Consider the following 55529-nt stretch of genomic DNA (forward strand, 5'->3'; position numbering starts at 1 on the left):
GCGCATTTCCTGGTGATAGTTGTCGAGCAGGATGTCGAGCGAGCGGTTGCCGCCATCGACCGCGTCACGGAATACGCCGCGCAGGCTGCTGCTGTCGAGCTTCTGCTGGAACTGGTTGCTGCTGGCGGCTTCGAGTGCCTCGCGCTGGAGACGGAAGCAGCCTTCCATCTGGTCGAGCATGGCATTGACGTTGCTGCATACCCGGCCCAGTTCGTCGGTCCGGTGATTGTCGGGAATGCGGGTGCCGATCACGCCTTCGGCGATTTCGCCGGAAATGCGGGCGATGTGCTGCAGCGGCGTCAGCGCCACTTTCAGCTTGTGCAGGTAGAACAGGCCGCTGCCGATGCCGAAGCACATCAGCAGGAACATCCAGATCCCGTCGAGCAGTTGCCAGCCGTGCGTGGCCATGCCGATCAGGCCGGCAACGAGGAGCAGGACGTTGAGAAAGATGACTTCGAGCACGGCGCTCGAAAGGAAAGGGGTTCGCTGCATGGAGTTTGGGCCAAGGGGCAAAAATGTGGTGGATTGTCGCGGCGCAATGTTACCGCTTCGGGTCGAAAGGCCCGAAGCGGCTTGTTTTGCGTCGGATCAGAACTGCTTGACCTCGATATTCAGGGTCTGGATGCGGTAGGCGATCTGACGCGGGGTCATGCCGAGAATGCGGGCTGCCTTGGCCTGAACCCAGCCGGCCTGCTCGAGGGCGGCAATGACGCGTTCCTTCTCCGACAGGTTGGGGTCGTCAATGTCGATTTCCGAAAGCGGGCTGGATGCCGGATTGAAAACGGCACTGGAAACCGGGTTGACCGCTGGCGCAGAAAAGCCGCGTTGCGGTTTTGGCGAGCTGCGTTCGCGGCTGCTCGGAAAGCGGATCAGGTCGACATCGATCTTGCCGTCCTCGGAGAGCACGGCAGCGCGCTCCAGGCAGTTTTCCAGTTCGCGCACATTGCCCGGCCACTCGTAGTTGGCGAGTCGGCGATTCGCCATGTCGGTCAGGCTCAGCTTGCGTTTCTGGTCGTTGCCGATTTTGGCCAGCAGGTGGCGGGCAATCTCGGGAATATCCTCGATACGCTCGCGCAGCGGTGGCAGGAAGAGCGGCATGACGTTCAGGCGATAGAACAAGTCCTCGCGGAAATCGCCCATGTCGACAGCTGTCTCTAAATCGCGATGCGTGGCGGCGATGATGCGCACGTCGACCTTGATCGTCTTGCTGCCGCCGACCCGCTCGAACTCGCCTTCCTGCAGGATGCGCAGCAGTTTGGCCTGGAAAGGCGCCGAGACTTCGCCGATTTCATCGAGGAAAAGGGTGCCGCCGTGCGCCTGTTCGAAACGCCCCTTGCGCGATTCGACGGCGCCGGTGAAGGCGCCGCGCTCGTGGCCGAAGAGTTCGGATTCGAGCAGGTTTTCCGGTAGTGCGGCGCAGTTGAGCTTGACCAGCGCATTGCGCGCGCGCGGCGAGTTGTAGTGGATGGCGTTGGCGATCAGTTCCTTGCCGGTGCCGGTTTCACCGCGGATCAGTACGGTGGTGTTCCACTTGGCAACCAGGCGGGCCTGGTCGAAGACGCGGCGCATCACCGCCGAGCGGCCGACCATGCTGTCAAAGCCGAACTGGTGACGAACGGTGCGGCGTAGCAGGTCGCGTTCCTCGAGCAGGGTCGATTTTTCCTGGGCGACTTCGAGCGACAGGCGCAGGCTCTGACCAATCAGGTTGGCGACCATCTCGACGAACTGGGCGCGCTCCTCGAGCAGGCCGTCTTCCGGCTGTTCGGGTTGGACGGCAAGGACGCCCTGCAGGTTGCCGCCGACCTTGATCGGCACGGCGATGAAGGGCAGGTCGGGCTGGTAGACGCCCTGGCGATTCAGGAAGCGCGGTTCGTCGGCAACGCGTTCGAGCTTGATGGTGCGTTGCTTTTCCAGGACCAGGCCGATGATGCCTTCGCCAGGGCCGTACTGGACGTCGGCCAGATCGGGGCCGTCCGGGTTGTACAGGGTATGAATGCTGAGCTTGCCGCTTTCCGGGTTGACGACGCTGATCAGGCCGCGCGTCAGGCCGGCTTCGTCGTGCAGGACGCGCAGGACGTCGCGCAGTGTTTCCTTGAAGGCGAGCGAGCGGCTGAGCACCCGGCTGACCGCGTAGAGCGCGGCGAGCAGCAGGATGTTCAGCTCGTGCGTTCGACAGTAGCCGCCCGCGGGCGGGCACTCGTCAGCAGAATGGATGATGTGTTCGTGCATGCTGTTCCCTTTTTCTTTTTCTTAGATCGGGTCGCCGTCGAGACGGAATTCGACGATTGCCGCGCAACCGCCGCTCGGACTTTCTGCCAGATCGATGATGCCGCCGTGGTCGGCGACAACCTGCTGGGCGCGCGACAGGCCGGTGCCGATATGGCGGCCGCTGCCGTTTTTGGCGGTGAAGAAGGGTTCGAAGGCCTTGTGCCGCCATTCGTGCGGAATGCCCGGGCCGGTGTCGAGCACGGCAATCACCACGCAGTCGCGCTCGACGGCGCTGGTCAGGCTCAGTTCGCGGCGTTTCCAGCCCTTGATGTTCATCGCTTCGATGGCGTTATCGACCAGGGCCTTGAACAGCATGCGCAATTGCAGTGGACGGCCGATGATCGGCGGCAAGGTCGCGGCCGGTTGCCAGTCGACGATGACGCCCGCGGCAAGCAGGCGCGGCGTGCAGATTTCGAGGACGTCGCGCAGGATTTCGTTGATGTTGATGCGCACGGCGATTTCCTGCGGGCTTTGCGGGATGACCTGGCGCAGCATTTCCATGTGTTCGCGGCTGGCGGCCAGGGCCTGCTGCAGCACGCCGGCGCTGGCCGGGTCGCGGCGTTGCAGCACGGAAGCAGCCGAGGCCATGACATTCATCGGTTCTTCGAGACGGAAGATGGCGGCCGAGAGGCCTTCGCGGATCGCCGCGGTGCGCTCCTCGTCGGCCAGCACGGCCTGGAGCACGGCGGCGCGCGCCTTTTCCTGCTCTTCGCGCAGGGAGGTGATGTCGGAAATGACCAGCAGCAGGCCCGGCTTGCCGCCGGTGTGGAGATAGCTGTCGGCTTCGTCGCCGTGCATCTCGATCACCGATGAGCTGACCGACAGCCAGCGCGGGCGGCCGGCGGCACGGTCGATACGCGCTTCGCGGCTGACAAAGCCGCATTTGCCGGGGGCGCTGGCCAGGCTTCCCAGCCAGTTCGGCATCACGCTGTCGAGCAGGGTGTGGGCCGGCTCCTTGACGCGCAGGTCGCTGACCAGCTTCTTGTATTCCTGGTTGTCGAGAATGACACGACCTTTCTGGTCGAGCAGGGCAAAAGCCATCGGAGCGGAATCGACGACCGATTCGATCAGTTGCTTCTGGTTGAGCACCATGCTTTCCAGGCGGCGCATCTCGGTGATGTCGCGGTGCATGCCGAGGAAGTGCGTGGTCTTGCCCTTGCTGTCCACGACCGGCGAGATGTGCAGTTCGGCGAGATAGCGTTCGCCGCCTTTCCTGACATTGAGCAGCTTGCCGGTCCACGGCCGCTGGGCGGCCAATTCGCCCCACATCGACTTGTACAGCTCGGGCGGGGTGGTGTGATTGGAGAGTACGGACTCGTTCTGGCCGATGATTTCGTCGGGGGTGTAGCCGGTGACGCGGGCAAAGGCTTCGTTGGCGAAGAGGATGTTGGCCTTGGGATCGGTGATCGAAATCGCCAGATCCGCCTGGTCGACCGCCTGGCGATAGGCCTCGGGCGGCAGTTCCGTCTTTTGCGCGTTGGGTGCCTGGGCACTGGGGACAGCCGACATGGTCATGCTCCTGATTAGTACGTTTGGTCTGGTCGTATGGGTGTTTGCTCCGTAATAAGCAGGTTCCGTGCCGCTCGCTGCAGGTCGTGGCGAAGGCGGCTTGCCGTCAGGCTTGCGGAGCAAATGCGACGAAATTCGTGTCGTCTTTGCGACATTGCCACTTCTGTGGTTTTGCCCTGTTTTGGTGCGTTGACCGCAAAATCGTGCATCGACGCGGGTTTGCGGGCGGTGCTGGCGATTTGGCACGTCTTGTGCAGAGAGGCAGGCGGTAAAACTGGAATCCGAAAGCCATGAGCGAATTTATTCTCCTGTTAATTTCCACCGCGCTGGTCAATAACGTCGTGTTGATCAAGTTCCTTGGCCTCTGTCCGGTCATGGGCGTCTCGAAAAGTGTCGATAGCGCGCTCGGCATGGGCCTGGCGACGACCTTCGTCATCATGCTCGCCACCGCTGCTTCCTGGATGCTCGATGCCTGGCTGCTGACGCCGCTCGGCCTGGGTTACCTGCGCATCCTGACCTTCATTCTGGTCATTGCCTCGGTCGTCCAATTCACCGAGATGTTCATCAAGAAAACCAGTCCCGGTCTCTACCAGTCGCTCGGCATCTACCTGCCGCTGATCACCACCAATTGCGCCGTGCTCGGTATTGCGCTGCTCAACGTGCAGCAGGAGTTCAGCCTGTTCAAGAGCCTGCTCTACGGTTTCGGTTCGGCGCTCGGCTTCACCATCGTGCTGCTGATTTTCGCCGGTCTGCGCGAACGCGTCGCCCTGGCCCGTGTGCCCGGCGCCTTCGTCGGGGCGCCCATCGCCTTCGTCACCATCAGCCTGCTGGCGCTCGCCTTCATGGGCTTCTCCGGCCTGAACGTCTAAGGGAGATCACAATGATTGTTGCCATTCTCAGCCTGACCCTGCTTGGTGCCGCTTTTGGCATCCTGCTCGGCATCGCCAACAAGTTCCTGCGCGTCGAGGGGAATCCGGTGGTCGAGGAACTGCTCGCCCTGATGCCCGGCTCCAACTGCGGTCAATGCGGCTTCCCGGGATGTTCCGGTGCCGCCGAGGCCATCGTCGACGGTTCGGCCGCGCCGACCTGCTGCCCGCCGGGCGGCAAGGCGCTGGCGGCGGCAATCGCCGAGAAACTGGGGATAGAAGTTGACCTGTCCGGCATGGTCGATGACGGCCCGAAAATCGCGCTGGTCGCCGAAGAGCTATGCATCGGCTGCTGCCGCTGCAGCAAGGTCTGCCCGACCGACGCCATCCTCGGTGCCGCCAAGCAGATTCACAACGTGCTGCGCGAGGCTTGTACCGGTTGCAGTGCCTGCATCGAAAAATGCCCGACCGAGGCCCTGGTGATGACGCCGGTGCCGGTGACCCTGCAACACTGGGTCATGCCCAAACCTCTGGCTGCGTGAGATCAACATGGGATTCATGAACCTCTTCAAGCATTTCCTCGGCAAGGACTGGGGTGTCCATCCGGCCGACCACAAACGGCCGGCCTCCGACGTGCCGACCCGCAAGCTGCCGATTCCGCCGCGCCTGCACCTGATGCTGTCGCAGCACGTCGGCGCCCCGTCCCGGCCGATCGTGCTGGTCGGCGAAAAGGTCAGGAAGGGCCAGCTGATTGCCGCCGCCCAGGGCAACATCTCGGCGCCGCTGCATGCCTCGACTTCCGGCACGATCAGCGCGATCGGCGAAATCACCGCGCCGCACGCTTCCGGCCTGCCCGGCATGGCGATCTCGATCGACAGCGATGGCGAGGATGCCTGGGTCGAAACCGAAGTCATCACTGATCCCTTCTCGCTCTCGCCCGAGGACATCGCCAAACGTGTCGCCGCCGCCGGTGTGGTCGGTCTGGGTGGTGCCACCTTCCCGTCCTCGGTCAAGCTCAATCTCGGTCGCCGTTCGAAAATCGACACGCTGATCATGAACGGCAGCGAGTGCGAGCCCTACCTGTCCTGCGATGACCGCCTGATGCGCGACCGCGCCGCCGACATCGTGACCGGTATCCGCCTGATGCTGATCTCGACCGGCGCCGGTGAGGCCAAGGTCGGTATCGAAGACAACAAGCCGGAAGCGATCGCCGCGATGCGCGAAGCCGCAGCCCGTTTCGACAATGTCACGATTTTCCCGGTGCCGGCGCGTTACCCGATGGGTTCCGACCGCCAGTTGATCGTCGAGCTGACCGGGCGCGAAGTGCCGTCCGATGCGCGTGCTGCCGACGTCGGCGTCATCGTCCATAACGTCGGTACGGCCTACGCCGTGCAGCAGGCGGTCTGTCTCGGCCGGCCGCTGGTCAGCCGGGTGATGACCCTGAATGGTGGTGCCGCCGCGACCCCGGGCAATTACGAAGTGCCGCTCGGCACGCTGATCAGCGACCTGGTCGCCTTTACCGGCGGCACGACGGGCGACGTCGCCAAACTGGTGATGGGCGGGCCGATGATGGGGACCATCCTGCCCCACATGCGGGTGCCGGTGATCAAGGGCACCAGCGGCATCCTGCTGCTCGATGCCAACGAGGCCGCGGGTGGCGAGGTCGAGGATTGCATCCGCTGCGGCAGTTGCGTCAAGGCCTGTCCGATGGGGCTGCTGCCGCTCGAAATGAGCGCGCGCATCCGCAACGACGAAATGGATGCCGCGGCCGATCTCGGTCTGGCCGACTGCATCGCCTGCGGCTGCTGCGCCTACGTCTGCCCCTCGCACATCCCGCTGGTCCAGTATTTCTACCACGCCAAGGGCGATCTCTACGCCCGTGAGCGCAACAAGCTGCGTACCGAGGCGACCAAGAAAATGGCCCTGCAACGTCAGGAACGTCTCGAGCGCGAGCAGCGCGAGAAGGTCGAGGCTGCCGCCAAACGCAAGGCCGAACGGGCTGCGGCTGCCGCCGCAGCAGCCGCAGCCGAAGCGGCCAAACAAGGAGAGTCCGCATGAGCACCAGCAGCCTGACTGCGCCACCGATCGCCTCGCCGCACGCGCACGGCGGCAATTCGGTCACCCTGACCATGTTCCGCGTCCAGCTGGCGCTGCTGCCGGCGACGCTGTTCGGCTTCTGGCTGTTCGGCTGGCCGTCGGTCTTCCTCTTCCTGCTCACCGTCTTGTCCTGCCTCGGTTTCGAGGCCCTGTCGCTCAAGCTGATGGGGCGGCAGCGTTTCAAGGGCACCCTGTTCGACGGCTCGGCCATGCTCACCGGCTGGCTGCTGGCGATGACCCTGCCGCCCTGGGCGCCTTGGTGGGTCGCGGTTTTGGGCGGTTTCATCGCGATCGTGATCGGCAAGCAGGTGTTCGGTGGTCTGGGCCAGAATGTCTTCAATCCGGCCATGGTGGCCCGCGTCGCCTTGCTGATCTCCTTCCCCGTGCCGCTGACCCAGTGGGTTTTCCCCCTGCCGCTGACTTCGCTGGCCGCGCCCGACTTCATCGACGGTCTGCGCATCTTCCTGACCAGCCTGCCGTTGCCGGATGCGATGGCCAGTGCTTCGCTGCTCGGCTTTTCCAAGACCGAAATGTCGCGCGGCATCGACCTGCTGCATTCGCTCGCCGGTGCCCAGGCGCCGGCCCTGTCGTGGCTCGGTACGCGGGCCGGCAGCTTCGGTGAGTCGGCTTCCTTGCTGATCCTTGGCGGCGGCCTCTACCTGCTGGCGCGCGGCATCATTACCTGGCATACGCCGCTGGCGGTACTGGCGGGTCTGGCGATTCCTGCCGCAATCGGCCATGCCATCGATCCGGGGCATTACCTGAGCGTTTCGGCGCATCTGCTCTCCGGTGCAGCGATGCTCGGCGCTTTCTTCATCGCGACTGACTATGTGACCTCGCCGAATACCGGCGTCGGACAACTCATCTTCGGTCTGGGTGTCGGTTTGCTGACCTGGGTCATCCGCACCTGGGGCGCTTATCCGGAGGGGATGGCTTTCGCGGTCCTGCTGATGAACGCCATGACGCCGGTCATCGATCGCTTCGTCAAGCCGCGCATCCTTGGCCGTGACCGCAAGGGCAAGCCGTTGAGCATTCCGGAAAAGAAGGGGGCCTGAGATGGGTTTTGCATCGATACGTGAAAAACTGGGTTACCAGCCCGTCCTGCTCGGCGTTTTTGCGCTGCTGGCGAGCGGCGCCCTGGCCTGGGTCTCGGAATCCACCGCCGGCGCCATCGCCGCGGCTGAAGCCAAGGATCTGCGCGACTCGCTGGCCGAAGTGCTGCCGCAAGGCTTTGCCGACAACGATTTCCTGCACGATACGGTCGACCTCGAAAACAAGGGCAAAACCGTCACCATTTACCGCGCCCGCCAGGGTGGGGTGGTCAAGGGGGCGATTTTCAAGGTGGCCGAGCGTGGTTATGCCGCCGATATCGTCATCCTGATGGCGGTCGATGCCGACGGCAAGATGCTCGGTGCGCGCGTTCTCAAGCATGCCGAAACGCCGGGCCTGGGCGACAAGATCGAGCTCTCCAAGGCACCGTGGATCAAGGATTTCGACGGCAAGTCGCTGGGCAATCCGGCGCCCGAGAAATGGGCCGTCAAGAAGGACGGTGGTGTCTTCGACCAGTTTGCCGGCGCCACCATCACGCCGCGGGCCGTGGTCAAGGCGGTCAAGGGCGGGCTGGATTTCTACGCCGCGCATCGCAAGGAAATTCTCGGAGACAAATCATGAGTGACGCCCTGAAAGAAGTCCCCTTGGGGGAGAACTACGGCAGCATCATCAAGGACGGCCTGTGGGAACAGAACGTCGTGTTCTCGCAGATGCTGGCCCTGTGCCCGACCATGGCGGTGACGACAAGTGGCACCAACGGTCTCGGCATGGGACTGGCGACCACGGCGGTGCTGGTGGTTGCCAATATCCTGGTCTCGATGATTCGGCACACGGTCAGTTCGCAGGTGCGGATTCCGGTCTTCGTGGTCCTGATTGCCACGCTGGTGACTGTCGTCGATATGGTCATGAATGCCTGGATGCACGATCTCTACAAGGTGCTCGGCCTGTTCATCGCGCTGATCGTGGTCAATTGCGCCATTCTCGGCCGGGCCGAAGCCTATGCCGTCAAGAACGGCGTGTTCGCCTCGGCGGTCGATGGCCTGGCGATGGGCCTGGGTTTCACCGGCGCCCTGACCCTGATCGGCCTGATCCGCGAATTTCTCGGTTCAGGCACCTTGTTTGCGCAGGCCTCGAACCTGCTCGGTCCGTCTTTCGCGTTTCTCGAAATGAAACTGCCGGGTTACGGCGGTGCCCTGCTGATGATCCTGCCGCCGGGCGCTTTCGCCGTGCTCGGCTTCCTGCTTGCCGGCAAGCGGGTCATGGAGCAGCGGGCAGAAGCGCGGGCAAGGAATGCAAGTGGTGGTGCAGCACCGCTTGTTGCGTAAAGGGAGAAGAAAATGCAGATCGGCATTGCTTATTCAGAACCAGGGCAGCAAATCTGGTTGAATATCGAGGTTCCGGACGAGTCGACCGTTGCAGAAGGGATCGAACGTTCGGGTGTGCTCAAGCAGTTTCCGCACATTGATTTGGCAACTCAGAAAGTCGGCGTGTTCGGTCGTCTGGTAAAGTTGGATGCCGCCCTTAAACCGGGCGATCGTATCGAAATTTACCGGCCGATCATCGCCGATCCGGAAACCGTCCCACGTCGGGACACGAACGAAGAAGAATAAACACTATGTCTTTAACTATCGGTGTGGTGCGCGAAAGTGCACCGGGAGAACATCGCGTCGCACTTGTGCCGGAAACGGCCAGGAAATTCCAGGCCTTGGGGGCGAAATTCGTCCTCGAGAATACGCTGGGGCTGGAAAGCCACTTCATGGATTCGACCTATGAAGGGGCCACTTTCAGCCAGGGCGTGCAGGGAATTTATCGCGGCGCCGACCTGATTTTGCGCGTGACCCCGCCTACCCTCGAGGAAATTGCAGAAATCCCCGAAGGTGCGGTGCTGATCGGTCTGCTCAAACCCTTCGAGGACAAGGCTCGGCTGGCGGCGCTCAATGCCCGCAAGATCACGGCTTTTGCCCTTGAACTGCTGCCGCGCATCTCGCGCGCCCAGAGCATGGACGCACTGTCCAGCCAGGGCGCCTGTGCCGGCTACCAGTGCGGCCTGATCGCCGCGGCCCGCTGTACCAAATTCTTCCCGATGCTGACCACGGCGGCCGGCACCATCCGTCCGGCCCGCGTGCTGGTGATCGGGGCCGGCGTTGCCGGCCTGCAGGCGATCGCCACCTGCAAGCGCCTCGGCGCCATGGTTGAAGCCTACGACGTCCGGGCTGCCGCCAAGGAGCAGATCGAATCGCTTGGCGCCAAGTTCGTCGATACCGGCGTTTCGGCTGACGGTGCCGGCGGTTATGCGCGTGAACTTTCCGCCGAGGAAAAGGCGCAGCAGGCCGAAAAGCTCGCCAAGGCGGTCGAAATGGCCGATGTCGTGATCACTACGGCAGCCATTCCCGGCAAGAAGGCGCCGGTGATCATTACGGTCGACATGATCAAACGCATGAAATACGGCGCCATCATCGTCGACATGGCCGCCGAATCGGGCGGCAACTGCGCGCTGACCCAGCCGGGTGAGCACGTCATTGCCAATGACGTGAATATCCATGGCCCGCTCAACCTGCCGTCGCGCATGCCGACACATGCTTCCGAGCTGTATGCCAAGAACCTCTACAACTTCCTGTCGCCGTGGATCAAGGACGGCAAGCTCGAGTTCGACTGGAGCGATGAAGTGGTGGCCGGCACCTTGCTCTGCAAGGATGGCGCAACGGTGCACGCCACCGTGAAGCAGGTTTTGGGAGACGCATGATGGACGGTTTGCTCGCTTTATATATCTTCACGCTCGCCGCCTTCACCGGCTACGAGATCATCGCCAAGGTGCCGGTCATCCTGCACACGCCGTTGATGTCCGGTTCCAACTTCGTGCACGGCGTGGTCGTGGTCGGCGCCATGCTCATGCTGGGCACGGCTGACACCCCGGTGCAGCAGGCCATCGGCTTCTTCGCTGTTGCCCTCGGCGCGGCCAACGCGGCCGGCGGCTACGTGGTCACCGAGCGCATGCTCGCCATGTTCAAGAAGAAGGAGGCTTGATCATGACGCTGCCTATCTACGTTCAAGGTGCCTGGTACGCCGGCGCACTGCTTTTCATCTTCGGTCTCAAGGGCATGGGCTCACCGGCTTCCGCCCGCAAGGGCATCGTCATCGCCGGCTACGGCATGCTGCTGGCGATTGCTGCGACCTTCCTGATTCCCGGCCTGCAGAACCTGGCGCTGATGGCCCTGGCGCTGGTACTTGGCGGGGCGGTGGCCTGGATCTCCGGCAAGAAGGTCAAGATGACCGACATGCCGCAGATGGTCGCCATCTACAACGGCATGGGCGGCGGCGCGGCGGCGGCGATTGCCGCCATCGAGTTCGCCAAGGGCGATGCGCACAGCGTGGTCACCACCATCCTGGCGGTGGTCGGTGCCTTGATCGGTGCCGTCTCCTTCACCGGCTCCTGCGTCGCCTGGGCCAAGCTGCAGGGCGTCCTCAAGAAGGCGCATCGTCTGCCGGCCCAGAATGCGGTCAATGTCGTGCTGGCCCTGGTTGCCATCGGTCTGGGTGGCGCCATGGTCGTCATGGCCCCGGCCCAGCCGGAGCTGATTTTCGGCTTCTTCGCGGTTGCCCTGGTGCTCGGCCTGATCGTCACGCTGCCGATCGGCGGCGCCGACATGCCGGTCGTTATCTCGCTGTTCAATGCCTTCACCGGCCTGGCGGTCGGTTTCGAAGGCTACGTGCTGGGCAACCCGGCACTGATCATCGCCGGTATCGTGGTCGGTGCGGCCGGTACGCTGCTCACCCAGTTGATGGCCAAGGCGATGAACCGGCCGCTGACCAACATCCTCTTCACGCCGATGGTGGCGAGCGGTCCGGGCGAGGCGATCACCGGCACGATGAAGGAAGTTGGTGCGATCGATGCGGCAGCGATGATGCGCTATGCCAGCAAGGTCATCATCGTGCCCGGCTACGGCATGGCGGTGGCGCATGCGCAGCACAAGGTCTGGGAAATGACGGCGATTCTTGAAGAAGCCGGGGTCGAGGTGAAGTTCGCCATCCACCCGGTGGCCGGGCGCATGCCGGGGCACATGAATGTGCTGCTGGCGGAAGCCGGTGTCCCGTACGACAAGATCTTCGACCTCGAGGAAATCAACGGCGAGTTTGGCCAGGCCGACGTGGCGCTGATCATCGGTGCCAACGACGTGGTCAACCCGAGCGCGCGTACCGACAAGACCAGCCCGATCTACGGCATGCCGATTCTCGATGCCGACAAGGCGCAGAACGTGATCGTCATCAAGCGCGGCAAGGGTACGGGTTATTCCGGAGTTGAAAACGCCCTGTTCTACACCGACAATTGCCGCATGCTCTACGGTGATGCCCAGCCGATGGCCGGGGAAATCATCCAGCAACTGAAGGCGATGGGCTAAACCCTGCCTCCCGAAAAGCCCGGCTCTGCCGGGCTTTTTACAGATTTTCATTCTTGTGGAATTTTCAGCCATGTATCGCTTGCTGCCCCTGCTCGTCCTTTTTCCGTCACTCGCCCAGGCGGCCGACACGCTGCCGATGGTGGGCGGCATCCCGGTCGACTTCATTCTTTTCGCGCTGACCCTGCTCGGCGTGGCGCTTTTCCACCATGCCACGCTGTACGTTGCCCTGACCGGCCTGGCGACGATCAGCCTGTACAAGATCATCTTCACCGGCTTCAAGACCGGCCTCGGCATCGCCGGTTTCTTCGGCCATCTCGGGCATGAGTGGGTGACGCTGGCCAACCTGTTCTGCCTGCTCACCGGCTTTGCGCTGCTCGCGCGGCATTTCGAGAAGAGCCACGTGCCGGTCATCCTGCCGAAGTTCCTGCCGAACGACTGGAAGGGCGGCTTCGTGCTGCTGGTCATGGTCTTCGTGATTTCCAGCTTCCTCGACAACATCGCCGCCGCCCTGATCGGCGGCGCCATGGCGCACCAGTTGTTCAAGGGCAAGGTGCATGTCGGCTATCTGGCCGCCATCGTTGCGGCTTCCAATGCCGGCGGCTCGGGTTCGGTGGTCGGCGATACGACGACGACCATGATGTGGATCGACGGCATCAGCCCGCTGGTGGTTCTTGACGCTTATGTCGCGGCCGGCGTCGCGCTGCTCATCATTGCTTATTTCGGCGCCAAGCAGCAGCACGCCTACTCGCCGATCATCAAGGGCGCGCACGAGCATACGCATGTCGATTGGGGGCGTATTTTCATCGTCGGCCTGATGCTGGTCTTTGCCGTTGCGACCAATGTCACGATCAACGTCAATTACCCCGAGCTGGCCGATCACTTCCCCTTCATCGGGGTTGCCGTCTGGACGGCCATCATCCTGACCATTCCGGTACGTCGCCACGACTGGGAGTTGCTGCCGGATACCGTCAAGGGTTCGATCTTCCTGCTTTCGCTGGTCACCTGCGCCTCGATGATGCCGGTCGAGCAATTGCCGCAGGCATCTTGGCAGTCCGCCCTGGCGCTCGGCTTCATCTCTGCCGTGTTCGACAATATTCCGCTGACCGCGCTGGCCTTGCGTCAGGGCGGCTATGACTGGGGCTTCCTGGCCTACGCCGTCGGCTTCGGCGGTTCGATGCTGTGGTTCGGCTCGTCGGCGGGGGTCGCCTTGTCGAGCATGTTCCCGCAAGCCAAGTCGGCCGCCCAGTGGTTGCGCCACGGCTGGCACGTCGTGCTTGCCTATGTCGTCGGCTTCGCAGTCCTGCTGGCGACTTTGGGCTGGCATCCGGATGCGCATCACAAGGCGCTTGCCGTTCCGGCGCCGGCTGCTGTCGAGGCACCGGTCGCTCACTGATCCGGTTGTTGTTCGAATGAAAAAGGGGCTCTGCGGAGCCCCTTTTTCATGTCGGGTTTGTGACAAAAGCGTTCTGTTCTTGCACCATGATTGTGCGTAAAAATATTAACTAACTATATGATAAAAAAAGAAAAATCAATTCTATAATGCGCGCCTTTTTATACGCTGAATAGGCCGTTTTCATGACTAATGTATCCAGCTGCATGACCCGTATCGGTGACAACCATGGTTACCGTTTCGCTGGCGATTTCGTGCATCTCAATGCCGAAGTGAGTTTTTCCGATGCCGATCTGATGGCGGGTGCCAATTGGGCGCTGCAGTTGTGGGCCAGTGAAGCCGGTTTCTTCGATGGTTTGTGCGGGGTCAAGCTGGCCGAGCAGGCGGTCTGGCCGGTTGCCGGCGGTGTGCTGGTGAATGCCGAGTGCGCAGCCATGCTGCCAGCCGGGACGGCTGATCAGGCGTTGGCATTGGCCCTCGTTTCCTTTGCTGCCGACGGTCAGGCCGAGCTGCGTGATCTGGCGGTCTACCCGGTGCGCGAACGCTTTTTCCAGCCGCTGCTCGAAGGCAATGTTTCCTGCGCGCTGGCTGACTGTATGGCCGAACTGAACATCGATGCGATCGGCAACCCGCGCGCTGCCGACAATCTGAGCGGTACCTTGTCGCTCGAAGTCTGGGCACTCGATGCTCCCTACGCCGGCGGCAGCTGGGTGGGTACGCCGGTGGCGACGGTCATTCTTGGTACCCTGGCCGGTGGCGAGCAGTGGTCGGCCTGCCACTACAGCGTGCCGGCTGCGTTGCCGGCCGCTGGCGCGGCGCTGACCGTGATGCTGCGCGAATGGACGCCGGCTGGTTACGTGACCCGCGATTACCGCAATATCGCTGCAGTTGCACCGCTGCTCGCACCGGCGCCGGTCGCGGCGCCTGTTGCAGCAGATCCGGTGGCCAAGGCCAAATCGGCAGGCAAGAAGGTGGCGGTTGCCGAGCTCGCCAAGGAAACGGCGGCCGAGGCGGACAAGCCGGCCAAGTCAGGCAAGGTAGCCAAACCGGGCAAGGCAGCCAAGGCTGCCAAGAAGGCTGCGGCCAAGAGCGAAGCCAGGGCCGTATCGGTCAACACCGCCAGCGAGGCAGAATTGGCCGCGGTCAAGGGCCTGCCGCCCAGCGTCGCACGCGCGATCGTCGCAGCGCGTCCGTTCGCCAGTCTGGAAGACGTCTGCAAGGCCAAAGGCATGGGTCCGAAGATGCTGGCCAAGCTGCGCGAGCAACTGGTTCTGTAAGGGGTTTTTGTCGTACGGGCCGGGGCTTGTCGCATTGGCGACAAGTTTCGGCCTTGTTTTTTTGTTATAAAACAATGAATTGCAGGTGGCACCCGTCTTGCTAACTGTTATCCAGAACCTCTGGAGAACAGCATGAAAGCCAGCGAAATCCAAGCCCTGCTCGACGAGCCCGCCTGTACCCACAATACCAAGGAAAAATCCGGCTGCGCCAAGCCCAAGCCGGGAGCGACGGCTGGTGGCTGCTCTTTCGACGGCGCGCAGATCGCGCTGCTGCCGATCGCCGATGTCGCGCACATCGTGCACGGCCCGATCGCCTGTGCCGGTTCCTCCTGGGACAACCGCGGCACCCGGTCGAGCGGCGTCACGCTGTACAAGATCGGCATGACCACCGACCTGTCGGAAACCGACGTGGTCATGGGGCGTAGCGAAAAGCGCCTGTTCCATGCGATCAAGCAGGCCATCGACAGTTATTCGCCGAAAGCAGTCTTCATCTACAACACCTGCGTCACGGCGCTGATCGGTGACGATATCGAAGCCGTCTGCCGCGATGCCTCGGCGCGCTGGGGCACGCCGGTGATCCCGGTCGATGCGGCCGGTTTCTATGGCACCAAGAATCTCGGCAATCGCCTCGCCGGCGAGGCGATGTTCAAGCATGTCATCGGCACCGCCGAACCGGCGCCGGCCGCGCCGCGTGCCGACGGTCTGCCAACCTACGACGTCAATCTGATCGGCGAATACAACATCGCCGGCGAATTCTGGAATGTCGCGCCGCTCTTCGACGAGCTGGGCCTGCGCATCCTGTGCACCTTGTCCGGCGATGCGCGCTTCCATGAAGTGCAGACCATGCACCGCGCCAGGGTGAATATGGTGGTCTGTGCCAAGGCGCTGCTCAACGTCGCCCGCAAGATGCAGGACGACTTCGGCATTCCCTTCTTCGAAGGCAGTTTCTACGGCGTCGCCGACGTTTCCAACGCGTTGCGCGATTTTGCGAAGTTGATCGGCGACCCCGACCTCGTGGCGCGTACCGAAGCCGTCATCGCCCGTGAGGAAGCCAAGTCCAATGCCGAACTCGATGCCTGGCGCGTGCGCCTGAAAGACAAGCGCGTCCTGCTCTATACCGGCGGCGTCAAGTCGTGGTCCATCGTTTCCGCGCTGCAGGATCTGGGCATGAAGGTAGTCGCCACCGGCACCAAGAAATCGACCGAAGAAGACAAGGCACGCATCCGCGAACTGATGGGCGAAGACACCAAGATGATCGATGACGGCAGCCCCAAGGCGCTGCTCTCGACCTATCACGAGTACAAGGCCGACATCCTGATCGCCGGTGGGCGCAATCTCTACACCGCCTTGAAGGCACGCATTCCCTTCCTCGACATCAACCAGGAGCGCGAATTCGGTTATGCCGGCTACAGCGGCATGGTCGAACTCGCCCGCCAGCTCGCGCTGTCGATGGAAAGCCCGGTCTGGGCGGCCGTCAGGAAGCCGGCGCCATGGGCCAAGGGGGCTGTCTCGGGCGCTGTGCTCACCGCCTGACGACGCCTGACGTCATTCGCCGGGCGCGCTGCTTACGTCGGTGACGAATTGGTCGGTGATGGCCTCGTCCCCTGGCGGGGTGGGCCTGCGCTCAGGGCGCCAGCTTTTCTGCCCGGCAGCGGTCGACCGGAGAAAAGAGGCGATTTTTGGAATGAGTTGATGGCTTGCGTCTTGCCGCTTACGTAGTGGGCAAAGCCTGGACAACACGATTGCGTCCTGCCTGTTTGGCGAGATAAAGCGCACGGTCGGTACGGCTGTAGAAACTTTCCAGCGTGTCGCCTGCTTCGGACAGTGCGACGCCGATCGAGGCTGTCAGATGGCCTTGCGGCATTCCCGGGTGCGGCCAGTCGGTGGCGTCGATGCGCTGGCGCAATTGTTCGGCCCAGTATTCCACGTGATCTGCATCGGCATCGGGCGACAGCACGGCGAACTCTTCGCCGCCGACGCGAAACGCCTGGTCGGCGCTGCGTCGGGCAAATGTACTCAGCAAGCGGCCGATGTGGGCTAATGCCTCGTCCCCGGCCTGGTGCCCTGACAGGTCGTTGAGCTGTTTGAAGTGATCGAGGTCGAGCAGCAGCAAGGCGGCCGGTTTGCCTTGCCGGCGAGAGCGGGCCAGTTCCTGCTGAACCACCTCGTTGAAATGGCGGCGGTTGTAGAGCCCGGTCAGTGCGTCGCGGACGGCCAGTTCGTGCAGGCTGCGATTGGCCTGCTCAAGTTCACTGGTGCGCTCGCATACCTTTTCCTCGAGTGCCTCGGCAGCATGCTTCAGGGTGGCATGGGCCAATTGTTCGGCCTCCAGTTTCTCGCTTTTCAGGCTGTTGATACGGTGGGCCAAAGCCAGTGCAAGCAGCAGGAACTCCAGCGCCGAGCCGATATTGATCGCGTGGATGGTCAACATGTTGGCTGGCAGGAGATCGAAGGCGGTGAGGTAGTAGGGCAGGGTGCCGGCGTACATGCACCCGATCGCCGCCACGTAGATGCGGGCTGTCGTGTTGCCGCACCAGGCGAGGCGGGCTCCGGCGAGCAGCAGGGTTGCCATCAGGATCAGGCCAAGCGGATTGAGCGTGGCGAACAGGCCGGTATCGGGGCTGAGCAGGGTGACGGGGATATGCAATAGCGCGCACAGCGTCAGGATCAGGGCAACCCGGAACAGCCACGGGGTTTGGCGACGCAGGTCAAGCAGGCTCCAGCTGAAGGCGGCGAGGCCGGTCAGTGCCAGTGGAACGAGAACTGCCATCGCGCTGGCGTTCCAGGCCGCTGCTTGTGGCCACAGGTACTGGAAGGCAAAGCCACGATACGAGAAGTTCCAGGCCAGGAAGCTCGCCAGGTAAACCGCATACCAGAGGAAGCTGCGTTCGCGAGTGCTGGCGAAGACCAGGAGGTTGTACAGCAGCAGAATGACTACAGCGCCGAAATAGGCGCCGTAGGCCAGCAGATCGAGTTGCATGCCGGCCAGAAAGTCCTCGCTGCGCCATAGTCGCATTGGCAGCGGGTCGTGCTCGCCATCATGGGCGTGTGCAAGGATGAGCACATCGACGCGGGTCTGCGCCGGAATCTCCAGACGCATGCTCGGGTGCCGATAGCTGATTGGCCGGCTGGCAAAGGCAATACGGTCGCCCATGCTGGCTTCGCTGAGCACGCTGTTGCCGTTCAGTACCCGGAAATGAAGATCGTCGTACAAGGGTTCGGCGACTTCGATGATGCGCGTGAGCGGTGTTGTTTCCGGATTGTGCAGAGCCAGGTGGATCCAGTAGCGGGGAGGACCGAAGCCGACATTGAGTACCGGTTCATTGACCTGTTTCCAGTGCAGTGTCGGGCTCGACATCACCTGTTGCGGATTTTCGGGGGGCGTGGACGCTGCGGCAAAACGTGCGTGCGGGGCCAGCCATGTCCAGCCACTGGTGCTGTGCTCGAGTCTGCTGACATCCAGTGCCGGATGTTCGGCATGCAGTTTGCTGTTGCCTGTCAGCAAGCAGAAAACGAGGCACAGCCAGGACAGCAGGTGGTGGTGGCGCAATATTCGCCGGTCGCACTGAAACCGGGCGGCGGTCATGTGCTGGTGATATGTGTTTTTGTCATATGGGTTCGGGATTGTAGCGGCTCGGGTCAATGGTGCGGTGGTGAAGTTGCATTGTCGGCTTTGTGACACGGCGTTTTGATTTCAACTTGTTGTTTTTAAATGAAATCGCTCCTTGGCGCGTTCCTTGCTCGGATGAAGGCAATCTCATCAGGACGATGTCCAAATGGCCGAAATCATCCAATCCAAGAAGGCGCTGGCGGTCAATCCTCTCAAGGTCAGCCAGCCGATCGGCGCTTCGCTCGCCTTTCTCGGGCTTAACCGCAGCCTGCCGCTGATGCATGGCTCGCAGGGGTGTACCGCTTTCGGCAAGGTGTTTTTCGTACGCCATTTCCGCGAGCCGATTCCACTGCAGACGACGGCGATGGATCAGGTGTCGACCATCATGGGCGCCGACGAGAACATCATCGAAGCTCTGGCGACGCTGTCCGACAAGAGCAAGCCGGACATCATCGGCCTGGTTACCACCGGTTTGTCGGAAACGCAGGGCACCGACATCCTGCGCTCGGTCAAGGAATTCCGCGCCGCGCATCCCGAGTTCGCGCATGTCGCCGTGGTGCCGGTCAATACGCCGGACTACGTCGGTTGCCTGGAAAGCGGTTACGCACTGGCCATCGAGTCGCTGATCCAGACGCTGGTGCCGCCGAGCGGTTGCGTCGGCAAGCGGCCGAAGCAGGTCAATGTGCTGGCTTCGGCAATGCTGACGCCGGGCGACATTGAGGCGATCAAGGACTGGATCGAAGCTTTCGGCCTGCGCCCGGTCGTCGTGCCGGATATCGGCGACTCGCTGGACGGCCACCTGGTTGAGGCGGAAACCTCGTCGCTGACCATAGGCGGTACGCCGCGCACGGAAATCGAGTCCATGGGCGAGTCGACCGCTACGCTGGTGATCGGCCCCTCGCTCGGCAAGGCGGCCAATATCCTGAAGGAACGTACGGGCGTGCCCGACTTCCGTTTTGATGGCCTGATGGGCCTCGATGATTGCGATGCCTTCACGCAGGCCCTGGCCGACATTTCCGGCAAACCGGTGCCGGAAAAGATCGAACGCCACCGCGCCCAGTTGCAGGACGCCATGGTCGATAGTCATTTCATGGTTGGTTTTGCCCGCATCGCGCTGGCTGCCGATCCCGACCTGCTCGGCATGCAGGTGCGCTTCCTGACCAGCATGGGCGCCGAAATCGTCAGCGCGGTGAGTCCGGCCAAGCACGAAAGCCTGGCGTCGCTGCCGATCGGGAAAGTTATCGTCGGCGATCTCGAAGACATGGAAAAGCAGGCGCGGGCAGCCGGTGCGCAGTTGGTCATCGCCAACTCGCATGCCGTCGATACCGCGCATCGTCTTGGCCTGCCGCTGCTGCGCGCCGGCTTTCCGCAGTACGACCACGTGGGCGGTTATGCCCGCACCTGGGTGGGTTACCGCGGTACGCGGCAAGCCCTTTTCGATCTCGCCAACCTGATGCTGGGGCAACACCATGAACCCGAACCCTATCGATCAAGCTACTGGGCCGACGACCGCGACAACTGCGGCCCCGGCAAACAACATGTCATCTCGTCGTCTGCAGCTGGTCTGGTCCACTAAGCAGGAGCCCGCTGCCATGATCAAGGTTGCCTTCGCCACCACCGACCGCCTGCGCGTCAATCAGCACTTCGGTGCCGCCGAAGCCTTTGCCATCTACGAGGTGACGCCCGACAAGGCGACCCTGGTCGGCATCGGTGAGTTCGCCGAGGAGGCCATGGACGGCAACGAGGACAAGTTGATCGCCAAGGTCGATTTCCTCGAAGGTTGTGCCGCGGTCTACGTCATGGCGATCGGCGCCTCGGCGATCAAGAAACTGATGGCCAAGGGTATTCAGCCGATCCGCACCAATGAGGTCGATGCGGTCGACGACCTGCTGGGCGAGATTTCCCGGGCGATGAACGAAGGTGGCGTGGCCTGGGTTGATCGGGCCGTTGCCCTGCAGGCCAAGAAGACCGAGGACCGCTTCGCCAGCATGGAAGAAGAGGGTTGGCAGGGATGAGTGCCGGCATGATCGAACATCGCGGCATCGTCCAGCGCATGGAGGCAGACCAGGCGATCGTCGCCATGGAAACCGCCGGCTGTTCGTCCTGCGGTCAGGGCGGTTCCTGCGGCATCGGCAAGATGGCGAGCGGGCGGGCGGCAACCTTGCTGACCCTGCCGGCCGGGCCGGATCTGCGGGTTGGTGACGCGGTCAGCATCGTTCTGCCGCAAAGCCGCCTGACGCTTTCTGCCTTGCTCGGCTATCTCTTTCCCGCCTTCGCCATGCTGCTCGGCGCCGGGCTCGGTGCGACGCTCGACGGTAGCGATGCCGCCACGGCACTCGGTGCCATTGCCGGCTTTCTCGGGGCGCTCGTCATTTCCCGCGTTGCGATCAGCCTGATTCCCGGTTTGTTGCCGACACCGCAACTGATTTCCCTATCCAGTCATTCAAATGTTTCACAACAGGAGTTTCACCATGAGCACTGATCCGATCTTCGAAACCGACTTCGTCAAGGAAATGGCTCGCCAGATGCGCGCCCTGGATACCTACGGCACCTACACGGGCTGGACGGTCGAAAAGATCCTCGATCCCTACATCCTGACCAAGGAACGCAAGGCCGGCATCCCGCTGATCGGTGATCCGGATGACGAGACCATTTCGCGCGTCAAGGCCTTCTACAACGCGATCGCCGTATTGATCGAGAAGGAATGCAAGCTGCTCGCCGTGCCCCTCGTCCATCTGACGCACGAAGGCTTCGGTCGTTCGATCATCACCGTCGGCAAGCTGGTTGCCGTTGAAAAGACGCTGCGCGACGTGCATCGCTTCGGCTTCCCGAGCCTGTCCAAGATGAAGGACGAAGCCGACAAGCTGCTCGGCATCGCCCTTGAGCGGATCGGGCAATACCCCGAAGTCGCCGGGCTCTGAGCGGTCGACACCTTTTTTATCGTCAAAATCGTCGTCACAGGGAGGTTAGCTTGACCGAGGAAGAAATCAAAAACTTGGACAAGGAAGTCAAAAAGCTCAAACGCATTGCGTCCGAGTGGGCATCGCAAATGCACGATCTGGTTGAGGATCGTCTGCCCGCCGGTTATCTCGAAATCCCGGGCATCGCCCAATCCACGTTCGACGCCTGCGAGGCATGGGCGAAAGCCAATGCCAAGCTGGCAGCCATTCAGAAAGGTTAAATCATGAGTTCCTACACTGCTCTTACCCGTGGCGGCGATGCCTGGGTTCCCGAGTTCGTCACCGCCATCAATCAGGAGAAGTGCATCGGCTGCGGCCGTTGCTACAAGGTCTGCCCGCGCGACGTGCTCGACCTGATCGATTCCGATGCCGATGATGACGAAGACGAAAGCGCAGCGGCCAAGATGAGCATCAAGGATGCCAACGACTGCATCGGCTGCGGCGCCTGCAACCGCGTCTGCCCGAAGCTCTGCTACACCTACGCGCCGATGGCTGCCTGAGTTTGAGCAGCATGCCGAATGCCAGCGGTCCGGCCAGACCGGACCCGGTTCTCGGTAGTGAGCTCTGCCTGGCGATTCGCCGGCAGGTGGAAAAACTCGGCCTCGAGATCGGCAATGAGCCGGTCTGGGCCGAGGCCGCCTTTGTCGAACAGGCTGACCCCTATTCCGGGGAGCGCAGCCTGGTCGGCACCTGGCGCGGCAAGGCCCGCTATGGCACGGTGACCCTGTTTCCGGACGGTCGGGTCTTCGCCGAGTATCAAGTGCTGTTGCCGCACCCTGCGTTGCCTGGGCACTATGTTGAGGCAGTCCAGGTCTGGGGGCGTGCCGGTGCGTTGAAAGGCGATCCGGTGATAGCCGCGTTTGCCGCTTGATCCGTATTTATCCTGGAGCTGCATATATATATGAGCGAAACCACTGAACTGCCTCGCCTGATCATCCTGCACAAGCAAAGTACCAGTGCCCGGGTTCGCTTCATGACGCTCGGCGACAGTGTGCTCGCCTTTTCTCCTTTGCCGGAGCAGGCGCTCCTGAGCGACGAGGCTTACTCGCCGACGCTGCAGTTTCATCCGACTGCCGCGTTGCGTGCCGCCGAGAAGCAGCTTGGTCTGCCCGAAGGCGGACTGGAGCCGGTTGCCGAATTCTGTGTCTGGGTCGATACCGCGGACGGCGATCAGGCTGTTTTGCTGGCTGCCTGTACCAGCATCGATCCGCCGTTTGAAGCGGCGGAAAAACAGGGCGGGAAATTCATCGCCATTACCGAGGCGCGCCGCCTGCCTTTGCTTGAGCGCGAACTCTTGCGACGCGCTTACGAACATCTTTTGGGGTGATTGTCGCAAAAGCGACAAAGCGTCGTTGCGCAACAAGTCAATGGATTCAATTGTTTATGGGTTTTTCCCGGCATGGCACAGGGCTTGCAATGATTAGCCCATCTACTCTGGGAGAAACGCCATGATCAATCTGACCCCCGCTGCCGTTAAAGCCGTACAACGCTTTATTCGTGGTTCTGAAACGCCGGTTATCGGCCTGCGCCTGGTTATTTCGGGTGGTGGCTGCTCCGGCCTGCAATATGGCATGAAGCTCGAAGCCGAGAAGGCCGAGGATGACTGGGAGCTGGAAATCGACGGCGTCAAATTGCTGGTCGATCCGATGACCATGCCGATGATCGACAACGTCACGGTCGATTTCATCGACACCCTGACCCATACCGGCTTCAAATTCGACAACCCCAACGCCAGCGCCCAGTGTTCCTGCGGCTCCTCGTTCTCGGTTTAAGGAGCAGACAACATGTGGGAATACTCTGACAAGGTTCGCGAACACTTCTTCAACCCGCGCAACTCCGGCCCGCTTGAAGAAGCCAACGGTATCGGCGACGTCGGTTCCATCCAGTGCGGCGATGCGCTGCGCCTGATGCTCAAGGTCGATCCGGAAACCGAGATCATTCAGGATGCGCACTTCCAGACTTTCGGCTGCGGTTCGGCGATCGCTTCTTCCTCGGCGCTGACCGAAATCATCAAGGGCATGACCCTGGACCAGGCACTTGAAGTGTCAAACCAGAACATCGCCGACTATCTCGACGGCCTGCCGCCGGAAAAGATGCACTGTTCGGTGATGGGCCGTGAAGCCCTGCAGGCCGCCATTGCCAACTACCGTGGCGAGGAGTGGTCCGACGACCACGAAGAAGGCGCCCTGATTTGCAAGTGCTTTGCCATCGACGCGGTGATGATCGAAGACGTGGTCAAGGCCAATAACCTGAACACGGTTGAAGAGGTCACCTTCTATACCAAGGCCGGCGGTGGTTGTGCTGCCTGTCACGAAGGTATCGAGGAAATTCTCGCCAAGGTCATGGCCGAGCGCGCCGGCCCGGGCGAAGTCTCGCCGCCGCCGGCTTGCCCGGCAACACCGGAAGCACCGAAGCCGCCGGTCAAGAAGCTGTCGATTGTTGAGAAGATCGCCAAGATCCAGGAAGTGCTGGAGTCGGTCCGTCCGATGCTGCAGCGTGACCACGGTGACGTTGAACTGGCCGACGTGCAGGGCAAGAAGATCTATGTGCACCTGAAGGGTGCCTGTTCCGGCTGCATGATGGAAGCGGCCACGCTGGGCGGCATTCAGCAGAAGATGATCGAAACGCTGGGCGAACTCGTGCAGGTCCTGCCGTCCTCGCACATGCCGGCCGACGCGTAAGAATCCCCAATCCCGACAGAGAAACCAAAGGACTGCGCCATGGAACCGATCTATCTCGACAACAACGCCACGACGCGCTGCGATCCCGCCGTCGTGCAAGCCATGCTTCCTTTCTTCACCGAGCATTTCGGTAACGCCTCGTCGATTCATGCCTTCGGCAGTGAAGTCGGCAAGGCGCTGAAGAAAGCCCGCGGTCAGATTCAGGCGCTGCTCGGTGCCGAACACGACTCGGAAATCATCTTTACTTCCTGTGGTACCGAGTCCGACTCGACCGCGATTCTCTCTGCGCTCAAGGCGCAACCGGAGCGCAATACGGTCATTACGACCAATGTCGAGCATCCGGCCATCCTGACGCTGTGCGAATGGCTGGAGAAGGAAGGTTATATCGTCCACAAGCTCAAGGTGGACAAGAAGGGGCGGATCGACATCGACGAATACAAGTCGCTGTTGAACGACCGTGTCGCCATCGTTTCCGTGATGTGGGCCAACAATGAGACTGGTACGATTTTCCCGGTGGAAGAAATGGCCGAGCTGGCCAGCGCCAAAGGCATTATGTTCCACACCGATGCCGTGCAAGCCGTTGGCAAGATTCCCATCGATCTGAAAAGCACCAAGATCGACATGCTGTCGCTCTCCGGCCACAAGCTGCACGCGCCAAAGGGGATAGGCGTCCTCTATCTGCGCCGTGGTTGCCGCTTCCGCCCGCTGTTGCGTGGCGGTCATCAGGAGCGCGGTCGCCGGGCCGGTACCGAAAACTCGGCTTCCATCGTCGGCCTCGGCGTTGCCTGTGAATTGGCGATGCAGCATATGGAAGAAGAGAACACCACGGTCAAGCGTCTGCGCGACAAGCTGGAAAAAGGCCTGCTCAGCCAGATCACACATTGCTTCCCGACCGGTGATGTCTCTAACCGCCTGCCCAATACCTGCAATATCGCCTTCGAGTACATCGAAGGTGAGGGCATTCTGATGCTGCTCAACAAGGTGGGCATTGCCGGCAGTTCGGGTTCTGCCTGTACCTCCGGCTCGCTCGAGCCTTCGCATGTGATGCGGGCGATGGGAATTCCCTACACCGCCGCCCATGGCACGATCCGTTTCTCTCTGTCGCGTTACAACACCGAAGCGGAAATCGACCGGGTGATCGCGGAAGTCCCGCCCATCGTTGCCCAGCTGCGCAAACTTTCTCCGTACTGGAGTGACAAGGGGCCGGTTGCCAATCCCGAGGCCGCCTTCGCTCCGACTTACGCCTGACGACACCAGTTCTCTCTCAGCAGTAACCTCGGTTGGCCCCGGAAGCGATTCCGGGGCCCTTTTTTGTCTACAGCCGGGATAAGCGGGTGAAAGTGCGAAAAGCCGCCTAAAAGAGACGAATTCAATTAATTTTGAAAACAGTATTGACCGTGTGCCGAAGATCTATATAATGCGCGGCTCCTTGCAGCGCTTGGTTCTACGGGCGGTGGAGGGAGGAAGTGGTGGTTTGAGTTTTGGCGGGTTGAGCAGAAAAAAGATTTCAAATTTTGCTTGACGGTTTAGCTGAAGTTCTTCATAATCTCGCTTCTCTGCTGCTGACGGATTTAACGAGACGGCGCGGTGGAAATGATCTTTAACAATTTGAACAACCGATAGGTGTGGGTGCCTTGATGCTAGTGGCTTAGGTCACACAAAAGTATTAAAGGCAATCACACGGATGGAGAGATCCATCGAGGTAGAAGTTAAATTCTACCGTCAGTGAATTGTGAGTAGTAATGTTGGATTGAACTGAAGAGTTTGATCCTGGCTCAGATTGAACGCTGGCGGCATGCCTTACACATGCAAGTCGAACGGCAGCACGGGAGCAATCCTGGTGGCGAGTGGCGAACGGGTGAGTAATGTATCGGAACGTACCATTGAGTGGGGGATAACGTAGCGAAAGTTACGCTAATACCGCATATACCCTGAGGGGGAAAGCAGGGGATCGCAAGACCTTGTGCTCTTTGAGCGGCCGATATCAGATTAGCTAGTTGGTGAGGTAAAGGCTCACCAAGGCGACGATCTGTAGCGGGTCTGAGAGGATGATCCGCCACACTGGAACTGAGACACGGTCCAGACTCCTACGGGAGGCAGCAGTGGGGAATTTTGGACAATGGGGGCAACCCTGATCCAGCCATGCCGCGTGAGTGAAGAAGGCCTTCGGGTTGTAAAGCTCTTTCGGCCGGGAGGAAATCGCATCAGTTAATACCTGGTGTGGATGACAGTACCGGAATAAGAAGCACCGGCTAACTACGTGCCAGCAGCCGCGGTAATACGTAGGGTGCGAGCGTTAATCGGAATTACTGGGCGTAAAGCGTGCGCAGGCGGTTTTTTAAGACAGGCGTGAAATCCCCGGGCTCAACCTGGGAACTGCGCTTGTGACTGGAAGGCTAGAGTATGGCAGAGGGGGGTGGAATTCCACGTGTAGCAGTGAAATGCGTAGAGATGTGGAGGAACACCGATGGCGAAGGCAGCCCCCTGGGCCAATACTGACGCTCATGCACGAAAGCGTGGGGAGCAAACAGGATTAGATACCCTGGTAGTCCACGCCCTAAACGATGTCAACTAGGTGTTGGGTGGGTAAAACCATTTAGTACCGGAGCTAACGCGTGAAGTTGACCGCCTGGGGAGTACGGCCGCAAGGTTAAAACTCAAAGGAATTGACGGGGACCCGCACAAGCGGTGGATGATGTGGATTAATTCGATGCAACGCGAAAAACCTTACCTACCCTTGACATGTCCAGGAGCCTGAAGAGATTTGGGTGTGCCCGAAAGGGAACTGGAACACAGGTGCTGCATGGCTGTCGTCAGCTCGTGTCGTGAGATGTTGGGTTAAGTCCCGCAACGAGCGCAACCCTTGTCGTTAATTGCCATCATTTAGTTGGGCACTTTAACGAGACTGCCGGTGACAAACCGGAGGAAGGTGGGGATGACGTCAAGTCCTCATGGCCCTTATGGGTAGGGCTTCACACGTCATACAATGGTCGGTACAAAGGGTTGCCAAGCCGCGAGGTGGAGCTAATCCCAGAAAGCCGATCGTAGTCCGGATCGTAGGCTGCAACTCGCCTGCGTGAAGTCGGAATCGCTAGTAATCGTGGATCAGCATGTCACGGTGAATACGTTCCCGGGTCTTGTACACACCGCCCGTCACACCATGGGAGCGGGTTCCGCCAGAAGTAGGTAGCCTAACCGCAAGGGGGGCGCTTACCACGGCGGGGTTCGTGACTGGGGTGAAGTCGTAACAAGGTAGCCGTAGGGGAACCTGCGGCTGGATCACCTCCTTTCTAGAGAAAGCATCTCTGGCACCCACAACCTATCGGTTGTTCAATGAGTAGCAAACAGACGAGGGTCTGTAGCTCAGTCGGTTAGAGCACCGTCTTGATAAGGCGGGGGTCGTTGGTTCGATTCCAACCAGACCCACCAACGTCAAATCAAGTAAGCGAGCAGTACGAGGCGCGAGACATCGCCGCATACCTTGGTATGCAAGATGTTGAGCAACGACGTAATGCGAAGCTTAACGGGGGATTAGCTCAGCTGGGAGAGCACCTGCTTTGCAAGCAGGGGGTCAACGGTTCGATCCCGTTATCCTCCACCAGAACCTAAAGATAAGCAGCGATGTTTATCTTTAGCTTTTGAGGAATCAATTGCTACGCTCTTTAACAAATTGGAAGAAGGTTGTGTCACTCGTGCTGATGAGGCATGGGTGATGCGTTGTGATTGCATCTGTAACGTCTTCGGACGATACAGCACAAATATGAGTTTGCCTGTAGCCGCTCTCGTTAAGAGAGTACAAGGTTATAGGATCAAGCGACTAAGTGCATGTGGTGGATGCCTTGGCGATCACAGGCGATGAAGGACGTGCAAGCCTGCGAAAAGCGGGGGGGAGCTGGCAATGAAGCTTTGATCCCCCGATATCCGAATGGGGAAACCCACCTCTTATGAGGTATCCCTGACTGAATACATAGGTCAGGGAGGCGAACCCGGTGAACTGAAACATCTAAGTAGCCGGAGGAAAATAAATCAACCGAGATTCCCCAAGTAGTGGCGAGCGAACGGGGAGCAGCCTGCTAGTGATAGCGGAATGGTTAATGGAACGGAATGGAAAGTCCGGCCGTAGTGGGTGATAGCCCCGTACATGAAAACCAATCCGTGGTACTAAGTTAGCGAAAAGTAGGGCGGGGCACGTGAAACCTTGTCTGAACATGGGGGGACCATCCTCCAAGGCTAAATACTCGTGATCGACCGATAGTGAACTAGTACCGTGAGGGAAAGGCGAAAAGAACCCCGGGAGGGGAGTGAAATAGATCCTGAAACCGCATGCATACAAACAGTGGGAGCCGACTTGTTCGGTGACTGCGTACCTTTTGTATAATGGGTCAGCGACTTACGTTGTGTTGCGAGCTTAACCGAATAGGGGAGGCGTAGCGAAAGCGAGTCTGATAAGGGCGTTTAGTAGCACGGCGTAGACCCGAAACCGGATGATCTATCCATGGCCAGGATGAAGGTGCCGTAACAGGTACTGGAGGTCCGAACCCACTAATGTTGAAAAATTAGGGGATGAGCTGTGGATAGGGGTGAAAGGCTAAACAAATCCGGAAATAGCTGGTTCTCCCCGAAAACTATTTAGGTAGTGCGTCACATATCACCAACGGGGGTAAAGCACTGTTATGGCTAGGGGGTCATCGCGACTTACCAAACCATGGCAAACTCTGAATACCGTTGAGTGCGAGTGTGGCAGACAGACAGTGGGTGCTAACGTCCATTGTCAAGAGGGAAACAACCCAGACCGCCAGCTAAGGTCCCCAAGACACAGTTAAGTGGGAAACGAAGTGGGAAGGCATAGACAGCTAGGAGGTTGGCTTAGAAGCAGCCATCCTTTAAAGAAAGCGTAATAGCTCACTAGTCGAGTCGTCCTGCGCGGAAGATGTAACGGGGCTCAAACTGTGCACCGAAGCTGCGGATATCGAAAGATATGGTAGGGGAGCGTTCTGTAGGTCTGTGAAGGTGACTTGAGAAGGTTGCTGGAGATATCAGAAGTGCGAATGCTGACATGAGTAGCGATAAAGGGAGTGAAAAGCTCCCTCGCCGAAAGCCCAAGGTTTCCTACGCAACGTTCATCGGCGTAGGGTGAGTCGGCCCCTAAGGCGAGGCAGAAATGCGTAGTCGATGGGAAACAGGTCAATATTCCTGTACCGATTCTAGATGCGATGTGGGGACGGAGAAGGTTAGGTCAGCCATCTGTTGGAATAGGTGGTTTAAGCGTGTAGGAGTGTCCCTTAGGCAAATCCGGGGGAATTATCTGAGGCGTGACGACGAGGCACTACGGTGCTGAAGTGATTGATACCAAGCTTCCAGGAAAAGCCACTAAGCTTCAGTCTAGAATTGACCGTACCGCAAACCGACACAGGTGGGCAGGATGAAAATTCTAAGGCGCTTGAGAGAACTCAGGAGAAGGAACTCGGCAAATTAACACCGTAACTTCGGGAGAAGGTGTGCCCCGGTAGGGTATAAGTCCTCGCGACGAAAGCCCGATGGGGTTGCAGTGAAATGGTGGCTGCGACTGTTTAATAAAAACACAGCACTCTGCAAACACGAAAGTGGACGTATAGGGTGTGACGCCTGCCCGGTGCCGGAAGGTTAAGTGATGGGGTGCAAGCTCTTGATCGAAGCCCCGGTAAACGGCGGCCGTAACTATAACGGTCCTAAGGTAGCGAAATTCCTTGTCGGGTAAGTTCCGACCTGCACGAATGGCGTAACGATGGCCACACTGTCTCCTCCTGAGACTCAGCGAAGTTGAAATGTTTGTGAAGATGCAATCTCCCCGCGGCAAGACGGAAAGACCCCATGAACCTTTACTGTAGCTTTGCATTGGACTTTGAATCGGTCTGTGTAGGATAGGTGGGAGGCTGTGAAACCGGGACGCTAGTTTCGGTGGAGCCAACCTTGAAATACCACCCTGATTTATTTGAGGTTCTAACCTTGATCCGTGAATCCGGATCGGGGACCGTGCATGGTGGGCAGTTTGACTGGGGCGGTCTCCTCCCAAAAGGTAACGGAGGAGTACGAAGGTACGCTTAGGACGGTCGGACATCGTCCATAAAGTGCAATGGCAAAAGCGTGCTTGACTGCGAGACCCACAAGTCGAGCAGGTGCGAAAGCAGGTCATAGTGATCCGGTGGTTCTGTATGGAAGGGCCATCGCTCAACGGATAAAAGGTACTCTGGGGATAACAGGCTGATACCGCCCAAGAGTTCATATCGACGGCGGTGTTTGGCACCTCGATGTCGGCTCATCTCATCCTGGGGCTGTAGCCGGTCCCAAGGGTATGGCTGTTCGCCATTTAAAGAGGTACGTGAGCTGGGTTTAAAACGTCGTGAGACAGTTTGGTCCCTATCTGCCGTGGGCGCTGGAAATTTGAAGGGGGCTGCTCCTAGTACGAGAGGACCGGAGTGGACGAACCTCTGGTGTACCGGTTATGACGCCAGTCGTATCGCCGGGTAGCTATGTTCGGAAGAGATAAACGCTGAAAGCATCTAAGCGTGAAACTCGCCTTAAGATGAGATTTCCCGGAGTCTTGAACTCCTTAAAGGGTCGTCGAAGACCACGACGTTGATAGGTCAGGTGTGGAAGCGCAGTAATGCGTTAAGCTAACTGATACTAATTGCCCGTACGGCTTGATCCTATAACCTTGTAATACACTGCAAGCAATACTCATAGCAGTCACAACAACAACCTTCTATCCCAATTTGGCCTGACGCCCTCCGCGGCAGGCACACAAGTTACGCTTGGCGGCAATAGCCTGCTGGACCCACCCCTTCCCTTCCCGAACAGGACCGTGAAACAGCAAAGCGCCGATGATAGTGAGTATTTCGCTCGCGAAAGTAGGTCACCGCCAGGCTCCCATTTCAAAAGCCCCCCTAGCTAACGCTAGCGGGGCTTTTGTGCGTCTACCCAACAGAAAATAGCGAGCGAATGAAATTGAGCGCGCGAAAAGACCTGGCCGATTCTGTCGGCCAGGTCGTGTTCTGTCAGCGATTTATCAGGCGGGGGGCTGATTCAGCCCGTTTGCCCACTGCAGCGCCTGCGTCTGGGCACGGTTGAGTGCCTTGATGCTGATGCCGGAAAGTTTCTGCAGGTGTTTGCTCAGTATCTCCAGGTCGCCGGTTTCACAGGCGGCGGTGATCTGCAGCAGGTTGCCCAGTGTGTTGTCGGGATTTGAACCGGTCAGTGCTTCCCTGACTTCCTCGGCAAGGCCGAGCGGGGCAATGATTTCCTCGATCGGCAGACTGATCAGCGCGGGCATCAGGGACATGATGCCAACCATGAAGGCATGATCGGCAAAGGCGTTGTTGCCGGCCTGCATTTCCTCGGCGAGCAATTCCATCAGGCGGCCGCGGGTTGCTGCCATCAGCAGTAGCGGATTAGTCGAGCCGGCTTGCTTGCCGGAAGAGAAAACCAGGAGTTGCAGCCAGCGTTGCAGTTGGCGACGGCCAAGTACGGTGATGGCGTGGCGCAGAGAGGTAATGGTTTCGGTACTGCCGGCGCCGACTGAATTGGTCATGCGCAGCAGGTTGACCGTCAGGCCTGGCTCGGGTTTCAGTGCCTCTTCCAGTTCGCTGGTGTCGGCATCGCCGAGCAGCAGTCCCATCAGCTTCATCAAGGAAAGCTGCGAATGGTCGAGTTTCTTGCCGGCGATAATGGTGGGTTTGGCGAAGTAGTAGCCTTGAAACAGCGTAAAGCCAAGTTTCAGGCATTGTTCCATCTGTTCGCGCGAATCCACTTTTTCTGCCAACAGGATTTTGCCCATCGGTTTCAGTTTCATCACCAGCTGCATGATCTCGACGCGAGACAGCGGCTGGATATCGACCTTGATGATTTCGACCAGCGACAGCAACTCGGCAAATTCCGGTGCGAGCTGGATGACATCATCGAGGGCCAATGTAAAGCCGCTCGCTTTCAGTATCTTGCAGCGCTCGATGACGGCCGGAGTTGGCGGAACTGTCTCAAGGATTTCGAGAACCACCGACTCTTTGGGCAGCAGTTCGATCAGATCACTGAACAGGAAGGCTTCATCGATGTTGATGAAACCGCGACAGTTGCCCAGCGCCGCTTCGACGCCCAGTTCGGAAAAGGCATTGGCGATGACGGTCGCGGTCGCCTGAACGCCATCGGTGACGTCGGCAGCATTGCGCGAGCCATTGCGGAACAGGAGTTCATAGGCGTAAAGCCGTTGCTCCCGGTCAAGAATCGGTTGTCGTCCGAGAAAGAGTTGGTCGGCAGCGGCTTCGCTCAAAAAAACTCCTCAAATCAGGATTGTGCTCCGGCTGGCAAGCCTTCCGCACAGGTCAATATGTCATGGGGCAACAGCCCGCTCGGCAGTTTGTCGGCATCAGGATCGGGGGTGCTGATCTTCTGGCCGATTCGCCCGCCTTGATTCCGCTATTCTACGCGCAGGCCGGCCAAGTGGCGCGTGCCACCCTTTGGTAGCAAGAGGCGGCGCGGGATCAGGATGATTGCTGCAAGCGCCTACGACGTTTGATGCCGGAAGAAATGCAGCAGGCGTTGCGGCAACCAGTCCAGGTTTCCCGGAAACGGGCCGCTGACAAAGCCGACATGCCCTCCTTCGGCCGGCTGTTCGAGGCGGACGCAAGAGCCGACCTCTGCCTGGCTGGGCAGATGGTGTGCCGGCAAAAACGGGTCATTTTTCGGGTTGACCGCCAGGGCGGGGACGCGGATCGAGGCCAGCCAGGGTTTGGCGGAAGCGCGAGCCCAGTAGTCGTCGGCGCCGGCAAAGCCATGCACCGGCGCGGTGACGGCATCGTCAAACTGGTAAAGGTTGATCGCCTGCCGCATGCGGACGGCGTCGAAGAGTCCGGGAAAGCGCTGCAGGCGGGCGGCCGAGACGGCTTTCAGGGTTTTCAGGAAGTGCTGCGTGTAAAGGCGGTTGAACCCGCGTGCCAGATGGTGGCCACAACCGGCGAGGTCGAGCGGAGCGCACATCGCGGCAATGCCGGTGACCAGTTCTGCTGCTGTTTCGCCCCGTTCGCCGGCCCATTTGAGCAGCGCATTGCCGCCGAGCGAGACACCGGCGGCATGCAGGCGGCCGCCCTGATTGGCATGGTGCAGCCGGCGCAGGATCCAGTCGATTTCAGCCGAATCGCCGGAATGGTAGGCGCGTGGCTGGCGATTCAGTTCGCCGGAACAGCCGCGAAAATGCGGCAGCACGAAATGCCAGCCAGCCTTCCGGCAGGCACGTGCCGTTGAAATCGCGTAGTGGCTGCGGGCACTGCCTTCGAGGCCATGAAAGAGCACCAGGACCGGAGCACCGGGTGGCGCGTCGAGGTGGTCTACGTCAATGAAGTCGCCATCCGGGGTAGTCCAGCGCTCGCGCCGCAGCTTCAGCGGCGTGGGCTTGATCAGCAGTGGCCAGATGGTCTGGGCATGGCCGCCGGGCAGCCAGGCCGGGGCGTGGTAAGGCTTGGCGGCCGGGCTCAATGCAGCGTGTGCGAGACGGCTTCGGCGCTCGCCTGGTGGCCGTCATCAGCGGCCGAAGCATGCCGGCTGACCAGGCGCCAGCCGTGCGCGCCGCGCGAATAGACGTGCGTGACATGCAAGGGGCCATGCGGGCTCGGGTCGTCGCCGATGAACAGGGTTTCGGTCAGGTGGTGGATGGCCAGCATCGAGCCTTGCCAGTGGGCGACCTGTTCGGCCTGGACGCGCAGGCGGGCAGCACCGAAGATGCTGCGCCAGCTTTCGCGGATCGGCACGATGCCCTGCAGGCGAATGCCGGTCGGGTGCACGCACAGGGTTTCTTCTTCCTCTGCCCAGAGCAGGATCATCAGGTCGGCATCGCCGCGGGTCAGGGTTTCGTAGAAGGCCTGCTCAAGGTCTTCGGGCGTGGCGTAGGCATTGGACTTGCTCATCGGGAAATCCGTTTCAGGCAGGCGGCGAGCACCATCTCGGGCGTCAGCCGGTTGAGACAATCGAGGTGGCCAAGCGGGCATTCGCGCTTGAAGCAGGGGCTGCATGCGAGTTGCAGGCTGAGGATGTCGGCCTGGTCGGAGAGCGGTGGCGTGAAGCCGGGCGACGAGGAGCCGTAAAGCGTCACCAGCGGGCGGTCGAGCGCCGCGGCGACATGCATCAGGCCGGAATCGTTGCAGACCACCAGATCGGCCATTGCCAGCAGGTCGACCGCCTGGGCCAGCGAGGTCGCACCGCACAGGTTGCGACACAGGCAGGGGGCCAGTTGCGCGATTTCCTCGGCGACCGCATGGTCCTTTGGCGAGCCGAACAGCCAGATGGCACAACCCTGTTCAGCCAGCTTTTTAGCCAGGGCGGCGAAGTGCGCGGCCGGCCAGCGCTTCGCCGGCCCGTATTCGGCGCCCGGGCAGAAGGCGACGATGCGTGCCGGGCGTTCGAGGCCGAGTTCGTCCAGTGTTTTTTGCCGTTCGCCAGCGGTCGACCGGATGCGCGGATAGGAAACCGGGCGCGCCAAGGCGCCACCAGGAATTTCAGCCAGTTGTGCGAAACGTTCGACCATTAGCGGCAGGGCGGCCTTGTCGAGCGTGTGGCGGATATTGATCAGGCCGTAGCGCGACTCACCGGTAAAGCCGATGCGTTGCGGGATGCCGGCCATGAACGGAACGAGTGCCGACTTGAGCGAATTGGGCAGGACATAGACGGCATCGTAGTCGCGGGCCGCCAGCTGCCGGGCCAGTTGCCAGCGCGGCTTCAGCGAGAGCTGGCCGTGCCCGAACGGGCTGTCGATGACCTCGCTGATTTCGGCCATGCGCTGCAGAACCGGGGCCACCCAGCGTGGGGCCAGGGCGTCGAGCTGCAGTCCGGGATGCCTGGCCAGCAGGCGCGCCAACAGCGGCTGCGCCATGATGGTGTCGCCGATCCAGGACGGGGCGACGATCAGTGCCTTCTTCATGCGAAAACGGCGGGTTTGCGGCCCGCCGTCCTGAGCTTAGTGATGGCCCTTGGGGGCTTCGCCCTTGAACACGTACTTGGTGCTGCAGTACGGGCAGGTGACTTCGCCGGTCTTCAGCACGTCAAGGAAGACGCGCGGATGCTGGCTCCACAGCGCCACGCTCGGCGTCGGGCAGTGCAGCGGCAGATCGTGGGCGGTGACTTCAATGGTCTTTTTGTCGGACATCTTCTTCTCCCTGGACTTAGATGTAGGCCAGCCAGCCGTCGTGCTGGGCCGAGCGGCCGTATACGACATCAAAATATTTCTGCTGCAGCTTCTCGGTGATCGGACCGCGGCGGCCGATGCCGATCTGGCGACCGTCGAGTTCGCGGATCGGCGTGACTTCGGCGGCGGTGCCGGTGAAGAAGGCTTCATCGCAGGTATAGACTTCGTCGCGGGTGATGCGCTTTTCCTGGACTTCGAGACCGAGTTCGGCCGCCAGTTGCAGCACCGTGGCGCGCGTGATGCCTTCCAGGCAGGAGGTCAGGTCCGGCGTGTACAGCTTGCCTTTCTTGACGATGAAGAGGTTCTCGCCAGCGCCTTCGGCAACGTAGCCTTCCGGATCAAGCAGCATGGCTTCGTCGTAACCTTCGTTGGTCACTTCGTTGTTGGCCAGGATGGAATTGATGTAGTGGCCGGAAGCCTTGGCACGCACCATCGAGATATTGACGTGGTGGCGGGTGAAGCTCGACACCTTGACGCGGATGCCGCGTTCCATGCCTTCTTCACCGAGGTAGGCACCCCACGGCCAGGCGGCGATGGCGACATGCACCTTGGCGCCCTTCGGCGAAACGCCCATCTTTTCCGAGCCATAGAAGGCGATCGGGCGGATGTAGCCGGATTCGAGATTGTTGGCGCGCAGCACTTCCTTGTGCGCTTCGTTGATGGCGGCCTTGTCGTAAGGCATGGTCATCTGGAAGATGTGGGCGGAGTTGAACAGGCGGTCGGTATGGTCTTCCAGACGGAAGATGGCGGTGCCGCGCTCGGTCTTGTAGGCACGGACGCCCTCGAAAACGCCCATGCCGTAATGCAGGGAGTGGGTGAGGACGTGGGTGGTGGCTTCGCGCCAGGGCACCAGTTTGCCGTCTTGCCAAATAAAGCCGTCGCGATCCGACATGGACATGTTCGATTCTCCGTGTTGCGCCTGTAAAAGCCCATAATTCTAGCCGAAATCAGCAGGTAAAATAACGCTTTTGCCGACCGTCTACCGCTCATGATCTGGAAACCCCATGTGACCGTTGCCGCCGTTGTCCAGCGTGACGGCAAATTCCTGCTGGTCGAGGAAGAAACCGACGCTGGTCTGGCCTTCAACCAGCCGGCCGGCCACCTCGAGGAAGGCGAGTCGCTGCTTGACGCCGTGGTGCGCGAGGCGCTTGAGGAAACCGCTTACCATTTCAAGCCGACGCACCTGGTCGGGATCTACAACTGGAAGCATCCGACCAAGGAAGACACGACCTATCTGCGCTTTGCCTTTGCCGGCGAACTGCGTGGTTACGAGGCCGGGCGCAAGCTCGACGACGGCATCGTCGCGGCCCGCTGGCTGACGCTGGACGAGGTCAGGGCGACGCAGGCGCGGCATCGCAGCCCGCTGATCCTGCGTTGCATCGAGGATGCGCTGGCCGGCAAGGCGTATCCACTTGATCTGTTGGTGCATTACGCTTGATGCGCGGGCTGGTTTTTGCCTTTTTTGCGCTGTTGACCGCTACGGCCTTTGCCGACGAGCGGGTCGAGATCTGCCATGGCTACGGTTGCCTGGTGCAGGTCGATGTCGCCTACAGCGACGGCCAGTTGGGTGAAATCCGCCGCTTGCTGTTTTCAGCGGTCGACGCCGTCGGCGAGCGCGAAATGCTCGCCCTTGCCATCGGCCGGATGTACGCCTGGGCCGGCCAGATGACCGATATCCACAATGATCGTGGTGGCAACCTGGCCGACGCCGGTGTGCCGGGCAAGATGGATTGCATCGATCACTCGACCTCGACGGCGCGCCTGCTGCGCCTGCTCGACGCGCGCGGCTACCTGCGCTGGCACCGGGTGGTCGGGATCGAGGTGCGCAACTGGGCCTATCTTTTCCCGGCGCACTACTCGGCGGTGATCGAAGAAAAAGAGGGCGGCGAAGCGGCGCGCTTCGTTGTCGATAGCTGGTTCGTTGATAATGGACAGCCAGCGGTGATCCTGCCGCTGGATGAATGGAAGAAGGGGGCTGGGCCCGATGTCTGAAAAAACTGTGGTGGTCGGCTTGTCCGGCGGTGTCGATTCCTCTGTCGCGGCCTTGCTGCTCAAGCAACAGGGCTGGAAGGTGATCGGCCTGTTCATGAAGAACTGGGAAGACGACGATACCGAGGAATACTGCTCGACGCGCCAGGACCTGATCGATGTGATGAGCGTCGCCGACACTATCGGCATCGATGTCGAGGTGGTCAATTTCGCGGCCGAATACCGTGAGCGCGTCTTTGCCGAATTCCTGCGCGAATACCAAGCCGGGCGCACGCCGAACCCGGACATCCTGTGCAATTCCGAAATCAAGTTCAAGGCCTTCCTTGATCACGCCATGCAGCTCGGCGCTGACAAGATCGCCACCGGCCATTACGCCGGCGTGCGCGAATTCAATGGCGAATTCCAGCTGCTCAAGGCCGAGGATGGCACCAAGGACCAGAGCTATTTCCTCTATCGCCTGAACCAGGCGCAGCTCTCGAAAACGCTGTTCCCGCTGGCCGACATCTACAAGCGCGACGTGCGCAAGATCGCCGAGTCGGCTGGCCTGCACGTCGCCACCAAGAAGGATTCGACCGGCATCTGCTTCATCGGCGAGCGGCCGTTCAAGGATTTTCTCAGTCGCTACCTGCCGCCCAAGAAAGGCGAGATCCGTCGTCTCGACGACGGCAAGGTGATGGGCGAGCATGATGGCCTGATGTACCACACCATCGGCCAGCGCAAGGGCCTGCAGATCGGCGGCATCAAGGAAAAGGGCCGGCCCGGCGGCGGTGACCACGACGCCTGGTTTGTCGCCGGCAAGGACATGGAAAAGAATGTGCTCTACGTCGTCCAGGGGCATGATCACCCGGCGCTGTTGGTTGATACGCTGGTTGCCGAGCAGTTGTCCTGGGTATCCGGGCGGGCGCCGCATCCGCATTGGGTATACACCGCCAAGCCGCGTTACCGTACGGTCGACCAGGCTTGCGAGGTCGAAACGGTTGATGCCGAAAGCTGTGAAATCCGCTTCGCCGAGCCGCAATGGGCGCTGACGCCGGGGCAGTCGGTGGTGCTTTACGAGAGCCGCGTCTGTCTGGGGGGCGGGGTCATTCGCTGAGCTCTCCGCGAGGGCGCCGGACAGGGCAATTCTGTAAATTATTGTAGGTAGTTGCGGGCTTTCAGTGATGGCCTGCAGGCTCTCACGGCGCATTCCAGGCCCCGGTTTGGCTGCGCCTTGCGCATTTCTGCGGTAGTCGATCTGATTGCCGGGGGATGCCGCCGAGTAATGTAAGTTTTGTGTAAATCGGCTGACTTCAGCGGGTTTGCCGATCAGGGGACGGCTGCGCATAATCCGCCGCCCGTTTCCGGTGTTGCCGATAGGGCTTTGCCGGAAACCTGTTGCATCAAATTGATGATCAGCCTGAAGGTGTTGCCATGAATTTTCGTTCCCTTGTTCGTCCTGTTTCCACGCTGGCCGCCATGGCGGCCATCTTGCTGCTTGCGGCTTGTGCCACAACGCCGCCACCGGCGCCGCGGGTGACCCTGGCGGTCGCCCAGGTCGAGCGCGGGGTGATGGTCTGGCTGCCGGATAGCGTGCTTTTCGAGTTTGGCAAGTCGGCTCTTGATCTCAATGCGGCCGGGCCGTATCTCGACCGGGTTGCCCAATTGCTGAAAGAGAAGTCGACCAGCGATATCCTGCTTGAGGGGCATACCGACAATATTGGTAACGCGGCTGCCAATCTGACGTTGTCGCAGCGCCGGGCCGATGTGGTTCGCGATGTGCTGCTGGTGCGTGGCGTACCGGAGGCTCGGATGAAGGTGGTGGGGCTTGGTCTGAGTCAGCCGCTCGCGCCCAATGACACGGAAACCGGACGCAAGCTGAATCGTCGGGTCGAGCTTATCCTGCTGGGCGAGCGTCTGGAAAACCTGAAGCGCGGAGAACCGGATAATGCCTTTGAAGAGGCATTTGATCGCCTCAAGCGCCTGCTTGAACAGCCGCAAGGCAAGAGCTGAGTGGAGGCATCGATGCAAGGATTTTTACCCAAACGCCGCCAGTTGCTTGGTGCCTTGCTGGCGGCGCCGCTGCTTGCTGATGCGGCAACCGTTCCCACCGGTACGGCGCGGCGGCTGACCGTCGTGCTGGGTGGTGGCTCGGCCCGCGGCTTTGCCCATATCGGTGTGATCAAGGCGCTTGAAGCGGGTGGTATCCGGCCGGAGCTGATCGTCGGCTGCAGTGCCGGTTCGCTGGTTGGCGCTTTTTGGGCAGCTGGTTTCACTGGCTTCCAGATGGAAGAACTGGCGCTGCGCGTCAAGGACAGCGAAATTGTCGATCTGGTCAGTGGTGGCAGTTCTACACAACGCGGCATGGTGACCGGGCGCAGCCTGCAGTCCTTCGTCAATCAGGCGTTGCAGAATCGCAATATCGAATCGCTGAAGACGCCATTTGCCGCAGTGGCGACGAGTTATCCGAGTGGTGAGCCGGTGGTCTTCGACAAAGGCGATGCCGGTTTTGCCGTCCGTGCCTCCTGCTCCATTCCCGGAGTGTTCATTCCGGCCAGCGATGAGGGGCGGGAATATCTGGATGGCGGTCTGGTCAGCCCACTGCCGGTAGCGACCGCCCGCAAGCTGGGCGGTGATCTCGTACTGGCGGTTGATGTCGGTGGGGCGGATCCGGCGGCTGATGATGGTCACGGCCTCTACAACCTGCTGCTGCGCTCCTTCGAAATCATGAGCCAGTCCTTGCGTAAACGTGAGGCAGCAGATGCCGACATCCTGATCCGGCCCGACCTGAGCCGGATTGCCAGCACCGATTTTGGCGCCCGCAAGGCGCTGATTGCCATCGGTCAGCAAGCCGGGGCGCGTTTGTTGCCGGTGATCAGGGAAAAGCTGGCGACGCCAAGGCGTCGCGTTTGAAACCGGTGACGCCGTTTGCCCGGGCAAACGGCGTCACCCGTATCAGTCGTGCGGCACCGTGTCCGCGAACGAGGGGCGCTGCAACAGCTTGGCGTTGAGCTTGTCCAGGTTGGGATGGGTTTCCTGCCAGTTGATGTCGGGGAAGCGGAAACTCAGGTAGCCGAGTGCCGTACCGAGCGCGATGTCGGCGAGCGAGAAATGCGTGCCCATGCAGAAGTTCTTTTCGCCGAGTTCGCTGCTCATGAAGGCCAGGCTGCGCGTGATCTTGTCGCGCTGGCGGGCGATCCAACTGGCGCTCTGTTCCTTCTTCGGGCGCTTGGCTTCGAGGAAGGCGGCGACGCCGGCGTCGCAGATGCCATCCGCGAGGGCTTCCCAGCGCTTGACTTCGGTGCGTTCGCGATTCGGGGCCGGGAAGAGCTTGCTGTTCGGGGTGACGTTGTCGATGTATTCAACGATGACGCGGGAGTCGAACAGCGGCGTGTTGTCGTCCAGCACCAGCACGGGGATCTTGCCCAGCGGGTTTACAGTCGGGACCTTGCTCTCTTCGAGCCAGGGCGAGTCGATTTCGAAATCGTAGTCAATCTTTTTTTCGGCCAGCACGATCCGCACTTTTCGTGCAAACGGGCTGGTGTGGGAGCCGATCAGCTTCATCGCATGCTCTCTGGTTTGGGGATGTCGATTATAGCGTATGGCGAGCCCTTCGCCGGGCAGGTAAAATGTCGGGCTTACTGAAAAGGATGTTTTTATGACCTTCAATCCCCTGACTGCCCTTTCCCCGCTCGATGGCCGCTACGCCGGCAAGGTCGATGCCCTGCGCGAGCATTTTTCCGAGTTTGGCCTGATCAAGAGCCGTCTGAAGGTCGAGATCGAGTGGCTGAAGGCGCTCGCTGCCGAGCCGCATTTCACGGAAATTGCCCCGTTTTCGCCGTCGACCGTTGCCGAACTCGATGCGCTGGTTGCCAACTTCAGCGTCGAACAGGCCGCCGAAGTGAAGGCCGAGGAAGCCGTCACCAACCATGACGTCAAGGCGCTCGAATACTGGATCAAGAAGAACACCAAGAACAACGCCGAAGTGGTCAAGGTCAGCGAATTCATCCATTTCGCCTGCACTTCCGAAGACATCAACAACCTGTCGCACGCGCTGATGTGCAAGGGCGCCCGCGAGCAGGGCATGCTGCCGATGCTCGACAAGCTGATCGAGCGCCTGCGCGAACTGGCCCACGTCAACGCCGAAGTGCCGATGATGAGCCGCACGCACGGCCAGCCGGCAACGCCGACCACGCTCGGCAAGGAAATGGCCAACGTCGCCTACCGCCTGCAACGCGCCCGTGCCCGCATCGTCGCTGTCGAACTGCTCGGCAAGATCAACGGTGCAGTCGGCAACTACAACGCTCACCTGACCGCCTACCCGGGCTACGACTGGGAAGGCTTCGCCAAGCGCTTCGTCGAGTCGCTCGGCCTGACCTTCAACCCGTACACCATCCAGATCGAGCCGCATGACGCGCTGGCCGAGCTGTTCGATGCCTTCGCGCGCACCAACAGCATCCTGATCGACCTCGATCGCGACATCTGGGGCTACATCTCGCTCGGCTTCTTCAAGCAGAAGGTCAAGGCCGGCGAAATCGGTTCTTCAACCATGCCGCACAAGGTCAATCCGATCGACTTCGAAAACTCCGAAGGCAACCTCGGTCTGGCCAACGCGATGCTCAAGTTCCTCGCCGAAAAGCTGCCGGTTTCCCGCTGGCAGCGCGACCTGACCGATTCCACCGTGCTCCGCAACATGGGCGTCGGCCTCGGCTATGCGCTGCTCGGCTACGACTCGCTGTTGAAGGGCCTGTCCAAGCTGGAAGTGAACGCCGACCTGATGAAGGCCGACCTCGACGCCAACTGGGAACTGCTCGCCGAGCCGATCCAGACGGTGATGCGCCGCTACGCCGTGCCGAACGCCTACGAAAAGCTCAAGGAACTGACCCGCGGCACCCGCGTTTCGCGCGCCGGCATGCAGGAATTCGTGTCCACGCTGGAAATTCCGGAAGCCGCCAAGGCCGAGCTGCTCGAACTGACGCCGTGGGATTACACCGGCAAGGCCGCCGAACTGGCCAAACGCATCTAGGAACACCGCCAAAAAGCTCCTGGCGTCGTTGCGCCGCCTGGCCGTACGTCTTGTACTGTCTGCGGCGGCGCGCCTAGCCAGGACCGCTTCGCTGCTTTTTATCGGCGTTCCTCCGCTCCCGCTCCTAATTACTCATAGCTAGCAACCAAATCCATGTCTTTCGCTGAAAACCTGAAGAAACTGCCCGGCATTTCGCATCTTGCCGCCATCAACCTGCTCGATGCCGAAGGCGGCGTCGTTGCGACGATCGAGAACAAGGCCGGCAGCCAGGGCTCGCTGGCGGTGTACAACCACCTGGCGCAGACCTATGGCTCGATCAACCTCGAAGCGGCGAAGAAGGGCATCGAAATTTTTGCCGAACACAGCGAGGACGAGCGGGCCAATCCGGGCAAGCACCCGAATATCGCCCGCCTGATCGCGATCGAGAACGGTGGCCCGGCGCTGCGCGTCAAGCACGTTTTTGCCGTCTGACAGTTTTGTCCCGATAGTCGAGCAAAAGGCTGACTGTCATATTAGCCGGTTATAATGTTCCGCGGATTTATGGCTGTTTTAACCGTTGACCGGTGGGCAGCCGTTTTTTCTCAACTACAACGGAGAATACCCTATGAAATCCAAGCTTTTGCTCGCTCTACTCACCGTCGCCCTGACTGGTTCTGCCGTCGCTCAGGTCAAGCCGGAAGATGCCATCAAGTACCGCCAGTCCGGCTATGTCTTCATGGGCTGGAACATGGGCCGCATCAAGGCCAATGTCGAAGGCCAGTACAACAAGGATGAAGTGATCAAGGCCGCCAACGCCATCCAGGCGATTGCCAACTCCGGCATGGGCGCGCTTTACCTGCCCGGTACCGACAAGGGCAAGGGCTGGGAAGAAACCCGTGCCAAGCCGGAAATCTGGACCGACAAGGAAAAGATGGGCAAGGTCGCTACCGACTTCGTGCGTGAAGCCAATGAAATGGCCAAGGTTGCCGCAACCGGCGATGCTGCTGCCGTCAAGATGCAGCTCGGCAAGCTGGGCGGTACCTGCAAGGGCTGTCATGACGACTTCAAGGTGAAGAAGTAAACTACTTCGCTCGCGTGTTGTGACCTTACAGGCGCCGCAGGGCGCCTGTTTTACTTCATCGATAAAAAAGGAAAAACATGAACAGCAAACGCATCCGTCTCTGGGATCTGCCGACCCGCCTGTTCCACTGGCTGCTCGTGCTGGCCATGCTGGGCGCGGTGGTCAGCGGCCAGCTCGGCGGCAACCTGATTGACCGGCATGCCGTCATTGGTCTCTTCATTCTCGGCCTGCTCGTTTTTCGCCTGGTCTGGGGCGTGCTCGGCTCGACCTACGCCCGTTTTGCCCAGTTCTTCCCGACGCCGGGCCGTATCCGCGCCTACCTGAAGGGCGAGTGGCAGGGCGAGGGGCATAATCCGCTCGGCGCACTCTCGGTTTTTGCCCTGCTCGGACTGTTGACCGTACAGGCCCTGACCGGCCTGTTCAGCAACGATGACATCGCTTTCGTCGGCCCGCTTTTCGATCTGGTGAGCAAGGATCTGAGCAATCGTCTGACCGGCATCCATCACCTGATTGCCGACGGCCTGATCATTCTCGTCGTCCTGCACATCGCGGCGATCGCCTTCTATGTCCGGGTCAAGAAAAAGAACCTGGTCAAGCCGATGCTGACCGGCTGGCAGGAGGGCGAGGGCAAGTCGGCGACGGGCGGCGGCCTGGTCGCCTTCGTCATCGCCGTGCTGATCGCCGCTGCGGCCGTCTATGGCGCCAGCGGCGTCTGGTTGCCGGAGCCACCGCCGCCACCGCCGGCGGCTGAAACGCCGAGCTGGTAGGCGCTGCATTGCCGGCGCGCGGCCGGTTTGAACGCTGACGCGCCGGGCTCAGTGCGTGTGCTGTACCCCGTCTTGCTGCTGCAAGCGGGCAACGAAAGGGTCGTATTCCTTGTCGCCGAAATCGGCCGCGTCAATTACCGCGTAGGTGGCGATGCGTTCGGCGCTGGCGCGCGGCCAGCGACTTGATTCATTGCTGCGGATTTCCCGCAGTTGCATATGAAAAGAGCCGGTTTTGCCGACCAGTTGCAGTTGCGCGGGCAATTGGGCTTGTTCCAGCCACCACATGGCAAGTCGTTGCCCCGCCAACTGGCCGCTGTAATACACGGCATTCTGGCCGAACAGTGATTTGCTGCCGCCGCGCCTGAGCTTGCCCAGCAGACGGGGAGAAATAATGCTGCCGAGCGCGCTCCAGTCCGGCTCGGCCTGACGGGTGCGAATTTCGCCCGGGGTATATTCGACGATGCGCCGGTCGTCGTGAAACACCTGGCGGCGGTTGTAGGCATCCTGCCCGATCCGCTCCCAGATGTCACCGCGGCCGCTTGCCGGACTGGCCGTTTCAATACGTTTTTCGTCGCGCCAAAGGTACCAATCGGTATTGGCTTTGCCCTTGCCGACGGTGAAGCGCGCTGCCAGCGGCACTATGATCTGCTCGGCGGTCGCCCAGACCGGATTGCCGGCGAGCAGGCCGAACGAGGCGAGCAAAATGTATATTTTTTTCGGGTTCACCGCTGGTTTGTCCTCGCGTATCGACTTGTTGCTTGCGGTTCAGAAGCCAAAAGCCGCTTTCATGACGTGATAGATCCAGTTCTGTTCCATGCTGCCGTGGACCAGATAGGCTTTCGGTCCGCGGGCAAAGATGGCGACATCTTCGCCGGCATGCGTTTCCGACTTCAGCGGGATGAGCGCCTGTTGCAGATAATCGAGGGCGGTCGTGTCGACACCGGCGAGATCCTTGTTGCGTGGCGTCGCAGCCCCCGGACCATTGTGGTAGCCGAGCGTGGTGTAGGGGCGACCATCGTCGGCCTTGGCGGGCGAGGGAGGCGTGCCGTCGGTGCTCGGTACTTCGCTGGTCAGGCCGAGGATGTTGTTGCCGCGGTGCGGATAGCCGGCAATCGTGAACGTATGGCTGTGATCGGCGGTGACGATGATCAGGGTATCCCGCGGGTCGCTCAGGGCCGAGGCCGTCCGCACGGCCTTCGCCAGTTCTATCGTCTCCAGCAGGGCGCGCCGGGCATTGCCTGCGTGATGGGCGTGATCGATGCGGCCCCCTTCGACATGCAGGAAATAGCCTTCCTTGTTTTTGGCAAGCAGGGCGATGGCTTTCTCGGTCATTTCGCTGAGCGAGGGTTCGCCTGCCGTATCGCTGCTTCGATCGGCTTCGTATTCCATGTGCGAACGTTCGAAGAGGCCGAGCAGATAGTCGGTGTTGGTCGGCGTGACGGCGGCAAACCCGGCCGCGTCGAAGACAAAGCGGGCGTTGCCGTCGCGCGTGCTCGACCATTCGGCGGTCAGGTCGCGACCATCGGTACGCAGGCCCTTCCGGTTGGCGTCTTCCGGATCGTTCTGGCTGTTATGGCGAAAATATTCGCGACCCCCACCCAGCGCGACCTTCAGGCTTTTGCGCACAGCCGGTGAAAGTTCGATCAACTGGCGGGCGATGTCCTTGACCGGCTCGGCGACGCCGGCACAGGCTGCAGCAACCAGACCATCGTGTTCCCAGTCGCGCATTGCGGTATGGGCATAGAGCGCGGCTGGTGTAGCGTGCGTGATGCGCGCCGTGGAAACGATCCCGCTCGCCTTGCCGGCGGCGGCCGCTTGCTCGAGGATGGTCGGCAGGCTGTGGGCGGCAATCCGGGCGGCGTCGCATTCGCCGCGGCTGGTCAGGTGATCGACCGAGAGCATGGCTTCGCGCGCCTTGTAGCCGGTGGCCATCGCCGTCATGGTCGGTGCCGAATCCGACGTTTGCTGATCCCAGGAGTAGGTCTTTGACAGGCCAAGATGCGGGAAGGTCTCGAAAAACAGGCGGTTTTCCTCGCCGCTTTTGCCCTTGAGCTGTCCTTCGAGAATACGTGCCGCTGTCATCGTCGAAATCCCCATGCCGTCGCCGACGAAGAGAATCACGTTCTTTGCCCGGTGGCGGATGGAGCTGAGTTGTTCGCCGTCGCGGATGAACTTTTGGCCCTGCTGGTACCACTCCGTGACCGATTCCGCTCCCTGGATGACCGGGGGGGCAGAGTAGACGGGCATGACCAAGGCACAAGAAGCGAGCAGCATGCCGTTCGCGAGGTGTCGGCGAGTGATTGCGGGCATTGATAAATCTCCTGATCGGCGGGCATTGCAGCCCGAAAGCGGGGTTTGAAGATGTCGTTCGGACTGGCGGGGCGGGTGGTGCCTTCAGCAAGCCTGCTTGCCTGCCGGGTCGAGAATCTCGCTGCGTAGCGAAGATGGTGTCAGGCCGGTCCAGCGCTTGAGCGAACGGCGGAAATTGTTGGCATCGTGAAAACCCAGGTAGGCGGCAATCTGTTCGTTGCTGTAGCCGTGGTTGTGGATCAACTGCAAGGTCGTGTGCGTCCTGACCAGGTCGAGTTCAGCCTGGAAATGGGTGCCATGCAGCGCCAAGTGACGTTTGAAGGTGGCCGGGCTGCTGCCGAATGCGCTGCAGGTTTGTTCCAGGGTCGGGGTCATCCGGACGTGCTTGTGCAAGTGATCGTAGAGGGCTGCCAACAAACTGCGCGGCGCGTGTTCGCCAATTTGCCGGTCGGCTTCAAGCTTGGTCATGCCGACGCCGAGGGCGCTGCCGCGCGGCCAGGGACGGTCGAGCCAGGAATTGTCGATCGCCATTGCGTCGAAATAAGCGTTGAAGCGTACGTTGCTGCCCAGGTGCACAGAGTATTGTTCGATATGTGCCGGTTTTGTCCGGTTGAAACTGTATTGCCAGGGCAGGCGTTCGCCGCTCAGCCAGCGGCTCATGCCGCTGACGGCAGACATCATCATCTCCGTGACAAAGCCGCGCAGACGAGTGCTGACATAGCTGTCCGTCCAGTAGAGCACGGTCTGTTTGCCCAGATGCATCAGGTGCGGGGCGAGCAGGGGACTGAGCCACGCCTGGTAGCGCAGCAGCAAGTCGAGCGCCTGTCCGAGGTTGCCGGCTTGCAGCAAGGCATGGCTGATCGGGCCGAGATGGCCGGGCAACAACTGTTCACCGAGCAAAAAGCTGGTTTCGCCCTCGGGCATGGCCAATGCCAGGTTGTCGAGCAGATGCAGGTATTCGGCCGGGGTCAGCAAACGATTGGCGTGGCCGACCTCGGCGCGATGCAGCGTGCCGCCCCGGAACAGCAGGGCGTCGTCCAGGCCCTGGCGCTGAACGAATTCGATCGCCTGTGCAGCCTGATAGGCCGCCGGGATAAAACGGCTATTGGCCTGGTAGCAGGCGATTGTTGTCATGCTGGTTCAGGCGTTGGCCAGGCCGCTATCGCGCTGGCTGGCAAGACTTTCGAGATTCCGGTTGAGCTTGCTCAGGAAACTTTCCTCATCGCAGTCCGGGATTCCCCAGGTCGTGCGGGCGGAAAGATCAAGGCGTTGGCCATGGCGGGTGTGATGGGCGAGCGAGGCGATTGCTTTTTCCAGGTGTTGCGCCAGCGCACTCGCTTCCGCTGGCGTGGCGCCGGGCAGCAGGATGGCGAAGCGGTCGCCGGCATAACGACAGAGCAGGTCGTCGGCGCGCAGGTTGAGCAGCAACAAGTGACTGACCGCCTGGAGCAGGCGGTCGCCTTCGCCGGCGCCGTGTGCCCGGCTGATCTGATGGAAGTTATCGAGGTCGAGCAGGATCAGGGCACAGCTTTGTTGCGGCTGGCGTTTCTGCTCGAGGCGCAATTGCCGGCGCAGATAGTCGGCGTTGGCCAATTGCGTGATACGGTCGAAGGAGCGGTGCTCGCGAAACAGGCGTTCGCGTTTTTGCATGTGTTCGTTCAATGACCATTGTTCCTGGCGCCAGTAATAGAGGCCGATGGTCAGGGTCAGCATGCCGCCTGGCGTTAGCAGGGATTCAAGCAGATTGTCCCAGTACTGGTCGTGCGGGATGGCGAAAAACTCGTCTAGGCAGTCGACCCAGGCGCCGAGCATGATTGCCGCCAGGCCGCCAGCCAGCAGGCTGGTAACCCGTCCGCTTGGGCGACTGCCGAGAATCAGCAAGGTCCAGATGCCGGCCATGATCGCCGTCCCTCCCTCGCCAACGATATCCATCCATTTCCAGAGCGCGGGGGGCTTGGCGAGTCCCAGATTGGCGTATAGCGCGAAACAAAGTCCGGCGAGGACAAGCAAAACCAGCATGGCAGTTCGGTGCAGGGCGAGCATCGGAGATCGGAGGGCAATGAAAGAGTGTCATCGTAGGTAGTCTCTGTGACAGTCAGGTTGCATTTGGCAGGCTTTTCTAGCGGGGGGTGCATTCGGCTCATCCAATAACCCCCGCATGTTTTTTGCCGGGCGGACTTGAGCTCGCGAACGGCTGGGCCGGGGCCTAGGCACGGCAGGCAAATTGGCTCAATAGACGTGGTTTTTGTTAATAACCCATTGATTGTTAATGTTTATTGCGTCTATCTGTAACATCTCTGCAAACAATGCCCCCTAGCCTGCGTCTCTTTCGTGAATCAACGGAGCGTACTTTGCGCTCCAATCAAGGGGAGGCTTTGTGCAAAACAGCATTGTTCGGAATACGCCGGAGGGGTTCGGCTTGCAGCGCAAGACGCTGGTATTAATGCTTGGCCTGGCGCTGGCGCAAGTGGCGCCGGCCCAGGAAAATGTCCAGACGCTGGGTGAAGTCGTGGTAACCGGACAGGCAGCCAGCCTGGACAGCGCGCTCGATGTGCAGCAGATGGCTGACAATATCGTCAGCGTCGTTCACGCCGACGCGATCGGGCAATTGCCTGATGCCAACGCGGCCGAAGCCTTGCAGCGCATTCCCGGCTTGTCGGTCGAGCGCGACCAGGGGGAAGGACGCTATGTGCGGGTACGCGGTCTGGGCCCCGATCTGAATGCGGTAACCATCAACGGCAGCCTGGTTCCCGCGCCGGAGAGCGAGCGGCGGGCGGTGGCGCTTGATGTCCTGCCGGCCGGTCTGATCCGCTCGCTCGAGGTAAAGAAAACCTTGACCCCGGATATGGATGCCAATTCCCTGGGCGGTACCATCGAGGTCAAGACCATCTCGGGTTTTGACCACAAGGAAATGTTCTATTCGTTGGAGGGGGGTGTCAGTCACGATACCAATGTCGGCGAGAGCAGCCCGAATTTTGCGGCGGCCTGGAGCAATCTCTTTCTCGATGGCAAGTTGGGTATTGCCTTCGGCTTGAGCTCGCAGAAACGTAAATTCGGTTCCGATAACAGTGAGACCGGCGGTGCTTGGGACGGCAATCTGCTGGAGAAGTTCCAGCGGCGCGACTACAGCATTACCCGTGAGCGCCAGGGGGCGATCTTCAATGTCGATTATCGCCCGGAGGCCGGCGAGTCCTATTATTTGCGTACCTTGTTCAGTCGTTTTTCCGACGAGGAAATCCGGCAACGGCATAACATCGAGTTCGCCGACGCGCAGGCGAGCGGCGTACTCGGCGATGCCGAATCGTCGCGCGAGTTGAAGGCACGCAAGGAAACCCAGGACATCAGCTCGATCGTGCTCGGCACCGAGCGCAAGCTCGGTGCGTGGAACCTGGTCATGGCTGCGGGAACCAGTTCGGCGCGGGAGAAAACGCCACAGCATATTGCCGCGGCGACTTTCGTGTCGGGGACGACCTACACCTCCGGTTTCAGCAATAGCAGTCGGCCGGAACTGATCGGAAGCAGCAGCATCAATACGGCCAGCGACTACACGCTCGATTCGATCAATCTGGAAGAGCAAACGACCCGGGACCGCGAGCGCAATATCCGTCTCGATCTCGGACGGTCATTTGATCTGCTTGGCGGCAGTAACGAGTTCAAGTTTGGCGGCAAGCTCAGTCGCCGCAAGAAGACCAACGAATTGACGGCTTGGGAAATAGATGGTGGCGACTTCGCCAATCCTTCGTTGAGCGGTTTCGTTGCGGACAACATCGATTACGCCTATGGCAATTTTGGGCCGGGCATCAGCCAGTCGGCGGTGAATAGTTTCCTCAGTGGTGTAGACAAGTCTGCCTATATCGATGAGGAAGAATCGCGCATCAACGATTTCACGATGCACGAGAACATCAATGCCGCCTACCTGCAGAATACCTTCAGCACCGGCTTGTGGCGGATACTGGTCGGGATGCGCTATGAAGGAACGCACTTCAAGGCGAGCGGTACCGGGCTGGATGGTGGCGTTTTCGTCGCGACGGAGGCCCGGAACAGTTATCACAACTGGCTGCCGGCCGTGCATCTGCGGCGCGATCTCGATAACGATACGACGGTGCGCGCGGCATGGAGCAATTCGGTAGTCCGTCCGACCTTCGGACAACTGGCGCCGGGTTATGTCATCGACGGCAGCGAAGCCCAGTTCGGCAATCCGTTGCTCAAACCGATGAAGTCGGCCAACCTTGATCTCGGTATCGAAAAGCGCCTGGGGTACGCTGGCGCGGTGTCGGCCTACCTGTTTCACAAGAATATCCGTGATTTTGTCTATAACACCGATGTTGCCGGGACCGGGGCGTGGGCCACTTTCGACGAGGCACACACGTTCGCCAATGGTTCGCGGGCGCGGATCAGCGGCCTCGAACTCGCCTTTACTCAGGCCCTGAACCATCTGCCAGCGCCGTGGGATGGCCTGCTGCTTTCGGCAAACGCCACCTTCAGTGACGCCAAGGCGAAAATTGCCGGCCAGTCTGGCGGTGTTGCCGTGGCCCGCGATATTCCTTTGCCCAGCCAGTCGAAAAATACCTTCAACCTGATGCTTGGGTATGAGAAGGGGCCGTTTAGCCTGCGCGTTGCCGCGACCCACAAGTCGCGTTATCTGCTGGAGATTGCCGATCTGGGCGATGCCGCCCAGGATCAGTATGTCGATGCCCAGACGCACTACGATTTCTCGGCGCGTTACAAGCTGAGCAAGCAGGTCCAGTTGATCTTCGAGGCGCTCAATCTGAGCAATGAAAAGTACTACGTATACGCCGGCAACCAGAGCCGCAATGTGCAGTACGAGTCCTATGGCCGTACCTTCAAGCTGGGTCTGAAAATTGCCTCCTTCTAACCTGCAAGGGGCCGCCTCGGGAGAGGCGGCCGGGGATGTCTCGATGAAATCAGTATTCATTTTCCTGTTATTTGGTGTTTTCAGTCTGGGGGCCGTTGCTGGAGGGATTCCGGGCAGCATTCGTCAGGCGGGCGAGTTGGCGGCCATGCCCGATGGCCACTGGCTGGTACTCGACAAGCGCCAGCTTCGTCTGGTCGATGCCAGCGGCCAACAGCGGGCGGTGCTAGCCGTGCGCGGCAAGGCCCTGGATAGTCGGAGCCTTGCGAGCGGCGGACTGGCTGCACTGATCGATGCCGATACGCAGGAAAGCCTGTTGATCAGCGTCGATACCGCACGCGGCCGACTGGAGGTGCGCCAGCGTCTACCGGCTCCGGATTTCGCCCTGGAAACCCTCTGTCTTTATCGCGATGTTCAGCGCAATGAGCAGGTTTTCCTGCTCGGCAAGGATGGTAGGGCGCAGCAATGGCTGCTCGGCGACCGCGAACCCTTGTTGTTGCGCCAACTGGCTTTGCCGCCTGGCAGCGAGCACTGTCGTGTCGACGACGCCGAGAATCGCCTCTTTGTCAGCGAAGCCGGGTTCGGTCTGTGGGCGTATGCCGCCGATGGCGAAGGCGTTCCCCGGCGCCATCTGGTTTCCTCCGCGGTACGGCAGGAAGGCGGCGCGCTGGCCGTGGTTCCCGGCGGTGTTGCCATGCTTGCCGCCCAGGGGCGGCAGATCCAGGTCTGGGGTATGACCCCGGTTGGCTGGCGCAGCGTCGCAAGGGCCTCGGTGGATGGTGATGGCGATAGCCGCCTGCTCTATGCCAAGGCTTTGCTGTTCGGTGGCAAACACGGCTGGCGGCAGCTTGCCCTGTCGCTGCCCGACAAGCAGGCGGCCAAGCCGCCTCTGCCGGTGGTCATGGCGCGGCGCCAGACCGATTCGGTCGCCCGTTTCGGTGATGCGGCCGATGATCCGGCAATCTGGCTGCATGCCTCTGATCGCTCGCGTTCGTTGGTGCTGGCGACCAACAAGAAGCAAGGTTTGCTCACTTACGATCTGGCCGGGCGTCAGCAGCAATTGCTTGAGGCTGGCCGGTTGAACAATGTCGATGTGCGCCAGGATGTGCGTTTTGGGGAAAAGCGGGTCGATCTGGCCATCGCGACCCAGCGCGACGAGCGTGCCCTGGCGATTTTTGAAATCGACGGCGCCGGTCATGTGCGCGATGCCGGCAGAATAGCCACCGAGCTCGCAGATATTTACGGAACCTGTCTCTACCGTCCGGCGGATGGCGGTCTTGAAGTCTTTGCCAACGACAAGGATGGACGTTTTGCCCATTACCGCCTCGAGATGGCGGAAGACGGCCACTACAGCGCTCGGTTGTTGCGCAGTTTTCGCATGCGTAGCCAGCCCGAAGGATGTGTGGTTGATGACAGTAACGGTCGCCTGTTTGTCGGAGAGGAGAAGCGCGGTATCTGGCGCATGTCGGCCGTGGCCGGCGTTGATGAAACGCCGCAACTGATTCTTCCGGTCGGTCCCTTGCTGGTTGCCGATGTCGAGGGTCTGGCGCTTTATACCGGGAGTGGCGGGCGTTACCTGATTGCGTCGAGTCAAGGCAACAGCAGCTACGTCGTGCTCGATGCCGATCCGCCGCATGCTTATCGCGGCGCCTTCCGGATCGGGATCAACCCGGCGGCACGAATTGACGGCGTATCCGATACCGATGGCCTGGAGGCGAGTGCGGTCAACCTGGGAGAAGCTTTCGGGCAGGGCATCCTGGTCGTGCAGGATGGCTACAAACGCCTGCCGGACGGCGCGCAGAACTTCAAATATGTCGCCTGGCAGGATATTGCGCGCACTTTGGGATTGCCATGAGCTTTGCCGTTCCGGATGCGCCCGCCTCATGGTCGGTTCAAGCCGATTCAGCCGGCAGGCCGCGTTTGGCTGGTGCCTGGGGACTGGCTCTGGCGTTGCACCTGCTGCCGCTTTTCCTGTTGTTTCATCGTCCACCGGTAAAGCAGGTGTCGCCGCCGCGAGTCATGGCCAGTCTTTGGTTGGCACCGGCCGCAGCCGAAACCAGCCCGCCACCGCCAGCGGCAAGTCAGCCTTCTCCGGTCAGTCAGCCAGCGCGGGCATCCTTGCCCTTGCTGAGTCGACAGCGCGAGCCTGCGGTGGCGTCGGAATATCTTGTCACACCGGCTGCCCAAGCGCAGGTGACGGGATCTTCGGCTGAGCGGATGCCGGCGCCGCCGCGCGACGCTGCGCCGGTCTCGCCTGGCGACGCAGGCGATTTCGTGCCGCCCGCTTTCAAGGCGGCTTATTTGAGTAACCCGCAGCCGCCGTATCCCTTGCTTTCACGCCGACTGCGAGAAGCCGGTGAAGTGCGCTTGCGTGTTCAGGTCAGTGCATCCGGCCTGGCTGAGCAGGTCGTGATCCATGCCGGCAGCGGTTACGAGCGCCTTGATCTGGCGGCGCGGGCGGCGGTCCGGGAGTGGCGTTTTGTTCCCGCCCGACGCGACGGGAATGCGGTGAGCGGCTGGGTCGAAGTGCCCATCCAATTCAAACTGGAGAATTGAAATGCAGGATATGAACCCGATTGAATATTTTTTTGCCCACACGGATACGCTAGGTGCGATCCTGTTTTGCCTGTTGTTCCTGATGTCGCTGATTTCCTGGTTTGCCATTCTCAGCAAGGCGTTCCTGTTCTGGCGCATTGGTCGCTGGGCGAGGGAGTTTCGCGCGGAATTCCGGCCGCAGCATGTGCCGCAAATTCCCGGTCGGGTGGCGGGCAATCCCTTTTCCCGACTGGCCCTCGCTTCCTTCCAGGTCCATGGCGAGTTGGAGCGGGCGCCGGAAGGTCACGGTGAAGATTTGTTGCTGCGCTGTATGAGCCGCATCGTCGGCGAAGAAGGGGCGCGTCTCGACAACGGGCAGACCCTGCTTGCCTCGATCGCTGCCGTGGCACCGTTCATCGGCTTGTTCGGCACGGTCTGGGGCGTACATAACGCCCTGGCGGCGATCGGCGCCGAAGGGGCGGCATCGCTCGAACTGATTGCCGGACCAGTCGGCGAAGCGCTGATCATGACCGCTCTCGGGTTGGCTGTGGCGATCCCGGCGGTGCTTGCCTACAACGTCTTTTCACGCAGCAGCCAGGTATTGCTGGCACAGCTCGATGCCCTGGCCCACGATCTTTACCATTTTCTGCTGACCGGTCGGGTTCTGCCGGACAAGGTCCGGGAGTTCTGAGATGGCTTTCCTGAATCCGGGGGCAGCCGGGCGCGGCGTGCCGCGTGCCGAGATCAACATGATTCCGCTGATCGACGTGATGCTGGTACTGCTGGTCATTTTCATGATCACCGCTCCCTTGCTGACCCATGCCGTCAAGCTCGACTTGCCGCAAGCCAGTGCCCAAAGCAGTGCCGCAGCCGAAAAAGTCGAGATTGCCGTCGATGCCGCCGGCACTCTGCACTGGGATGGCACCGCGCTGGATCGGCCGCAATTGGCGAGTCGTCTGGCTGAACTTGGACGCACTCGGCCGAAGACCGAGATCCACCTGCATGTCGATAAATCGTCGCGTTACGAGACGGTAGCGGAAATCATGGCACAGGCTGCCGGCGCCGGCCTGGTGCGGATCGGCTTCGTGACGCAGCCGCCAGGGCAGGGCTCGCGTTAAGGAGCGGCAAATGTTGGCGGTGTTTGCCGAACGAAGCGGGGAAACCGTCGTTTGGCAGGAAAAGCGCAGTTTTTTTGCCGTTGACCGTCTGGCGACAGGCTTGCCTTGTGGCGATGCACCGGAGTTGCCGGGGCATCGTCGCCGTTTGTTGTATCCAGACAGTGTTTGTTTTTTCAAGTTCGCGCTTGAAGGAGGGTGTTCGGTCAGCGCAAGATGACATTGCGGTCGAGTCCAATCTGTTTTTTCCTAGTCGCAGTCGCGTAAATACTGCACGTATTGCTTGTCGGTATGCAGGATGTGTTCATTCCACCACTCGGAGAGGCAGTGGGTCAGGCCGGCGCGGTCGTATTCGCCAAGGCCGGCGGTAAGCAATAGCTCGGTCAGTTTGAGCTGGTAGGTGATGTGTTCCTGGCGATGCTTTTCGTACATCGGGAAGGCGCATTCACGCAGCATCGCCTCTTCCAGGTTGAAGTGCTCGCGCACGTAGTCAGACAGTTCGTTCAGGACATCCTGGAAATGCGCGATGCCTTCGCTGCCGGTCTGCTCCATGCAGCGGATGGCGCGGCC

Annotated in this window: 56 protein-coding genes, 2 tRNA genes and 3 rRNA genes (2 of these 61 cut by a window edge); 45 read left to right on the forward strand and 16 right to left on the reverse strand. The window is 60.7% G+C overall.

From position 1 onward, the window contains the following. The 3 genes from KI612_RS05205 to nifL all read right to left on the reverse strand — a co-directional run. A protein-coding gene (locus KI612_RS05205; RefSeq protein WP_226442767.1) for a methyl-accepting chemotaxis protein crosses the window boundary here: on the reverse strand, nt 1-492 show its beginning. The gene continues 987 nt to the left of window position 1, outside the view; 492 of the gene's 1479 nt are visible here — the first part of the coding sequence; it begins with the start codon at nt 490-492; its stop codon lies beyond the left edge, outside the window. Between the two features lie 96 nt (nt 493-588). After that, the gene (gene nifA, locus KI612_RS05210) at nt 589-2229 is read right to left on the reverse strand and encodes a nif-specific transcriptional activator NifA (protein WP_226442768.1); all 1641 of its coding nucleotides are present in this window, start codon (nt 2227-2229) and stop codon (nt 589-591) included. A 21-nt stretch (nt 2230-2250) separates the two neighbouring features. Beyond that, nucleotides 2251-3777, reverse strand: coding sequence for a nitrogen fixation negative regulator NifL (nifL, locus tag KI612_RS05215; RefSeq protein WP_226442769.1), 1527 nt, complete (start codon nt 3775-3777; stop codon nt 2251-2253). A gap of 290 nt (nt 3778-4067) precedes the next feature. On the opposite strand from nifL, the gene rsxA reads away from it, so the two are divergent. The 13 genes from rsxA to nifE all read left to right on the forward strand — a co-directional run bounded on the left by rsxA (nt 4068) and on the right by nifE (nt 16387). Then, nucleotides 4068-4646, forward strand: coding sequence for an electron transport complex subunit RsxA (gene rsxA, locus KI612_RS05220; protein ID WP_226442770.1), 579 nt, complete (start codon nt 4068-4070; stop codon nt 4644-4646). Nucleotides 4647-4657: 11 nt separating this feature from the next. Then, complete coding sequence (locus KI612_RS05225) at nt 4658-5185, forward strand: RnfABCDGE type electron transport complex subunit B (RefSeq protein WP_226442771.1); 528 nt, start codon at nt 4658-4660, stop codon at nt 5183-5185. Nucleotides 5186-5192: 7 nt separating this feature from the next. Further along, nucleotides 5193-6701, forward strand: coding sequence for an electron transport complex subunit RsxC (gene rsxC / locus KI612_RS05230; protein ID WP_226442772.1), 1509 nt, complete (start codon nt 5193-5195; stop codon nt 6699-6701). Then, on the forward strand, nt 6698-7795 hold the full coding sequence (locus KI612_RS05235) for an RnfABCDGE type electron transport complex subunit D (RefSeq protein ID WP_226442773.1): 1098 nt from the start codon (nt 6698-6700) through the stop codon (nt 7793-7795). The genes rsxC and KI612_RS05235 overlap by 4 nt, the downstream gene beginning before the upstream one ends. Nucleotide 7796: 1 nt before the next feature. Next, complete coding sequence (locus KI612_RS05240; protein ID WP_226442774.1) at nt 7797-8411, forward strand: RnfABCDGE type electron transport complex subunit G; 615 nt, start codon at nt 7797-7799, stop codon at nt 8409-8411. Beyond that, nucleotides 8408-9115, forward strand: coding sequence for an electron transport complex subunit E (locus KI612_RS05245; protein ID WP_226442775.1), 708 nt, complete (start codon nt 8408-8410; stop codon nt 9113-9115). The genes KI612_RS05240 and KI612_RS05245 overlap by 4 nt, the downstream gene beginning before the upstream one ends. Before the next feature lie 12 nt (nt 9116-9127). Next, the gene (locus tag KI612_RS05250) at nt 9128-9400 is read left to right on the forward strand and encodes an RnfH family protein (RefSeq protein ID WP_226442776.1); all 273 of its coding nucleotides are present in this window, start codon (nt 9128-9130) and stop codon (nt 9398-9400) included. Nucleotides 9401-9405: 5 nt separating this feature from the next. Next, nucleotides 9406-10533 (forward strand): NAD(P) transhydrogenase subunit alpha, encoded by a 1128-nt coding sequence (locus KI612_RS05255; protein ID WP_226442777.1) that lies wholly within the window; start codon nt 9406-9408, stop codon nt 10531-10533. After that, nucleotides 10533-10814: an NAD(P) transhydrogenase subunit alpha gene (locus KI612_RS05260; RefSeq protein WP_210426598.1), complete on the forward strand. Its 282-nt coding sequence runs from the start codon at nt 10533-10535 to the stop codon at nt 10812-10814. The genes KI612_RS05255 and KI612_RS05260 overlap by 1 nt, the downstream gene beginning before the upstream one ends. A gap of 2 nt (nt 10815-10816) precedes the next feature. Continuing rightward, nucleotides 10817-12187: an NAD(P)(+) transhydrogenase (Re/Si-specific) subunit beta gene (locus KI612_RS05265; RefSeq protein ID WP_226442778.1), complete on the forward strand. Its 1371-nt coding sequence runs from the start codon at nt 10817-10819 to the stop codon at nt 12185-12187. A 70-nt stretch (nt 12188-12257) separates the two neighbouring features. Continuing rightward, nucleotides 12258-13580, forward strand: coding sequence for a citrate transporter (locus KI612_RS05270; protein WP_226442779.1), 1323 nt, complete (start codon nt 12258-12260; stop codon nt 13578-13580). 182 nt (nt 13581-13762) lie between these two features. Continuing rightward, nucleotides 13763-14854 (forward strand): ComEA family DNA-binding protein, encoded by a 1092-nt coding sequence (locus tag KI612_RS05275; RefSeq protein WP_226442780.1) that lies wholly within the window; start codon nt 13763-13765, stop codon nt 14852-14854. A 132-nt stretch (nt 14855-14986) separates the two neighbouring features. After that, the gene (gene nifE / locus KI612_RS05280) at nt 14987-16387 is read left to right on the forward strand and encodes a nitrogenase iron-molybdenum cofactor biosynthesis protein NifE (protein WP_226442781.1); all 1401 of its coding nucleotides are present in this window, start codon (nt 14987-14989) and stop codon (nt 16385-16387) included. 178 nt (nt 16388-16565) lie between these two features. Here nifE and KI612_RS05285 read toward each other — a convergent pair whose 3' ends face one another. Beyond that, the gene (locus KI612_RS05285; protein WP_404818078.1) at nt 16566-18212 is read right to left on the reverse strand and encodes a sensor domain-containing diguanylate cyclase; all 1647 of its coding nucleotides are present in this window, start codon (nt 18210-18212) and stop codon (nt 16566-16568) included. A gap of 120 nt (nt 18213-18332) precedes the next feature. Here KI612_RS05285 and KI612_RS05290 point away from each other — a divergent pair, with 120 nt between their 5' ends. The 17 genes from KI612_RS05290 to rrf all read left to right on the forward strand — a co-directional run bounded on the left by KI612_RS05290 (nt 18333) and on the right by rrf (nt 31009). Next, nucleotides 18333-18533, forward strand: coding sequence for a hypothetical protein (locus tag KI612_RS05290; RefSeq protein WP_226444328.1), 201 nt, complete (start codon nt 18333-18335; stop codon nt 18531-18533). A gap of 97 nt (nt 18534-18630) precedes the next feature. Further along, the gene (gene nifN, locus KI612_RS05295; protein WP_226442783.1) at nt 18631-20040 is read left to right on the forward strand and encodes a nitrogenase iron-molybdenum cofactor biosynthesis protein NifN; all 1410 of its coding nucleotides are present in this window, start codon (nt 18631-18633) and stop codon (nt 20038-20040) included. Nucleotides 20041-20056: 16 nt separating this feature from the next. Beyond that, entirely contained in the window at nt 20057-20479 is a 423-nt protein-coding gene (locus KI612_RS05300) for a NifB/NifX family molybdenum-iron cluster-binding protein (RefSeq protein ID WP_226442784.1), read from the forward strand. Between the two features lie 8 nt (nt 20480-20487). Next, nucleotides 20488-20946, forward strand: a complete 459-nt coding sequence (locus KI612_RS05305) for a SoxR reducing system RseC family protein (protein ID WP_226442785.1) — start codon at nt 20488-20490, stop codon at nt 20944-20946. Beyond that, complete coding sequence (locus KI612_RS05310) at nt 20936-21385, forward strand: NifX-associated nitrogen fixation protein (RefSeq protein WP_226442786.1); 450 nt, start codon at nt 20936-20938, stop codon at nt 21383-21385. Before KI612_RS05305 ends, KI612_RS05310 begins: the two co-directional genes overlap by 11 nt. A 50-nt stretch (nt 21386-21435) precedes the next feature. After that, nucleotides 21436-21645, forward strand: coding sequence for a CCE_0567 family metalloprotein (locus tag KI612_RS05315; protein WP_226442787.1), 210 nt, complete (start codon nt 21436-21438; stop codon nt 21643-21645). A 3-nt stretch (nt 21646-21648) separates the two neighbouring features. Beyond that, nucleotides 21649-21924: a ferredoxin III, nif-specific gene (gene fdxB, locus KI612_RS05320; RefSeq protein ID WP_226442788.1), complete on the forward strand. Its 276-nt coding sequence runs from the start codon at nt 21649-21651 to the stop codon at nt 21922-21924. An 11-nt stretch (nt 21925-21935) separates the two neighbouring features. Then, nucleotides 21936-22295, forward strand: coding sequence for a hypothetical protein (locus tag KI612_RS05325; protein ID WP_226442789.1), 360 nt, complete (start codon nt 21936-21938; stop codon nt 22293-22295). A 30-nt stretch (nt 22296-22325) separates the two neighbouring features. Further along, entirely contained in the window at nt 22326-22751 is a 426-nt protein-coding gene (locus KI612_RS05330; protein WP_226442790.1) for a hypothetical protein, read from the forward strand. A gap of 121 nt (nt 22752-22872) precedes the next feature. Further along, nucleotides 22873-23196 carry a HesB/IscA family protein gene (locus KI612_RS05335; protein ID WP_226442791.1) on the forward strand — a complete coding sequence of 108 codons (324 nt, stop codon included), beginning with the start codon at nt 22873-22875 and terminating at the stop codon, nt 23194-23196. A 12-nt stretch (nt 23197-23208) separates the two neighbouring features. Then, entirely contained in the window at nt 23209-24105 is an 897-nt protein-coding gene (nifU, locus tag KI612_RS05340; RefSeq protein ID WP_226442792.1) for a Fe-S cluster assembly protein NifU, read from the forward strand. A 39-nt stretch (nt 24106-24144) separates the two neighbouring features. Continuing rightward, entirely contained in the window at nt 24145-25353 is a 1209-nt protein-coding gene (gene nifS, locus KI612_RS05345) for a cysteine desulfurase NifS (RefSeq protein WP_226442793.1), read from the forward strand. A 504-nt stretch (nt 25354-25857) separates the two neighbouring features. Continuing rightward, a 16S ribosomal RNA gene (locus KI612_RS05350) occupies nt 25858-27395 on the forward strand. 62 nt (nt 27396-27457) lie between these two features. After that, nucleotides 27458-27534, forward strand: a tRNA-Ile gene (locus KI612_RS05355). Nucleotides 27535-27630: 96 nt separating this feature from the next. Next, nucleotides 27631-27706: transfer RNA gene (locus KI612_RS05360), tRNA-Ala, on the forward strand. 206 nt (nt 27707-27912) lie between these two features. Continuing rightward, nucleotides 27913-30793 (forward strand): 23S ribosomal RNA (locus KI612_RS05365). Between the two features lie 102 nt (nt 30794-30895). Next, nucleotides 30896-31009: ribosomal RNA gene (gene rrf, locus KI612_RS05370) — 5S ribosomal RNA — on the forward strand. The 16S, 23S and 5S rRNA genes sit together here with 2 tRNA genes alongside, the layout of an rRNA operon. A 141-nt stretch (nt 31010-31150) precedes the next feature. Here the strand turns inward: rrf and KI612_RS05375 are convergent. The 6 genes from KI612_RS05375 to KI612_RS05400 form a co-directional block, all read right to left on the reverse strand. Next, complete coding sequence (locus KI612_RS05375) at nt 31151-32404, reverse strand: EAL and HDOD domain-containing protein (protein WP_226442794.1); 1254 nt, start codon at nt 32402-32404, stop codon at nt 31151-31153. A gap of 233 nt (nt 32405-32637) precedes the next feature. Continuing rightward, nucleotides 32638-33606 (reverse strand): YheT family hydrolase, encoded by a 969-nt coding sequence (locus tag KI612_RS05380; protein ID WP_226442795.1) that lies wholly within the window; start codon nt 33604-33606, stop codon nt 32638-32640. Next, the gene (locus KI612_RS05385; protein WP_226442796.1) at nt 33603-34034 is read right to left on the reverse strand and encodes a YybH family protein; all 432 of its coding nucleotides are present in this window, start codon (nt 34032-34034) and stop codon (nt 33603-33605) included. The genes KI612_RS05380 and KI612_RS05385 overlap by 4 nt, the downstream gene beginning before the upstream one ends. Further along, complete coding sequence (waaF, locus tag KI612_RS05390; RefSeq protein ID WP_226442797.1) at nt 34031-35044, reverse strand: lipopolysaccharide heptosyltransferase II; 1014 nt, start codon at nt 35042-35044, stop codon at nt 34031-34033. Before waaF ends, KI612_RS05385 begins: the two co-directional genes overlap by 4 nt. 36 nt (nt 35045-35080) lie before the next feature. Further along, the gene (locus KI612_RS05395; RefSeq protein ID WP_226442798.1) at nt 35081-35269 is read right to left on the reverse strand and encodes a zinc-finger domain-containing protein; all 189 of its coding nucleotides are present in this window, start codon (nt 35267-35269) and stop codon (nt 35081-35083) included. 16 nt (nt 35270-35285) lie between these two features. After that, nucleotides 35286-36206 carry a branched-chain amino acid transaminase gene (locus tag KI612_RS05400; RefSeq protein WP_226442799.1) on the reverse strand — a complete coding sequence of 307 codons (921 nt, stop codon included), beginning with the start codon at nt 36204-36206 and terminating at the stop codon, nt 35286-35288. A gap of 90 nt (nt 36207-36296) precedes the next feature. Between KI612_RS05400 and KI612_RS05405 the strand changes: the two genes are divergently transcribed. The 5 genes from KI612_RS05405 to KI612_RS05425 all read left to right on the forward strand — a co-directional run bounded on the left by KI612_RS05405 (nt 36297) and on the right by KI612_RS05425 (nt 40186). Continuing rightward, the gene (locus tag KI612_RS05405) at nt 36297-36746 is read left to right on the forward strand and encodes an NUDIX hydrolase (RefSeq protein ID WP_226442800.1); all 450 of its coding nucleotides are present in this window, start codon (nt 36297-36299) and stop codon (nt 36744-36746) included. Beyond that, nucleotides 36746-37300, forward strand: a complete 555-nt coding sequence (locus KI612_RS05410) for a hypothetical protein (RefSeq protein ID WP_226442801.1) — start codon at nt 36746-36748, stop codon at nt 37298-37300. The genes KI612_RS05405 and KI612_RS05410 overlap by 1 nt, the downstream gene beginning before the upstream one ends. Beyond that, nucleotides 37293-38390 carry a tRNA 2-thiouridine(34) synthase MnmA gene (gene mnmA / locus KI612_RS05415; RefSeq protein WP_226442802.1) on the forward strand — a complete coding sequence of 366 codons (1098 nt, stop codon included), beginning with the start codon at nt 37293-37295 and terminating at the stop codon, nt 38388-38390. Before KI612_RS05410 ends, mnmA begins: the two co-directional genes overlap by 8 nt. 317 nt (nt 38391-38707) lie before the next feature. Continuing rightward, nucleotides 38708-39286 carry an OmpA family protein gene (locus KI612_RS05420; protein ID WP_226442803.1) on the forward strand — a complete coding sequence of 193 codons (579 nt, stop codon included), beginning with the start codon at nt 38708-38710 and terminating at the stop codon, nt 39284-39286. Between the two features lie 12 nt (nt 39287-39298). Then, complete coding sequence (locus KI612_RS05425; RefSeq protein ID WP_319002989.1) at nt 39299-40186, forward strand: patatin-like phospholipase family protein; 888 nt, start codon at nt 39299-39301, stop codon at nt 40184-40186. A 42-nt stretch (nt 40187-40228) separates the two neighbouring features. Here KI612_RS05425 and KI612_RS05430 read toward each other — a convergent pair whose 3' ends face one another. After that, nucleotides 40229-40837: a glutathione S-transferase gene (locus tag KI612_RS05430; RefSeq protein ID WP_226442804.1), complete on the reverse strand. Its 609-nt coding sequence runs from the start codon at nt 40835-40837 to the stop codon at nt 40229-40231. 94 nt (nt 40838-40931) lie between these two features. On the opposite strand from KI612_RS05430, the gene purB reads away from it, so the two are divergent. The 4 genes from purB to KI612_RS05450 all read left to right on the forward strand — a co-directional run bounded on the left by purB (nt 40932) and on the right by KI612_RS05450 (nt 44126). Beyond that, the gene (gene purB, locus KI612_RS05435; protein WP_226442805.1) at nt 40932-42299 is read left to right on the forward strand and encodes an adenylosuccinate lyase; all 1368 of its coding nucleotides are present in this window, start codon (nt 40932-40934) and stop codon (nt 42297-42299) included. A gap of 153 nt (nt 42300-42452) precedes the next feature. Next, nucleotides 42453-42770, forward strand: coding sequence for a DUF2322 family protein (locus tag KI612_RS05440; protein WP_226442806.1), 318 nt, complete (start codon nt 42453-42455; stop codon nt 42768-42770). A 133-nt stretch (nt 42771-42903) separates the two neighbouring features. Further along, a complete protein-coding gene (locus KI612_RS05445) occupies nt 42904-43359 on the forward strand; it encodes a c-type cytochrome (RefSeq protein ID WP_226442807.1) in 456 nt (151 codons plus the stop codon). Between the two features lie 77 nt (nt 43360-43436). Then, on the forward strand, nt 43437-44126 hold the full coding sequence (locus KI612_RS05450) for a cytochrome b/b6 domain-containing protein (RefSeq protein WP_226442808.1): 690 nt from the start codon (nt 43437-43439) through the stop codon (nt 44124-44126). A gap of 48 nt (nt 44127-44174) precedes the next feature. Here the strand turns inward: KI612_RS05450 and KI612_RS05455 are convergent, their stop codons facing one another. The 4 genes from KI612_RS05455 to KI612_RS05470 form a co-directional block, all read right to left on the reverse strand. Then, nucleotides 44175-44852, reverse strand: a complete 678-nt coding sequence (locus KI612_RS05455; RefSeq protein ID WP_226442809.1) for a hypothetical protein — start codon at nt 44850-44852, stop codon at nt 44175-44177. A gap of 39 nt (nt 44853-44891) precedes the next feature. Next, nucleotides 44892-46436, reverse strand: a complete 1545-nt coding sequence (locus KI612_RS05460) for an alkaline phosphatase (protein WP_226442810.1) — start codon at nt 46434-46436, stop codon at nt 44892-44894. Between the two features lie 84 nt (nt 46437-46520). Then, on the reverse strand, nt 46521-47570 hold the full coding sequence (locus KI612_RS05465; protein WP_226442811.1) for an AraC family transcriptional regulator: 1050 nt from the start codon (nt 47568-47570) through the stop codon (nt 46521-46523). A gap of 6 nt (nt 47571-47576) precedes the next feature. After that, nucleotides 47577-48455, reverse strand: coding sequence for a GGDEF domain-containing protein (locus tag KI612_RS05470; protein ID WP_226442812.1), 879 nt, complete (start codon nt 48453-48455; stop codon nt 47577-47579). A 358-nt stretch (nt 48456-48813) separates the two neighbouring features. Here KI612_RS05470 and KI612_RS05475 point away from each other — a divergent pair, with 358 nt between their 5' ends. Genes KI612_RS05475 through KI612_RS05500 form a run of 6 tightly spaced genes read left to right on the forward strand, consistent with a single transcriptional unit; the run spans nt 48814 to nt 55179 of the window. Further along, nucleotides 48814-51312, forward strand: coding sequence for a TonB-dependent receptor (locus tag KI612_RS05475; protein WP_226442813.1), 2499 nt, complete (start codon nt 48814-48816; stop codon nt 51310-51312). A gap of 43 nt (nt 51313-51355) precedes the next feature. Next, the gene (locus tag KI612_RS05480) at nt 51356-53164 is read left to right on the forward strand and encodes a phytase (protein ID WP_226442814.1); all 1809 of its coding nucleotides are present in this window, start codon (nt 51356-51358) and stop codon (nt 53162-53164) included. Next, a complete protein-coding gene (locus KI612_RS05485; protein WP_226442815.1) occupies nt 53161-53865 on the forward strand; it encodes an energy transducer TonB in 705 nt (234 codons plus the stop codon). The genes KI612_RS05480 and KI612_RS05485 overlap by 4 nt, the downstream gene beginning before the upstream one ends. Before the next feature lies 1 nt (nt 53866). Beyond that, nucleotides 53867-54535, forward strand: a complete 669-nt coding sequence (locus KI612_RS05490; RefSeq protein ID WP_319002990.1) for a MotA/TolQ/ExbB proton channel family protein — start codon at nt 53867-53869, stop codon at nt 54533-54535. A 1-nt stretch (nt 54536) separates the two neighbouring features. Beyond that, nucleotides 54537-54962 carry an ExbD/TolR family protein gene (locus tag KI612_RS05495; RefSeq protein WP_226442816.1) on the forward strand — a complete coding sequence of 142 codons (426 nt, stop codon included), beginning with the start codon at nt 54537-54539 and terminating at the stop codon, nt 54960-54962. Nucleotides 54963-54972: 10 nt separating this feature from the next. Beyond that, nucleotides 54973-55179, forward strand: a complete 207-nt coding sequence (locus tag KI612_RS05500; RefSeq protein WP_226442817.1) for a hypothetical protein — start codon at nt 54973-54975, stop codon at nt 55177-55179. Nucleotides 55180-55208: 29 nt separating this feature from the next. Here the strand turns inward: KI612_RS05500 and KI612_RS05505 are convergent, their stop codons facing one another. Then, nucleotides 55209-55529: the 3' portion of a bacteriohemerythrin gene (locus KI612_RS05505; protein ID WP_226442818.1), read on the reverse strand. 93 nt of this gene lie beyond the right edge of the window; only the last 321 of its 414 coding nucleotides appear in the window; its start codon lies off the right edge, out of view — the gene reads right to left on this strand; its stop codon occupies nt 55209-55211.

Source organism: Quatrionicoccus australiensis (assembly GCF_020510525.1).
Lineage (GTDB): Bacteria > Pseudomonadota > Gammaproteobacteria > Burkholderiales > Rhodocyclaceae > Azonexus > Azonexus australiensis_B.

Excerpts from the sequence above, each read along its gene's own strand:
- nifA (WP_226442768.1), bottom strand. The coding sequence starts at position 2,229 with ATGCACGAACACATCATCCATTCTGCTGACGAGTGCCCGCCCGCGGGC.
- nifL (WP_226442769.1), bottom strand. The coding sequence starts at position 3,777 with ATGTCGGCTGTCCCCAGTGCCCAGGCACCCAACGCGCAAAAGACGGAA.
- rsxA (WP_226442770.1), top strand. The coding sequence starts at position 4,068 with ATGAGCGAATTTATTCTCCTGTTAATTTCCACCGCGCTGGTCAATAAC.
- KI612_RS05225 (WP_226442771.1), top strand. The coding sequence starts at position 4,658 with ATGATTGTTGCCATTCTCAGCCTGACCCTGCTTGGTGCCGCTTTTGGC.
- rsxC (WP_226442772.1), top strand. The coding sequence starts at position 5,193 with ATGGGATTCATGAACCTCTTCAAGCATTTCCTCGGCAAGGACTGGGGT.
- KI612_RS05235 (WP_226442773.1), top strand. The coding sequence starts at position 6,698 with ATGAGCACCAGCAGCCTGACTGCGCCACCGATCGCCTCGCCGCACGCG.
- KI612_RS05240 (WP_226442774.1), top strand. The coding sequence starts at position 7,797 with ATGGGTTTTGCATCGATACGTGAAAAACTGGGTTACCAGCCCGTCCTG.
- KI612_RS05245 (WP_226442775.1), top strand. The coding sequence starts at position 8,408 with ATGAGTGACGCCCTGAAAGAAGTCCCCTTGGGGGAGAACTACGGCAGC.
- KI612_RS05250 (WP_226442776.1), top strand. The coding sequence starts at position 9,128 with ATGCAGATCGGCATTGCTTATTCAGAACCAGGGCAGCAAATCTGGTTG.
- KI612_RS05255 (WP_226442777.1), top strand. The coding sequence starts at position 9,406 with ATGTCTTTAACTATCGGTGTGGTGCGCGAAAGTGCACCGGGAGAACAT.
- KI612_RS05260 (WP_210426598.1), top strand. The coding sequence starts at position 10,533 with ATGGACGGTTTGCTCGCTTTATATATCTTCACGCTCGCCGCCTTCACC.
- KI612_RS05265 (WP_226442778.1), top strand. The coding sequence starts at position 10,817 with ATGACGCTGCCTATCTACGTTCAAGGTGCCTGGTACGCCGGCGCACTG.
- KI612_RS05270 (WP_226442779.1), top strand. The coding sequence starts at position 12,258 with ATGTATCGCTTGCTGCCCCTGCTCGTCCTTTTTCCGTCACTCGCCCAG.
- KI612_RS05275 (WP_226442780.1), top strand. The coding sequence starts at position 13,763 with ATGACTAATGTATCCAGCTGCATGACCCGTATCGGTGACAACCATGGT.
- nifE (WP_226442781.1), top strand. The coding sequence starts at position 14,987 with ATGAAAGCCAGCGAAATCCAAGCCCTGCTCGACGAGCCCGCCTGTACC.
- KI612_RS05285 (WP_404818078.1), bottom strand. The coding sequence starts at position 18,212 with ATGTCGAGCCCGACACTGCACTGGAAACAGGTCAATGAACCGGTACTC.
- KI612_RS05290 (WP_226444328.1), top strand. The coding sequence starts at position 18,333 with ATGCAGTTTGCTGTTGCCTGTCAGCAAGCAGAAAACGAGGCACAGCCA.
- nifN (WP_226442783.1), top strand. The coding sequence starts at position 18,631 with ATGGCCGAAATCATCCAATCCAAGAAGGCGCTGGCGGTCAATCCTCTC.
- KI612_RS05300 (WP_226442784.1), top strand. The coding sequence starts at position 20,057 with ATGATCAAGGTTGCCTTCGCCACCACCGACCGCCTGCGCGTCAATCAG.
- KI612_RS05305 (WP_226442785.1), top strand. The coding sequence starts at position 20,488 with ATGATCGAACATCGCGGCATCGTCCAGCGCATGGAGGCAGACCAGGCG.
- KI612_RS05310 (WP_226442786.1), top strand. The coding sequence starts at position 20,936 with ATGAGCACTGATCCGATCTTCGAAACCGACTTCGTCAAGGAAATGGCT.
- fdxB (WP_226442788.1), top strand. The coding sequence starts at position 21,649 with ATGAGTTCCTACACTGCTCTTACCCGTGGCGGCGATGCCTGGGTTCCC.
- KI612_RS05325 (WP_226442789.1), top strand. The coding sequence starts at position 21,936 with ATGCCGAATGCCAGCGGTCCGGCCAGACCGGACCCGGTTCTCGGTAGT.
- KI612_RS05330 (WP_226442790.1), top strand. The coding sequence starts at position 22,326 with ATGAGCGAAACCACTGAACTGCCTCGCCTGATCATCCTGCACAAGCAA.
- KI612_RS05335 (WP_226442791.1), top strand. The coding sequence starts at position 22,873 with ATGATCAATCTGACCCCCGCTGCCGTTAAAGCCGTACAACGCTTTATT.
- nifU (WP_226442792.1), top strand. The coding sequence starts at position 23,209 with ATGTGGGAATACTCTGACAAGGTTCGCGAACACTTCTTCAACCCGCGC.
- nifS (WP_226442793.1), top strand. The coding sequence starts at position 24,145 with ATGGAACCGATCTATCTCGACAACAACGCCACGACGCGCTGCGATCCC.
- KI612_RS05385 (WP_226442796.1), bottom strand. The coding sequence starts at position 34,034 with ATGAGCAAGTCCAATGCCTACGCCACGCCCGAAGACCTTGAGCAGGCC.
- waaF (WP_226442797.1), bottom strand. The coding sequence starts at position 35,044 with ATGAAGAAGGCACTGATCGTCGCCCCGTCCTGGATCGGCGACACCATC.
- KI612_RS05395 (WP_226442798.1), bottom strand. The coding sequence starts at position 35,269 with ATGTCCGACAAAAAGACCATTGAAGTCACCGCCCACGATCTGCCGCTG.
- KI612_RS05400 (WP_226442799.1), bottom strand. The coding sequence starts at position 36,206 with ATGTCCATGTCGGATCGCGACGGCTTTATTTGGCAAGACGGCAAACTG.
- KI612_RS05405 (WP_226442800.1), top strand. The coding sequence starts at position 36,297 with ATGATCTGGAAACCCCATGTGACCGTTGCCGCCGTTGTCCAGCGTGAC.
- KI612_RS05410 (WP_226442801.1), top strand. The coding sequence starts at position 36,746 with ATGCGCGGGCTGGTTTTTGCCTTTTTTGCGCTGTTGACCGCTACGGCC.
- mnmA (WP_226442802.1), top strand. The coding sequence starts at position 37,293 with ATGTCTGAAAAAACTGTGGTGGTCGGCTTGTCCGGCGGTGTCGATTCC.
- KI612_RS05420 (WP_226442803.1), top strand. The coding sequence starts at position 38,708 with ATGAATTTTCGTTCCCTTGTTCGTCCTGTTTCCACGCTGGCCGCCATG.
- KI612_RS05425 (WP_319002989.1), top strand. The coding sequence starts at position 39,299 with ATGCAAGGATTTTTACCCAAACGCCGCCAGTTGCTTGGTGCCTTGCTG.
- KI612_RS05430 (WP_226442804.1), bottom strand. The coding sequence starts at position 40,837 with ATGAAGCTGATCGGCTCCCACACCAGCCCGTTTGCACGAAAAGTGCGG.
- purB (WP_226442805.1), top strand. The coding sequence starts at position 40,932 with ATGACCTTCAATCCCCTGACTGCCCTTTCCCCGCTCGATGGCCGCTAC.
- KI612_RS05440 (WP_226442806.1), top strand. The coding sequence starts at position 42,453 with ATGTCTTTCGCTGAAAACCTGAAGAAACTGCCCGGCATTTCGCATCTT.
- KI612_RS05445 (WP_226442807.1), top strand. The coding sequence starts at position 42,904 with ATGAAATCCAAGCTTTTGCTCGCTCTACTCACCGTCGCCCTGACTGGT.
- KI612_RS05450 (WP_226442808.1), top strand. The coding sequence starts at position 43,437 with ATGAACAGCAAACGCATCCGTCTCTGGGATCTGCCGACCCGCCTGTTC.
- KI612_RS05460 (WP_226442810.1), bottom strand. The coding sequence starts at position 46,436 with ATGCCCGCAATCACTCGCCGACACCTCGCGAACGGCATGCTGCTCGCT.
- KI612_RS05465 (WP_226442811.1), bottom strand. The coding sequence starts at position 47,570 with ATGACAACAATCGCCTGCTACCAGGCCAATAGCCGTTTTATCCCGGCG.
- KI612_RS05470 (WP_226442812.1), bottom strand. The coding sequence starts at position 48,455 with ATGCTGGTTTTGCTTGTCCTCGCCGGACTTTGTTTCGCGCTATACGCC.
- KI612_RS05480 (WP_226442814.1), top strand. The coding sequence starts at position 51,356 with ATGAAATCAGTATTCATTTTCCTGTTATTTGGTGTTTTCAGTCTGGGG.
- KI612_RS05485 (WP_226442815.1), top strand. The coding sequence starts at position 53,161 with ATGAGCTTTGCCGTTCCGGATGCGCCCGCCTCATGGTCGGTTCAAGCC.
- KI612_RS05490 (WP_319002990.1), top strand. The coding sequence starts at position 53,867 with ATGCAGGATATGAACCCGATTGAATATTTTTTTGCCCACACGGATACG.
- KI612_RS05495 (WP_226442816.1), top strand. The coding sequence starts at position 54,537 with ATGGCTTTCCTGAATCCGGGGGCAGCCGGGCGCGGCGTGCCGCGTGCC.
- KI612_RS05500 (WP_226442817.1), top strand. The coding sequence starts at position 54,973 with ATGTTGGCGGTGTTTGCCGAACGAAGCGGGGAAACCGTCGTTTGGCAG.